The sequence below is a fragment of the Paraburkholderia sp. EB58 genome, from assembly GCF_050436665.1.
In the GTDB taxonomy this organism is placed as follows: Bacteria; Pseudomonadota; Gammaproteobacteria; order Burkholderiales; family Burkholderiaceae; genus Paraburkholderia.
The window spans coordinates 230,063-284,830 of sequence record NZ_JBNDMQ010000004.1; the positions used below are offsets into that span (position 1 = coordinate 230,063).

The following is a 54,768-nucleotide window of genomic DNA, read 5'->3' on the forward strand; positions in this document are numbered from 1 at the left end:
GGTTGTCGCGGGCGCAGTCGGACGCGCCGATGCGCAGGACTACACAGTACACGGCGATCCGGTCAATCTCGCCGCGCGGCTCGTGGCAGCGGCCAAAGCCGGTGAGACCATGATTTCCGACGGCGTGCGTCGCGCGCTCGGCGACTATTGCGTGTGCGAACCGGCCGGCGACATGCGCTTCAAGGGCATCGATACACCGGTGCGCGTATGGCGGCTACACAGCACGGCGGAGCCATTGACCGCCAGCCGCGGCCGTTTCGTCGGACGAAAGGCAGAGCTCGAGCAGTTCCAGGGGATTGTTCGCGCGTGTCTCGCCGGGCGAGCGGGCCATGTCGTATATGTTCGTGGCGATGCAGGCATCGGCAAGACGCGGCTTGTCAACGAGATGCGCCGCTTCGCGCAGACGCAGGGGTTTGAGATCCATCGTGGTCTCGTGCTGGATTTCGGAGTCGGCAAAGGTCAGGATCCGGTGCGAGCCGTCGTCGGCAGCCTGCTTGGCCTGGCGCCCGCCGCGGACAGCGCCGAGCGAAGCATCGCCGTCGAGCGGGTCGTCTCGGCGGGCGTCGTCAAGTCCGAGCAGCTCGTGTACCTCAATGACCTCCTCGATCTGCCGCAATCCGGTGAATGGCGGACCCTCTACGATGCAATGGCCCACGCCGCACGCAAACGCGGCAAGCAAGCGCTCATCGCGACGCTGACTGGAAATGCATGCCGGAATGGGCCGGTCATGATTGTGGTGGAAGATCTTCATTGGGCCGACCCGCAGGTGCTCGACGACCTCGCGGCCTTCGCCTCGGGCATCGCCGACGGTCCTGGCCTGCTTGTGATGACGTCGCGCGTGGAAGGCGATCCGATCGACGCCGCCTGGCGAACGCGCTGTCGCGGTACGCCGTTTGCCACCATCGATCTTGGGCCGTTGCGAAGAGACGAAGCATTGAGCCTTGCGGGAGACTTCATTGACGCAAGCCAGCGTGTAGCGCTCACTTGTATTGAGCGGGCGGGCGGCAATCCCCTATTTCTCGAACAGCTCCTGCGCAACGCAGAAGAAGGTAGCGATGAAGCTGTCCCCGCCTCGATCCAGAGTCTGGTGCTCGCACGCATGGACCGACTGAGCCTGCGCGACCGCCAGGCATTTCAGGCAGCTGCTGTGATCGGACAGCGCTTCGACGTGCCGTTGTTGCGGCGTCTCATCAATGAACCCGACTATGTCTGCGATGCGCTGATCGCCAATGCGCTTGTGGTGCCGGAAGGCGACGAACTTCTGTTCGCGCACGCGCTGATTCAGGAAGGCGCCTACTCGACGCTGCTGCGAACCCGTCGGCGCGAGTTGCACCGGCGTGCCGCCGACTGGTTCGAGGCAACCGACCCTGTGCTGTACGCCCAGCATCTCGATCGCGCCGACGATGACCGCGCGCCGCAGGCGTATCTCGACGCAGCCGTCGCGCAACGCACGGCTTATTTCACCGAGGCGGCGTTGCGCCTGATCGAGCGAGGTCTCGAGATCGCGAAAAAGGACGCAGATCGCCACGCGCTCATCTGCCTCAAGGGCGAACTGCAACGGGACCTCGGTGACATTGCGGCGTCGCTTGACACGTATCGGGCGGCATTGGCCGCTGCGCGCGACGAACCAGGCGTATGCCGGTCGCAACTCGGGCTCGCGGAGGGTTTGCGGGTCAATGAGGGTCTGGCCGAGGCCCTTGCTCTGCTGGACGCGGCACAGGAGGTGGCGGAACGCGAGTCCATGGTGTCCGAACTCGCGCGTCTGCATCACTTGCGCGGCAACATCCTCTTTCCCCTCGGCAGGATCGAGGATTGCCGCGCCGAGCATGAGCGAGGGCTTGTGTATGCGCAGCGCCTCGGCCTACCCGAAGCGGAGGCGCGTGCGCTCGGCGGCCTTGCCGACGCCGCCTACGCGCAAGGGCGGATGCGGACGGCTTTCGAACACTTCAGCCGTTGCGTTACGCTGAGTCGCGAGCACGGCTTGGGCTGCATCGAGGTCGCGAATCGTCCGATGCAGGGTTTCAGCCGGATGTACCTCAACGAGGCGCAGCAAGCGCGTGAGGACGCGGTTGCCGCAGTACGCGCGGCAACGCTGGTTGGGCAGCCGCGCGCGCAGATGCTGGGTGAGACGCTAGGCGTCTTTGCGTGCCTCGAAATGGGCGACGTGCAGGCAACCCAGCTCCATCTCGAGCAGGAGATGCAGCTGATCCGGCAACTGGGAGCGCGCCGCTTCGAGGCGCAAAACATGGAGATGCAGGCGCGCGTGCTGTTTGATTGCGGCCGCCGCAAAGACGCCGTGAAGCTGCTGCATGAAGCGCTGGCGATCTGCGGCGAGGTCGGTATGCAGTTCAGTGCTCCGAAGGCAGTGGGCGCGTTGTGCTGTGCGGTCGAGGACGACGGTGAGCGCGCGCGTTTGCTGGCGCGAGGCGCCGAGCTGCTGCGCCTCGGCGCGGTCGGACACAATCACCTGTGGTTCTACCGCGACGCCATCGAAGCGATGCTTTCGGTCGGCGACGCGCCCGGTGCGCTGCGCTACGTGACGAGCCTCGAGGAATACACGCAAGTCGAGCCGCTGCCTTGGGCAGAACTTTTCGCGGCGCGCGGCCGTGTGCTCGCCCTTTGCCTGCAAGGCCGCGTTGAGAGTGCCACGCAGCGCGAACTTGAACGCGTCGGCGCGGTACTTCAGGAAGCCGGCTTCACGCGTTACCTGGTTGCCGTGAACGCGTTCCTTGCCGCGTAACTGCAGCGTCTTCCGCAAGCGTTTCATCCAGATCCGCTAGCGGAACCCGAAGACGACCACCTTCTTGCCCTCCAGGCTCACTTGCACGGCCTCCGAGCAATTCGCCGAACATGAGGTGCCGTCCGCGGTGGGACCGATGGACGGGACGATTTCCGTGGCAATGATTGCCTTAATAAGCGTACCGTCGTCGCTGACGACCATTTCCAGGTTGAGCACCACGCCTGAGTTGTATGTAATTGTCATCGTCCCGGTGCAATCTCCGTTGACCGTATACGCACCCGACTGGTCCGGATTAAACGTGGTCTGCCCGCCCTTCGGAGCGCCATTGATATTCCCGAAGTCGGTGCGCGCGAATTGGCTCGAGCCGTCGAACTTCACGATCGCCACGTCGTCGAGAATTTGCGGTGTCGTAAGCGGGTGATATCCGGCCGAATCCAGCAAGCCGAGGACCTCTCCGTGGGCGCTGAACGCATACGCCCCCTTCAGTATCGCAGCCGAACACAGATTGGCCGAATGGGCCGCACCCGCGAAGGATAGAAGCACAACGGCTGCTGCCAACAAAACGCCTGGACGCTTGCTCTTCATGTTCATCTCCTTGTTACGAGACAGACACTCGCGCTCGATTCGCACACGCAACTGGAACCGCGTTGCCTGAGCGGCAAGGCGTGCATAAGCACGACGTCGGGAGCCCCGTCGGGAGCCCCGCCGCTCGCCTCGCATACATTTTGATAAGGCGTCCCGCCGAGTGCCATCGAGACAACGTGAAGAAATCGTTAACCCGCACGGCGTCGAACGCGTGCAGATCTTGAAGCACCATGAGTCGATCGGTGCATGGCGATGAAGTTACCTGGAGCACAATGCGCGCTTCACCCCGCGCCATTACGGGCCATTGCGCTCCTCATCACCAAGTACTTCCACCCGATTACGACCATTACTCTTCGCCTGATACATCGCGCGATCCGCGGCCTCGATCAACGCCTGACCCATCGCCGCCGCCTCGTGCGCGTTACCCACGATCGTGCGTGCCGCCACACCGATCGACACCGTCAAAGCAATCCGCTCGCCGGTGTCGTCCTGCAAATCAAGCCGTTCGACCGCATGGCGCACGCGCTCGGCGGCGACTAACGCGTCGGAGCGGTCGCCCTGCAGTAGCGCGGCAAACTCCTCGCCACCGTAGCGCGCGAGCGTGTCGCCGAGCCGCACCTGCTGCCGCACACAGGCAGCGACGAGCGCGAGCGCGCGGTCGCCGGTTACATGGCCGTAGGTATCGTTGATGCGCTTGAAACAATCGACATCGATAAAGAGGCAGGCCACCGGCACCGAATAACGCGCCGCCCGCTGGATTTCCTCGCGCAGCCGTTCGTCGAAATAGCGGCGATTGGCGAGTCCGGTGAGCGAGTCGGTCATGCCGACTTGCTTCAACCGCTCGCGGTGAGCGACATTGTCGAGGCTGGCCGTGACGATACTCGCGAAGCGTTCGAGAATATCGGTCGCCATGCCAACGCCGAAGCGCGCCGGATCCTGGCTGCCGAGGCACAGATAGCCCGAGACCTTACCGCCCGCCGCCAGCGGCAACACGATCGCGCTGGCCGGTGCCGCTGCATCGCCGAAGAACGTCACACGTGATACCTCGTCCATCTCGCCGACGCGGCCAAGCCAAGGCCGACCCGTCTCGCATAACCGCGACCCCGCCAGCCCGCCCTCACGGCTGGTTTTCAGGTGACGCAGGTCGAGGGCCCGCAGTGCGACAGGTTCAAGCAGATCGCGCAACATGGGCGCGCGGTCGTCGAGCCACACGGTCACGCTCGCGAGCGCGAATTCCTTCGGCAAATGGACGAATAGCGTATCGAGAAACGAAGCGAAATCCTGCGCACCGATCAGACGCAACTCCACGTCCTGAAAGCGGCGCAGCGTGCGCTCGTTATGCTGCACGGTATCGACAAGCGCGCGCAGGCGGTCGGAAAGTGGCGTTTGGGCGAGATTGGACACTATAGAAAGAGAGCCCGAAGGCGAAGCGGGATCGGCAGTCCCAACCGCTTTAATAACGGCTGTTTTTACGCGGTCTTGAGGGTCATACCGCACCTGCGCCCCAAACAACGCGCACGGCGCAGGCGGCACGAGGGGCAAAGCACAAGCGCGCCTTTATCAGGTGTCTTAAGTCTGGCTTAATTTTCCCCTGCAACTATGACGCTCAACATCCCCTGTTGAGCCGCCTGAGTATCGGCGGCGTTTTTTTATCCTGGGGATGCTGCCAGCGCGTCGCGAGATGCAGCGCATTCCTGCGAGGGAAATAACACACCATGGTTGAAGATACGGTATTCGAACATCTGCGGGCCATGCCCGGCCACGATTGGGTGCGCCAGATTCAATCCTGCACGGTCTCGGACCCCTTGCAGCCGCCATGGGGACGCTCTTACCGGCTGGTCGAATGGACCATGAAGCACACGCCCGATTCATGCCGCCGCGTCGTGCCCGCCGAAAGCACACCGCTTGAGATCGCTCAGGCGGTGGTTTCGCATATTCCGGGGCGCCGCTTCTGCCAGCACGGCGAGAGTTGACGATTAAAGCAGCAGCGTAACGCGCCGCCTGCTGTGCGACCTCCTGCTCGTAGATCGCTACCTCCTCCGCTAGCGCCTCAGCGACGCTAGCGCGTTTCAATAGCCGTTTGTAGTAAGCGCCAACTGCCGGCCATAGCGCCAGATCCACACCGGTGTACGGCGCCCAACTAAGCACGGCGAACAGATACGCATCGGCGACGCTAAAGCCGTCCAGCAAATAGTCGTTCGCGGCAAGTTGCTTCTGCAGCATGCCCATCCGCAGCCCTACCTTCTCATGTGCATAACGCTTGACCTACTCCGGTGCGTGAGGATCGAGCAGCGGAATAAACACCGCCTTATGCAGTTCCGTGCCGATAAAACCAAGCCATTGCTGCAATCTGGCGCGCTGCAACGTACCGGCGGGCGGCGCCAGCTGCGTGGCCGGGAAGCGATCGGCCACGTACGGCAGAAATCGCCGTGTTCTCGCTCAGCAGCCAACCCTCCTCCGTCCGCAGCACAGGGACCTGTCCAAGCGGGCTGATTGGATAGAAATCGGAGCCGTCACGCAAGCGCTTCGAGCGTGTGTCGACCTGGATGTACTCCACGTGTGCACCCGCCTCGTACAAGGCAATGCGGGTGGCAAGCGAACACGCGAGCGGGGCAAAGTACAGGCTCATCATCGCGCAGCCTCCAGCCGCGCGTGCGCGCGCAGTCCCGGCGTCAGAGCGGGATTGGCGTTGTCGAAGCAACCCGCGGCAATGGATACGTACTCGGTACCCGTAGCATCCACAAAGCCGCGCCCGAAGCTGGCGGCTCCGCAATTCCGGCAGAACAGGTGGTGCCCGTTGCCCGTGCCGAACTGATAGTCGCCCAGTTCGGACTCGCCGGCCACCAAGCGAAAGTCTTCCGGCTTGACCAGCGTCTCGGAGGCGCGCTGCCTTGCGCAGATCCAGCAATTACATCGGCGACGGCCGACATTCACGTCGATGTCCGCCTCGAAACGCACTTTGCCGCAATGGCAACTGCCCTGATAAGTCTTCTTCATGGCTGAATCTCCGCAACCCCTTGATGGGAAAGGCTCGAATGGGATGTTGAGGCTCATTCTAGGGAGGGGCTCCTGCCAGCGTGCTGTCAGCAGGGATCGCTTATTGGCGACGCAATCGCGGCGAGACTGTCAGGCACGAGTCTGGGCCTAGGCCAAGGCGCGTGTTTGGATAAGCGATTCGCCCTGCATATGGAATTGCGCGGGCCCGGCGCGTATGCTCCAATGGGCCAATCGAAGCCTCACATGCGCCAGAGGAATGTCAATACCGCTCATCCGCCTGCCGTCGCTGGAGTTGATTCGCGGCTTTGTCGCGGTGGGACGCCGCATGAGCATCACCCTCGCCGCGCAGGATCTGTGCATCACCCAGTCCCGCCGTCAGCCGGCAAATCCATGCGCTTGAAGAACAGCTTGGCGTCAAGCTGCTGGTGCGCGGTCACCGCTCCATCAGCTTCACCGCCGAGGGGGAGCGGCTCTTTCGCAGCGCGGACGGTGCGGTGCAACAGATGCAGGATGTCATTGGCGAAATCAGTACGACAGGCGTGCCGCGTCCGGTGACGTTGAGCGCCAGCATCGGCTTTACCGGGCTGTGGCTGCTGCCGCGGCTGAGCCGCTTTCAGCAGCGCCATCCGGGTGTGGATGTTCGGGTCAGCGCCAATAACGGTCTCGTCGACCTGCGCCGCGAGGGCATCGACCTGGCGATTCGCTACACCTCGCCCTCGCTGGCCCCCAGCGGCGCAATACGGCTGTTCGGCGAATCGATCGCGCCGGTGGCGCATCCCGCGCTCGGCATCAAGACGCTGAGCTCGGAGCGCGCCTTCGCGCAACATGCGCTGCTGGAATTCGACGATGCCCGGCATCAGTGGCTGCAGTGGCCCGGCTGGCTCGCCGCGCACGACCTGCAGCAGGCAAAAACACAGGGCGTCCTGCATTTCAACCAGTACGATCAGGTGATCCAGGCGGCGCTCGCTGGCCATGGAATCGCGCTAGGACGGCTCGAACTGATTCAGCCGCTGCTCGATACGCAGCAGTTGATCCAGCTCGCGCCCGCGCTGGCCGCAACCGAGGCCAGCCACGCCTACTGGCTGATCCACGGCGACGATCATGCGCGCGACGCTGTGCGCCAGGTCGCGGCGTGGATCGAGTCCGAGGCACGGGCGGGCAGCGCCTGATACTCAGTTGCCTGTGAGCGGCCGTCCCGCCGCCACGCCAGCGCATCTTCCAGCCGGTCATTGCCCCAGAACATCTCCGCGCCGACAAAGAACGTCGGGGCACCGAAGATTCCCTTCGCTCGCGCCCGCTCGGTCTGTTCGCGCAATTTCAGCTTGTTGGCATCGGCGAGCGCGTCGGCGATGATCCTTTGCGCCGGCAAACCCCGTTGCATCAGTACCTCGCTCACGGCCTTGGGCGAGTCGATCTCGCGGTCTTGTGCGAAGTTCAGCCGCATGACGTCGCGGCAAAACTCGCCCATCCAGGGTTCGTCAGCCCCCAGCATCGCCACCCGCAAGGGCAGCAACGCGCGACGTGGAAAGACCGACGGCCTGCGCCACGGCAGCGCATATTTTCTGCACTGCCGTTCCATGTCCTGCCACACGTAGGCGCCCTTCTCTTTCTGCAGCACGAACGGCGACGTTTCATAGCCCAGCGCCCGAAACACCGGGCCCAGTAAAAACGGTTGCCAGCGAACCTTAACCTGATGCAGCGCGGCCTGCGCCTCGATACGCATCACGCTGAGGTAGCTGTAGTTGCTGCCGAAGTCGAACCAGAAATCGATCACGGGCGAGCTTTGCTCGGACAAAGGTGTGCTCATTGGACGGGCTCTCTCATTCATACACGACAAGACAGCGCAATTCGATGCTCTCCCGGCACGGCGCATCCGCCGGCGGCTGCGGATGATCGAAGGCCGTGTGCAGCGCGAAGCGCGCCACGCCGCTCACCTGCGCGTCGAACTGCTTGAATACCAGCGCCTCGTGGCGGTCCATCGCAGAGAAATAGGACCAGCGGTGCAGCGGCGAATGCAGGGCGACATAGATTTCTCCGGTACGGCGCGGGTAGCGCACGTCGCTGCTCACCAGGTCGGCCGCCAGGACCGTGCGCGCATCGCAGACGGCGAGCGGCGTGTCCAGCACCGGACCTTTGATCGAGCGCCACACGTTGACGATACTGCAGCGCCGCACCTTCGCGGCGACTGCGGGATCGGTCAGGATACGGTTCAGGCGGCTACGTCCCGAGGCTTCCGTGTAGTCGTTGTGGATGCGGCCGTTGGCGGCCGCGACCCCGTCCTCGCCACGACGCCCGAAGGTGAGCGCCGCGCGCTGCGGTTCGCGCCGCCGCACCAGATGATCGAATACGTACGCCCGTTGTCCACCGGTCACCGCAAGGGCGAGTTCGACCGCTTCGCCGTAGTAAACCGAACGCACCGCATCTTCGTCGAAGAAGTCTTTCACCGCGCTGGGCGCGTCCCACAGTTCGAAGCCCTCGCGGTCGATCGACGTGCCTCCGGCCAAGTCACGCGCGTCGGCAATCGGCATCTCATGCAAAACGTAGGCGCAATTCTCACGCGGGACCCCAGCGGGTGGATCGTAAGCGTAGTTGACCGGTCTTTCAGCAGTAGGTGCGAGATAACTCAGGCCTGCGACGACCGCGCGGCGTTCGTCAGGCATCGACAAGCGGGCGGGTGTGCCGCGCCGGTACAAGGACGTAACAGGCTTGGAGGACGTCGAGGACGGTTCGACAAAGTTAGACATGGACGCTCCAGATAAACGGCCATTCGCACGAACGCGAGCACGATCGCTGCGCCTCACCGAACTGTCCGTCTCTCTATTGAAGCGAAATCGCCGATCGGTCTCAAACGACATTTCGGTGCGGATCACATGATCTGAAGGAATGTGAGTCAGCGGATGCGAAAGCCTACAAACGCCACACAACGCCTCGATTTTGCAATCGTTGACAAACGCCGTCCCTGCTTCGTCCTATGATCGGGTCCATCAATTCATTACGTAGAGGGTTACCAAAATGACCTACCCGTATGACATCCTGACTGCCGCCTGCCTCTTCATCATCGTCGTGTCTTCGACGATTCTGCTGGCGCTCACCTGAATGCGGCTGCCGCGGGGTTGAGTTTCCCTCCGCCGCGCCCCAATCCCACCGCGTGGCACCGTTTCCACGTGAAATCGTCAGATCAGCGACAATCATCTGGCTAACTTGCCGCCCATACTCTCGAGCAGCGCAGGCCCCTTCTCGCTCTTGCAGCAACTCGACGCGCCTTGTGTCATCAGGCGACGCTTCCGGCCCCTCGCAGCACGCGCCAGGGTGAACCGGACCGGTCAGGCACGCTATTAGCAACCATCAACTTTGTGCTCGTCGCGGCCGGCAACGCCGTGCGGCACATCCACTCCCTTTGCTTTTGCAACACGAACAGGAGTTTTCCCAAATGATGAATCGAGACAACCCCGTCTGGCTGATCACGGGCTGCTCAACGGGCTTCGGCCGTGAGCTGGCGAAACTGGTGCTGGCACGTGGCTGGCGCGCGGTGGTCACGGCGCGAGATGCGTCGAAAGTCGCGGACATCGCTGAAGGTCACGCCGACCGGGCGCTCGTCCTGCCGCTCGATGTCACCGAGCGTGCCCAGATCGACGCGGCCGTCGCACAGGCCAAGGAACGTTTCGGACGCATCGACGTGCTGGTCAACAACGCGGGCTACGGCTACCTGGCGGCCATCGAGGAAGGCGAAGACGCAGCCGTGCGCGAGATGTTCGAGGCCAACGTGTTCGGCCTCGTCGACATGACCAAGGCCGTGCTGCCGGTGATGCGCAAGCAACACAGTGGCTTGATCGTCAATGTGTCGTCGATTGGCGGCCTCACCAGCTTTGCCGCGACCGGCTACTACCACGGCACCAAATACGCGGTGGAAGGCATTTCGGAATCGCTGGCGACCGAAGTGAAGCCGCTCGGTATCGACGTGCTGATCGTCGAGCCGGGACCGTTCCGCACCAACTGGGCAGGCCCGTCGATCAAGCAGTCCGCCACGCAGATCGACGACTACGCGCCCACCGCCGGCGAACGCCGCAAGCAGACCGCGGCGCGCAGCGGCAACCAGGCGGGCGATCCCGTACGCGCCGCACAGGCGATCATCGACGCCGCGCTCTCGGACACCCCGCCGCTGCGCCTGCTACTCGGCAAGACCGCGCTCGAACTGGCCCGCAAGAAGCTCGATCTCCTGCGCAAGGATTTCGACACGTGGGAAGCGACGACCATCGGCGCGGACTTCCCCGAAGGGACGAAGTAACGCCAGTTGGGTTCAGATCAACCCGAGCGTCGATGCTTTCAAGGTCGCGGCCGCCCGGGTTGAACATTCGAGCTTGCGGAACACGCTTTCCACATGCGTGCGTACCGTACTCGGACTCATCTGCAGGGCGCGGGCAACCTCCTTGTTGCTCGCGCCGAGGCTGATGTGCCGCAGCACTTCGGCTTCGCGTGGCGAAAGCAGTGAGGCACGGGCCGGCCGGGTTCGATCCGCCGCGGGCTCGTGACCGTCTTTCTCGAAGGACAGCAACGCTTCCACCGAATCGGCGTCGAAACGTCCCGCGTTTACGTCTTCGCCGAGTAGCGCCGCGGCCTCGTCAGCAGACAGCGCGGCGCGCCACGGGCGCGGCGAGCGCAACGCCACCCAGCACGCCGCCGCAGCCAGTACGCGCGCTTCCGGTCCGATCGCCGCGCCCGCCGCACCGCGGAAATAACCGGAGCCGTCGAGCCGCTCGTACGCCTGCGAGGCAATCTCCGTTTCCCGCGCGAGCGCCCCGATCTGCTTGCCGGCGCGCGCGGTCCAGTAAGGCACGAGCCGCACTTTTTCCCACGCAGCGGGCGACAGGCGTCCCGGCGTGTTCCAGATCGCATTCGACACCGCCATGCGTCCCATGCCGTGAATCAGACCGGCCAGATAGGTCCGTTGACGCACCTCGGCGTCGAATCCGAGGCGCGCGCTGCAGCCTGCCGCAGCCTCGGCCACGCGTCGCGAATAACCCGCCATCCAGGGTAGCTTCAGGTCGATCACGTCGGCGACGATCTCGGGCGCGGTGCACTGCTGCATGGGCAGCGCGTCCAGCGGCGCGTCGCGGCCTGCCGCGGTTTGCTGGTCGAGTTCGGCGAGCCACCCACTCGCCCGCTCACAGGCAATGCGCGACAGCGCCTCCGGATACTGGTGGCCCGCCTTTTGCGCGATCAGCTTTTGCGCCCCGTCCAGCCCGTAGACACGACTGAGAATCTCCAGGTCGCTCGCGAGCGCAACAAGAAACACGGCTTGCGGCACCCGCGCGCCATCAAGCCGCCGCGGCAACCCGCCGCCGTCCCAGCTTTCGAAGATGTGCCGCAACGCCGTCTGCGTCATATCTTCGAGACCGAGCATGCAGGCGATTTCCCCCGATACCTCGCAGTGAATCTGTGCGAGCGGCTGGATCGCCGCTTCGAGGCGCCCCTCGGCTTCGGCCTCGCCGCCCCAGCCTGGCCGCATGGCGAGCATCGCTTCGCGGCTGCCGATATCGTCGCCGAGCCACTCGGAAAAGCCGGCTGCGTTCGCCGTGCAGCCCGACCAGCGCAACAGCGACACCTCCTGCACGACGCAGCATTGCGCGTCGTCGTGGCCGGCCTCGGCGGCGAGCCGCGCGGCCAGCCAGCTGGTGCGCAGCGAATGATCCGTCGGCTGGCCCATGCTGAGGTCGCCAATGAAGGCCAGCGCCTTGACGGCGTCAAGCGCCCGGATGGTTGAAACGTCTGCCATAGATGTCGACCTGTTTGAGTTCTGTCCGAACGTTCGCCCCTTCGAAGGCCCGGCAGCCGCCGGACACGCCAAGACGACACGAAATATCACTGGACCCCGCCTGGCGCCGCAACCGCGCAACGGCGCGCGGGCACCCTGATCCGGCCCTCGGTCATTTGACCGATACAGCGGAACGCCGGATCAGCGCATTCTTCACTCCGTTCTGACCCACTTCCCTACGAGGATCAACATTATGAATACCCTGCTCAAAAAGTGCCTGGCCGCCGCGGTCATGTTCGGCAGTCTTCTTTCGATCAGCGCGCTGACGCCCGCTAGCGCCGCCGCTCCGTCCGATGATCTGAAAGGCAAGAATGTCGTGCTCGTGCATGGTGCTTTCGCCGATGGCTCGAGCTGGAACAAGGTGATTCCACTGCTCGAGGCAAAAGGCCTGCACGTCGTGGCGGTACAAAATCCGCTCAATTCGCTTGATGGCGACGTGGCCGCCACGCGCCGCGTGATCGAGCAGCAGAACGGCCCGGTGATTCTGGTCGGCCATTCCTGGGCCGGCGCCGTGATCACGCAAGCCGGCAATGACGACAAGGTCAAGGCGCTCGTCTACGTCGCGGCCTTCGCGCCGCAAAAAGATCAGTCGATCAACGACATCCTGAAGGGCAAGCCGGCGCCTGAGTGGGCGTCCGCGCTGCAAAAGGACTCGGCGGGCTATCTGACGCTCTCGACCGACGCCATCATCCACGACTTCGCGCAGGATCTGCCGGTTGCGCAAGCGCGTCTGGTGGCTGCAACGCAAGGCCCCTTGTTCGCCGGTTGTTTTGACGACAAGGTCACGCAGCCGGCATGGCAAAGCAAGCCGTCGTGGTTCGTCGTGACGGAGAAGGATCGCATGATCCCGGCGCAACTGCAGGATGCGATGGCGCAGCAGATTGGCGCGACCGAGGTGAAGGTGGACTCGAGCCATGTGGCGATGCTGTCGAAGCCGACTGAAGTGGCAGCGGCGATCATCGACGCGGCGCGTGCGGCGAAGTAAAGCGCCAGGTAGCACTTCAAGCAAGCACCAACATACAGGCATTCAAACCAGCGGCACAAACAGGCCCGCTGGATAAAAAGCGGCGCCGGGGGAACCCCTGGCGCCGCTTTTATGCAGTTGCGTTTGAAGGCGCTTGAAGCTCGAAACGCAACGAACTTCGAAACCGAGGTCAGATCACCAGACGCGAAATCTTCGAGCCTTCCAGCGAAACTCCGGCCATCAACCCTTCGTTGGTCAGCACAAAGGCCTGCACCGGGCTCGTTGCGGTCGAGGTGTCGATATTGCCGTTCGCGCCCACCTTGAGCACCGCGACGGTTGCATCGCCACCCGCGGCCCAACCCTGGCTTTCGCGGAATTTGTTGAGCGCGTCCTGCGTCATGAACAGAAACACAATCGCCTTGGATTGAGCACCGATCTGCAGCCCGAACGATCCGGCCGCAATGCTGTAGTAACCCGAGTCATGTCCTGCCACGCGCAGCGCACCTTTACCGTATTGGCCACCCACCCAGAAGCCGGCCGCGATAACTGACGGGAACACCAGCACGCCTTGGGCCTTGGCGACAAGCTCGTGCGAGCCGTGCACAGTGTCATAGAGACGCGAGAGAGTCGAGTCGACCCCGGCGTTGATGGTCTGACGCTTGCCTGCGTCTTGCGACGCCCCAGTGTCGGATGACGGCGGAGTCGTCGTGCAGCCGGCCAGCGCGAGACCACTGGCGGCGAGAGCGGCACTGCCCGATAGAATGAATTGTCGGCGACGCATGGTTGATTCCTTTTCTTGTGTGGATGAAATGGGTAAAGCGATCAGTCGATACAACGGTTGCCGGCAGCGACGCCCGAGCTTCGGACATCGAATCAGCTGAGCGTCTTCCTGACCCGCGCCTTCGCCTTGCCGAAGGACTGACGGATTCCGCCAGCGGCCTGCTGCAAATCGCCTTTGATTTCCTGCGATCTGTTGCCGGTTGCCTTCCCGACTGCTTCATTCAGCTTGCCTTTGACCTTAAGACCCATGCCTTTGACCTGGTCTTTGTTCATGCGACCTCCTTGAATGATGAGCCAGCTTTTCGCGGCTGCCCTCTACATTGCAAAATGCGGGCCAGGTCGAACGACGCGCGGATTCATCAGCGCAGCAACGCAACAGGCGCGCAGCAACGGAGCCCGATGCGAGGAACTGGACGAGAGGGGGAGGCGTATGGCGAAGCGCCGGTTGATCATGCTACCGGGCAAAAACGACATTCCAACCGGTACGTCTTACGTGTGTGCCTGCTGCTAAAGCCTATGACGACATGCAGACGTCATGCATGGCGAGGCACGTGGAGCCTCTTTGACATTCAGTTTGATTACCGGGCGTTACGCCTGCATCACGCTAACGCGGCCGGCGAGCGCCCGGCCGGCGGTTTTTCCAGCTTTGTACCAGTAGCGCTACGACGCCGCCTAATGCAAGCGTCGCCACATAACCAGCCACACGCACGACGCCCTCACCATAGGAGCCCACAAACACCGTGACGAGCGTCGCCACGACAAACAGCGCGAGCAATCCGAGCATCGGTTTCATGGGTAGCGCCTCCACGGTTGGCTTCAGAAAGAACCTCACAACTGGAATGAGAAGCTGGACGAATAAAACGCGCAAGTGCGGCAAACCCGACGATCCAAACGCCCAAGCATGGGTTCTACCGGCCTCATGCGCAGATCTTCGAATTCGTTGTATTGGAGAATAGTTTAGCGAACCGGAAGCCCAACGACACTCGCCATCGCTTGGCGCTCCCGGGTTCCGGATTCGCGCGTCGATTGTGCCGTCATGGCAATCCTAGCTACCGAAGTACAACGAGCAAAAGCTGACCGGACCGACGCATGCGGCGCTCCGCGACGTACCTCTGACCGGAGCATGGGTGCCGCTCGCGCTGGAACCCGACGGATCCGCGCCCATGCCGGTTGTTTCGGTGGTCCCGTTGGTCCCATCAGCGGCATTGTCCGCAACACGTTCGCTACCCTGCGCAGCGACTTTTGCTTCGGCTGCCTGAATGGCGGCAGGATAGTTCGGGTCGTTGGAGGCCGACGGGTCATAACCCGCTTGCTCGAGACGGACGAGGTCGGCGTACACCTGGGCACGCGTGACCGGAGCGCTGGTGGATTGCGCGAAGCTAAGCGCCGGGCTAGCGAGGGCACTGACTGCAAGGCTAAGACAGATGAGCGTTTTCATGATGCAAGTCTCCTTGATTGATCGAGGCTGAAACTGGACGGACGACGGACGAATGAGCGGGCGAAAGCCTTAGCTGCCGAAGTACGGGGTGCAAAAATCGACCGGGCCCACACATGCGGCGCCGGAAGTCTTGCGATTCATCGCGGCAGGCTGGCCGCTAACGCTGGAACCCGACATGCTCGAGCCGACGCCGCTGGTGGTCTGCTGCTTGAGTTGAGCAACCTGCTGGGCGAAGATCGGATTGACTTCGGGGTATGACGTGTCGGTCACGAAGCGCGAACCGTTGTTCTCAGCCTGAATCAGTTCCTGACGAACTTGGGCACGGGTCGTTTCCTGTGCGAAAGCATTCGAGAAAACGCTCGTCGAGGCGAGTACGGCAACCGACATGGTGATCATGGCAAGCTTTTTCATTTCAGACTCCTAACTGGTGGTGATTGATGATTGAGTTATGCATTCATCAAGGTGAACATCAAAACTGCGTTGGGTATTCCAGGTTTCTACAAAAAACGATTTTCAGGAAGCAGCAAATTCCTAAAATTTAGTTTGCACTGCTATTCGATACATCGACGCCAACAACCTTGCTGGCGTTTGCCGAGGAATCCACAGCCTGCTGCTGCAGACGCGCCACCTGTTGCGCGAAAATCGGATTCACTGCCGGATACGATGAATCGGTCACATAGTCGAGGCCGTTTTGCTGGGCTTCGATCAACTCCTGGTACACCTGTGCACGTGTCTTCCCTTCGGCGAAAGCGCTTGAAGATGCGAGTACGGCGATAGACAGCGCAGCTAACACGATCTTCTTCATGATGAGCTCCTGTGAGTTTGGGTCAGCCTACGTTTGGGTGAACCCGACTTGCCCGGCTTTTATTCCCGGCACGCCGAAAAATCACGCGCGGATCTGCTGAAATGCCGCTCCCGCTCAAAACCTTGGGGAAATGGGAATAAACCGGACGGCGGTCGTGTTAGCGCCTACGAACACGGCTACCTCTGTCCGGCGTTTTCATCTGAAGAAATATTGCTCAGAGTGGAACTGCTGCGCTAGCGACCAGGCCACCCAAAAAGCTGCCACGTCGCCTACCATTCATTATTATCTGCATACCTGGCGCCCCCATCCCCGCTCACGGTGCTTAACCGACTATCGAGCCCTCCATGACTCCCAGCACTGCTGCGCACGACCCCAGCCGGCAATTGCTGCCATTTCGCGAATCGCTGCTGGCAATGGTGGGCGTCGCGTTCGTTGCCATGCTGGTCGCCCTCGACCAGACCATCGTCGGCACCGCGCTGCCGCGGATCGTCGCGGAGCTCAAAGGCTTCGACCTCTACGCATGGGTCGCCACGTCGTACATGCTCGCGTCGGTTGTGACGATTCCCATTTTCGGACGGCTAGGCGATCTGTTCGGCCGCAAGCCCTTTCTGCTCGCCGCCGTCATCGTCTTCACCGGGGCTTCCGTGTTGTGCGGCGTTGCCACCAACATGCTGTTTCTCGTCATCGCACGCGGCCTGCAAGGCATTGGCGGCGGCATCCTGGTCGGCACCATGTTCGCAACCGTCGCCGATCTGTTTCCCGACCCCAAACTCCGTCTGCGCTGGCTGGTGTTCGTCACCTCGGCATTCGGCTTGGCCAATATTGTCGGACCGACGCTCGGCGGCGTGCTGACCCAATATGGCGGTTGGCGCCTCGTGTTCTTCGTCAACGTGCCGGTCGGACTTCTGTCCCTGTTGTTCGTCTACCAGTTCCTGCCGCACCTGCGGCGTGCCAGGACGTCCGTGCCGGTGCGCCTCGACTGGCTTGGCGCAGTAGTCCTCGCCGTGACCTTCGGGGCGCTGCAACTGCTGATCGAACTACTGCCCAAGGAAGGACTCAGCACCGCGACCATGGTGCTCGCCTCCATTACGGCCGCATGCGCCTTGACGCTCTGGCTCTGGGAAAAACGCATGGCCTACCCTATCGTGCCGGTAGACATGCTGCTCGATCGCAAGCTGTCCGCGCTCTTTGCGATGTCGGTGCTGGGAGGCTTTACGCTGTTTTCACTGGTGTTTTATGTACCGCTGCTGTTCCAGGGCGGCTACGCGATGACGCCGCACGCTTCCGGCATGCTGATTACCCCGCTCCTGCTCGGCACGACGCTCGGCAGCGTGCTGAACAACCGGATCGTCACGCGCATTCGCCGCGCCAACGGCATCATGTATATCGGCTTCGCGCTGTCCGCGCTGGCGTCGCTCGCCGTCGTCGCGCTCAGAGGCCACGAGCCCCATGTGGTCTGGATGTCATGTATGGGAATCAGCGGGCTGGGGCTCGGTCTGGTGGGGACCAGCCTGACGATCTGTTCACAGCAGATCGTCTCGCGCGATCATCTCGGCGCAGCAACTGCATTGCTGCAATCGCTTCGTACCTTCGGCGGCATGCTCGGCACGGTGATGACCGGGGCATTGCTAGGCCACCTGTATGCGCGCAGCGTACACCGGTCACTGGACTCCTACCAGGCAACGCAATGGTTCAAGTCGTTTGCGAGTCCGGAATTACTGGTGGACCGCGCGGAACAGGCTGCGTTGATCAGTCGCCTCGTCAGCGCTGGCCATGCGGGCGACGCGATGATGAATTCAGCGCGCGATGCGCTGGTCGAGTCGATTCACGTGGGCCTTGCAATGGCGGCGATGGCAGCGTTGGTAGGGCTCGGCCTCGCTTGGTTTGTGCCGCCCGTGCGAGTGAGCTATGGCGATGCAGAGACGCTCGACAGCTGATGCCGGATTTGCCGCCGTGAATCCCGTGAATCGGCAGATGTGGCCGCGATCTTCGATCCGCCTCGCGCGTAACACTACCAGTCAAGCACCACCGCGTGACTGACGCGGCTCGGCGCGCCGCCCGGTCCGGCCGGATCAGGATTGCCGAAACGCGGCAGGGCGCCATTCGCGCGGGCCTGCTCCACTTCATCGCGCACCTCGGCTCGGGTTTTCGGCGCTTGACTGGATGTGCTCGGGGGCGGCGTCCCTGTCGGGTCTGCCTGCGCACTCTGCGCCGCTTGTGTCAGTGGCGGCGTGAGAGCACCTGATTGCGTAGGCGAAGGCGCCTCAGCCGCCGACGGGGCCGTCCGCTGCGCGGTGAGGTCCATCTCGGGGTTCGCCGGGACAGGGCTCGGCGTGTCGCGCGTCACAACTGGGTTCGCCGCTGCATCAGCTTGAGGCGCACGCTCACTGTCCGCGTATTCCGGGGGACTGCTCGCGCGTTCGCGGATCCGCGAGGAGGCGCTGTGACTGTGTTCGGTTCTTGCCGCGGATCGCGTTGCAGAACGACTCGAGCGCGACGGTGCCGGCGACGCTGCGGTGGGCTCAACGGCAAGCACCTGGCCACTGGCCTCTTCCCGCGCCTGTAGTTCGCTCTGAAGGGCCGTGATCCGCGGATCGTCCTCGTGAAGCAACTGCTCGGCGTCCAGCAGTACTCTCGCGGACGCCAAATCGTTGCGTCCCAGACTCTCGCGGACCGCTTCGAGAGCCTGCGCAACAGCGGCATCCGCCTGGTACTGTATAGAGACCTTCCCGGACGCCAAGGCTGCAGGACGCGGGCTGTCCGACGCGCCGGCAGACGAAGCGTCACGATGGCCGAAGGCGGATTGCTCCGCTGATTGCTGGCCCGTATTCGGCCGCAGCATGAACGCTGCTATCGCAACCGCGCCGATCAGGAGGCTAGCCAGAATCGCCGCCTTTGGATGAACAATCGAGTTCGTGATCATGAGGTCTGTTCCGTCATGCTGTGGATAGCGTACGCGCATTGAACGCCGCTGCAAGCGCCAAATGAGTCGCTCCGAGGCGCTAGTTCGTCAGTTACGGGCGGTAGCATTGATCGGATGCGCCAACGTTTAGTTGTTATCCGCCAGGGTCGGGGTTTGGGGTGGTGCCTGTTGTCCGGCACGGACCTTTTCTTCTGACCAGACTGCGGCAACCCGTGGCGGTTTCCCAGGTCGATAATCATCCGGATTGCATGCGGTATCATGCGCAACGGCACTGATATCCGACGGGAGTGCAGCTATGCGCGATGCCCGGATTTTTGTTGCAGCGCTTCTAGCGACGCTGTTTGTACAAGTTTTGCAGCCGGGCGTCGACATCCCCTACTGGAAAGACATTACGTCAGCGGTCGTGGCCACCGCAGCAGTGGCGGTGCTTTACCGCGTCGGCGATTACGGCAGGCGGAACCAACGAGAGAAATAACGGCCATGAAAATCGCCCCATTCGATGCGGCACACGCATTCAGCATGCCAGCTTTGCCTCACGCCGGACGCGCATGAAACGAGGCTTCTACACGATCATCGCCGCGCAGTTCTTCTCCTCGCTTGCCGACAACGCACTGCTTATCGCAGCGATCGCCCTGCTCACCGAACAACATGCGCCGCCGTGGATGACGCCGGTTCTCAAGCTGTTCTTCGTTCTGTCGTATGTGGGGCTGGCGGCTTTTGTCGGGGCCTTTGCCGACGCGTTCCCTAAAGGACGTGTCATGTTCGGCACCAACCTCGTCAAGGTAGTCGGTTGCGTGGCCATGCTGGCCGGCGTTCCCCCGCTGATCTCGTATGGCATCGTAGGACTGGGAGCGGCTGCCTATTCGCCTGCAAAATACGGCATTCTCACTGAGCTTTTACCGCCGGACAGGCTGGTCGCGGCGAACGGCTGGATGGAAGGCACCACCGTGCTGTCGATCGTCCTCGGCACCGTATGCGGCGGCATCCTGATCAGTCCGCATATGGTTCAACACATCATGCACAGGGCAATGCCGTTCACGGGCCATGCCCCCAGGGCGGCCATCCTGATCATTACGGCGATCTACCTGATTGCCGCCGTTTTTAACCTGTGGATTCCGGATACCGGGGTTCGTTACCCCCCGCAGCAACACGGCCCAATTCGCCTCGCGCAGGACTTTACCAACTGCTTTACGGTGTTGTGGAAGGACCGCATTGGACAGATCTCCCTTGCCGTCACGACGCTCCTTTGGGGCGCAGCCCAGACCCTGCAATTTATCGTGCTGCAATGGGCTCAGCATTCGCTGGGGCTTTCGTTATCGCAAGCGTCGATCTTGCAGGCGTTCGTCGCCATCGGCGTTGCGATTGGAGCAGTGATCGCCGCAGCGAAAATCCCGCTGCGCCGGGCACTAAATACGCTGCCTGTGGGACTGGCGATCGGCGGGTCGATCTTCCTGATGGCGTTCTTTTCGCGCGATCTGGTTCCGGTCACGTGGGTCGTAAGCATCGGCGCTTACCGTGTGCCGGCCTACATCGCGATTGCATGCGTGTTCCTGGCGTTTATTGGTGGATTATCTGGATTCTTCGTAGTGCCGATGAACGCCGTGCTCCAGCACCGCGGGCACGTCCTGCTCTCCGCGGGTCACTCGATCGCCGTTCAGAACTTCAACGAGAATCTGTCCATCCTCGTTACGTTGTGTCTGTACACCATTTTGGTCTGGTTTCACGTATCCATCACCACGACCATTGTGATCTTCAGCTCCTTTGTGGTCTTCGTGATGCTGCTGATCATGCGGCAGCATAGGGAGAACCGGCTTAGAGATGCGGCTCCGCATTGGTGAGGGGCGTTTTGGGGCTGTGCCGAGGACGCGAAAACCCCTTAAACTGCCAAACATATAGCAGCAGCCCGCAAGGCTCGATATGTCCAGGCATGGAGAACGCTATGTCGACCGAAATATGGAACTCAGTAGACGACTACTTTTCTCGTGAGCTCGTCAAACCCGACGCGGCACTCGACGCAGCGCTTGTGGCCAGTGCAAAGGCTGGCTTGCGCCAGATCAGCGTCGCGCCGAATCAAGGCAAGTTTCTCCACTTGCTCGCGAAGATACACGCGTCACGCAGGATTCTCGAGATCGGAACGCTCGGGGGATACAGTGCCATCTGGCTCGCGCGAGCGCTTCCTGCGGATGGCACGATGGTTTCGCTGGAGGCTAATCCGGACTACGCCGATGTCGCACGGAGCAATATCGCCGCCGCGGGTCTATCCGACAAGGTCTCGGTGATCACAGGACTGGCGGCCGAAAGCCTCGAAAAACTGATCCGCAGCAAAACGCCGCCATTCGACTTCATCTTTATTGACGCAGACAAGAGCAGCTACCCCGACTACCTGCGGCTCACGCTGCAGTTATCCCAACCCGGCACCGTCATCGTAGCGGACAACGTGGTTCGTAGCGGCAGGCTCGGAGACCCGGCCAATCAGGAGCCGGACATCGTCGGAATCCGCTCGTTTTTCAAAATGCTCGCCGCGACACCGGGTGCTGATAGCACTGCTGTGCAGACTGTTGGTGCGAAAGGCTGGGACGGGTTTTCGATTACGATCATTTCCGCCTCGCAAACAGATGCGGGCGGCTAGCTGTGGGCGACTAGCTGCGTGCGGCGAACGCTCTTTATAGAAAACTGCACGCACAATCGTTCAAGACGACGCCCTTCACTCGAGCCTACCATCCTGAGCTGATGCCACCCGTACGACGCTACGCACCCGTACTAACGGCAAACATCGCCCGCGTCGCCACAGAGCGGCCACAGCATGAGACGGAGGCACGTATGGACATAGGCTTCATTGGCCTCGGCGTCATGGGACAGGCCATGGCGCTCAATCTGGCCCGCGCAGGCACGCAACTCATCGTGTGGAACCGCTCCGGGGAAAGATGCGAGCCTTTGCGTGCGGCCGGGGCCACCGTCGCGGAGAGCCCTGACGATATCTTCCGGAAAGCGCGCGTCGTCATCCTGATGCTGGCCGACGGCGACGCCGTCGACGCCGTGCTAGGCCGCGGCACACCGCAGTTCCGCACGAACGTCGCGCAGCACACCATCGTCCACATGGGGACAACGTCGCCCGAATATTCGCGTGGACTCGAAGCGGACATTCGCGCCGCCGACGGCAGCTACGTGGAGGCGCCGGTCTCCGGTTCGCGCAAACCCGCGGAGGCCGGGCAACTCGTCGCGATGCTCGCGGGCGACAGCGCAGCGGTCGAAAGCGTGCGTCCGCTACTTCAGCCTATCTGCCATCAAACGACGGTCTGCGGTCCGGTTCCGCGCGGACTCCTGATGAAACTCGCGGTCAACCTGTTCCTGATCACCACGGTCACTGGTCTTGCGGAAGCGGCGCATTTTGCCGAACAGCACGGACTGGACATGCAGCAGTTCCGCGCCGTAGTCGATGCGGGGCAGATAGCAAGCGCCATCTCACGCGTAAAAATCCTCAAGCTAGTAACCCGCGACTTCGATGTTCAGGCCTCCATCACAGACGTGTTAAAGAACAATCGACTGGTCGCAGAGGCCGCTAGAGAAGCCAAGGTGGCGTCACCACTTCTCGACGTCTGCTACGCGTTGTTCGGCGAAACACTGGCGCTTGGCCACGGCCACGCTGACATGGCAGCGGTCGTCCATGCTATCGAGGCACGAACCGCTTCCGGCGCATGATCGCTTTCGCGCTCCTGAGCCTGCCTGTGCCCGGCGTGATCGTGTTTGCTCACAGCGTGCGGCGAACCGGCTCACTAGCCCAGCGTACTATCCAAGCGCCGCGGCCCATCTTGCGGGCGTAAGGCCATAGGCACGCTTGAACTGCCGCGACATATGGCTTTGATCGGAGAATCCGGCTTCGAGCGCGGCGTCCATCAAGCTAACGCCGCTCTTCACCGAGCGGCGCAGCAGATCGAGTTGCCGATGGGTACGAAAGCGGCTCGGACTGGTTCCAAAAGCGGCGCGAAACTGTCGGGCGAGAGCCCAGCGGTCGAGACCAGCCAGTCGTTCGAGCTCGGCCATCGGATGGCGTACGGCCGGCGCGCTCGCGAGCCGGTCACGTACTTGCACCAGACGGCCGAGCGCAAGCGGACCTGATTTCTTCAGCGACGCGGTCGAGGCATTGACGAGCAGGTTGGCGATGGAAGCCACGAGGTCGACTCGCGCGAGCTCGTCGATATCCTCGTCGATGTCCCATACATCCGTCACGCGCAGCGCGGACAGACGGGCCGCCTCCACTACCGGATTCGCTACAAACGGCAGCGGTTTGCCGCCTAGCGCCTCCTGAACTAACGCAGGATCTACGTACACCATCCTGTAACTAAAACCTTCGTCGGTGCCCGCGCTGCCGTCGTGCGTCTCGTCAGGATGGAGAATGTGGCATTGGCCCGGCAGGCAGTGCCAGCGTTGCCCCCTGAAATTGAAGCTCTGAACACCGGACCGCGTTATGCCGATTGCATACGTGTCGTGACGATGCGGGGCAAAAGGCCGCCCGTGGAAGCTCGCCTCCATGCGCTCGATGCCCTCAGCGCCTGTGCCATTCCTGATGCGGTCTCCGTCGGCCATGTCGTCTCATCCATGCGTTCCGGGATTGCGGGAGCGATCTGACTTCTGCGGCCAATCTTAGCACCGGGGCTCAGCCAACGCGTTCCGACCTCGAAACCCTGCTGTTTTTCATGGTCAGCCAATCACCCTCGCAAGGAAATCGGCGATCACGTCGTTGAACTGTTCCGGTCTTTGTAGCGGAGCGAAATGGCTCACACCCGGCAGCAGAATCAATTCCGCAGCTGGAATAGTGCGGGCAAGGTATTCCGCGTGCTCCGGCTTGATGAATTCGTCATATTCACTTTGAACGACTGTGACAGGTACGCGAATCCCGGCCAGATCGTCCGCGGAATAATTCGGTTGGGTCTTCATCATTTCGCTGACCGCGCCGACGAATGCGCCGAACTGGTCCGGTGTAGCCGATAGTTGAGCGTAGTCTTTGGCGTGGCGGGCGAAACACCGCTCGATTACCGGTGTGGCGACGAATTCCTTTGCGCCGCTGGGATCCATGTTGCAGCCAAAGAAAAATACCCCCGCAACCCGCTCAGGCGCTTTTGCGCCCATGATCAGGGCAGTGCATGCGCCGTCGCTCCAGCCCACCACGGCGGCCCTCTCAAGCTGCAAAGCATCCATCACGGCGAGGACGTCCGACGCCATCAACTCATAGGAATAGGGGCGCGTGTCTCGCGTACTGCGGCCGTGACCGCGGCTGTCGATAAGGACGGCACGATGCCCTGAACCGATCAGCGCAGGCACCTGATAACCCCAAGTGCCGCTATGGCCCAAGCCGCCGTGCAGCAGAATCACAGGCGTGCTGGCCCCGTAGGTGGAGTACCAGATCCGCGCCCCGTCATGGTCGACATAGCCCTGCTGGCTTGCTGCCGGTAAAGGCGCCGCGCCGCGTGCTTCAAACTGCCTGAGTTCTTCGTCGTACGCTTCCATCGTGGCTTGCCCCAAGGTATGAGCAGATGCTTGACGAATGAAAGGATAACCGACGAGCGCGCAAAACGCTGACTCATGCACGCTCGATAGATTCTGGAACGAATTCGCGCGAGCCGAGCCTAACAGGTTAACACCGATCCATCGAAGTTAACGGCCCCAATGCAGCCCCAATGCAGCCCCAACGTGATATTTCGCAACACGCCCTGGTATTCGGGTGCAGTTCCTGGCAAGCTATGGAAATCGGTCGCTGTTCTCAGGTTTTTCTCCTGGCGTAGCGCCAGCTAAAGTGGTGTAATCGATGCCGCAGGAAAGTTGCCTGGGACTGCCACACTATTTCGGTTCGAGTTGCGATTCCAGGCAAGCGCGTTACGCACCGCGTCATCAGCGACACCTGATTTCGAACGCAGAGAAAACCAGCCATCATGCGGCGGCCCTGCAATCAACCATCTTTCGTGATTTAAAGAGTGGAGGTTCACCATGTCGACCCATGCGCACTCACGCGAAGCAAGCGCTGCCGAACGATTCGTTCGTGCAACCAGGCAAGTAGATATTGCGTTTCGTGTGGTCAGAGGTGAAGACGTGCCGCACAGCCGGCACATCGAGCATTCGTTGGCCCTTCGCCAGCTCGAACAAGCACTGGACGAACTCGCCGAAGCTCAGGATTTCTTCGACTCAGCCGTGGGCAAGATCGCACCGAAGCCCAAGCGGACCAACTGATCGCGTCGTCCGCCTGCTTTTGTTTTTCGGCTTATCAGAAACCATGTCCACGACGATTGAACGGCTTGACGGAGAAGCGCGCGAACGTCTGATCCGCTGGATTCGCCATCGCATGGACGAATTCGGCATTTCGCTCGCGGCGCTCGCGCAGTCTCTCGATTCCGACCGCAAGAAGCAGCAGGCAGTCTCTTATCGCGACGCATGGGGCAACACGTGGAACGGTAGCGGCGATCTGCCTGAATGGCTGCAACGAGCCGTAGCGGCCGGGCAAAGCATCGAGCACTTCCGCTGCGGTGAGGACGCTTAGCCCCCCTGCTGCCCCCGTATTTTCAGCCTTCACGAGCATAGCGAACAGAGGGCCGAGCGCCACCCTCGCTGTCAGACCTTCTGCTTGACCACCGCCGCCATCAACCCCGGAAACCGCGCGTCCAGTTCGGCACGCCGCAACGTGTTCTGATGCACGGTACCCTCGACGCGCGTCTGCACAAGGCCGGCCTCGCGCAAGATGCGGAAGTGATGGGACACGCTCGACTTCGGCCGGCCGCCGTCGAGCTCGCCACAAGTCGCCTCTTTTACTCGCGCCAGATGAAGGACAATTCCGAGTCGCACCGGGTCGCTCAGTGCATGGAAGACCCGCTCAAGGGCGAAGTCCTCAGGATCAGGATGGTTATAGGTTCGCATCCTGCAAATGATAGCGGTTTCTGCGATACTGAGTAGTTCGATTTTCATCGAACTACGGAACAAGAGTATTCACGGGAGCTTCGCAGATGTCCGCACTTTTTGAACCCTTCAAGCTGAAGGACGTGTCTTTACGCAACCGCATCGCGATTCCGCCGATGTGCCAGTACACCGCGGTCGACGGTCTGATCAACGACTGGCACCGCGTGCATCTGGCCGGTCTCGCGCGCGGCGGCGCCGGACTGGTTATTGTCGAGGCAACGGGCGTGTCGCCGGAAGGGCGTATCACTCCCGGCTGTACCGGGCTCTGGAACGACGCGCAGGCCGAGGCCTTCGCGCCAGTCGTCGCTGCGATCAAGGCTGCCGGGGCGGTGCCGGGTATCCAGATCGGCCACGCAGGCCGCAAAGCGAGCGCCAACCGGCCCTGGGAAGGTGACGACCATATCAGCGCTGGCGATCCGCGCGGCTGGTCGACGATTGCCCCATCCGCAATCGCTTTCGGCGCCAATCTACCTAAAGTGCCCAAGGCCATGACGCTGGAGGACATCGCACGAGTTCGCGAAGACTTCGTCGCGGCCGCCAAACGAGCACGCGACGCCGGCTTCGAATGGCTGGAGTTGCACTTCGCGCACGGCTATCTCGGTCAGAGCTTCTTCTCGACGCACTCCAATCAACGTGACGATGCATATGGCGGCAGCCTCGAGAATCGCAGCCGCTTCCTGCTGGAAACGCTGGCAGCAGTGCGCAAGGTGTGGCCCGAGCATTTGCCGTTGACCGCGCGTTTCGGTGTGATCGAATACGATGGACGCGATGAAGAAACGCTCGCGGAATCGATTGAACTGGCGAAAAACTTCAAGCGCGAAGGCCTCGATATGCTGAGCGTCAGTGTGGGGTTCTCGACGCCGACCGCGGATATCCCGTGGGCGCCTGCGTTCCTAGCACCGATTGCCGAACGCGTGAGGAAGGAAGCCAATCTGCCGGTCTCGTCCGCATGGGGCATCGATACGCCGGAACTCGCGGATCGCTCGATCGGCAATGGTCAGCTCGATCTGGTGATGGTCGGCCGTGCACACCTCGCCGACCCCCACTGGCCGTACCATGCCGCGCGCAAGCTCGGCATCGAACGTGCGTCGTGGACGCTGCCGGCGCCGTATGCGCACTGGCTCGAGCGTTACGCGGTCAATTGAAGACGCGGTAAGCGCGTTGAAGCGGGCCGGGCTCACGGTTTTCTGGCGCCCGGCCAGCTTTTGCCTGGTTAGCCGACCGCTGCCGCCTGCGGGAAGCGGGCCGCGCTTTACCGAGTGATGCGCGATGAGCGGCCAGTCGAGCTTCGCTGGCCGCGCCCCGCCGCAGGACTTACTGCTTTGCCAGCTCCGCATCGATAGCGGCGACCAGACGCGGATCATCCGCCGTGACGTCTGGCGCAAAGCGCCCCACCACTTCGCCATCGCGGCTGATCAGAAACTTTTCAAAATTCCACAGCACGTCCGCCTGATTCTTGGGGTTCACGCCATAGCCCTTCAGGCGCTCGCGGAACGGGCCGTCACCGGTCGCAACCGGCTGCTTTTCGGTCAGCAGCGCGTACAGCAGATGCTTGTCTTCGCCGAGCACGGAGATCTTCGAGAACAGCGGAAACTGGATGTCGTACTCGGTGGAACAGAACGAAGCAATCTCGGCGTCGCTGCCCGGCTCCTGGCCTTTGAAGTTATTGGCCGGAAAGCCCAGCACTTCAAGGCCGTTGGCGCGCTTCGCCTCGTACAGGCTTTCCAGTCCGCTGTATTGAGGCGTGAGACCACACTTCGATGCCACATTAACCACCAGCAGGACCTTGCCACGATACTGCGCGAGGCTGCTGTCCTGACCGTCAATCGCTTTCAAGGGGATGTCATGTAACGCGAGTGCCATAGAGTCTCCATTGCCGCCAGGTGCGGCAAATATTGTGGGCGAAACAGAAGACTAACGGACTTCCGCGTTTGCTGCCGGCCGCGCCGCGAACGCCATGGGGTTGGCGTCGTACACTCGACCCGCGCAGCCCACACTCTTAGTCGGGCGTCTCCCACCCCAGCCCGAGACTCTTTTGCAGCGCGACGTAGTCCTTGATCAACTGCGCGTCGCTCTGAATGCGGTTCTGTTCCGCCGAATAGCGGGTACGTTCCGTATCGAGCCAGTCGAGCGCAGTGGTCGTGCCCGCGCGATAACGTTGTTCCGTCAACACCGCAGCGTGCGTGGCCGAGTCCTCCACCTCGCGCAGACTCACGGTGTTTTCGCGCTCGTGTCCATAGCGCGACAGCGCCACGTCCGCGTCTTTCAGTGCGCCCAGCACCGTGCTCTCATACTTAGCTTCGGCTTCGTCGCGTCCAGCCTTGGACTGATCGACAGCCGCCCTGGTGCGGCCAAAATCGAGAATATTCCACTGCAGGTACGGCGCGCCGAGCCACGTGTAGTTGCTCTTGCGCAGCAGATGGCCCGGATCGGACGCGCTAAAACTCAGATCGCCAAACAGCGTAACCTTCGGAAACCAGTCCGCGACATGCTCGCCGATTTGCGCATTCTGCGACGCGAGCCGTCGCTCCGCCGCGCGAATGTCGGGGCGCTGGCGCAGCAGACGCGCGGGGTCGCCCACCGCCACCGTTGCAGGCAGCGAGGGCAGCGCTTGCGGCGGGGCCAGCTCGCTATCCAGCGCTCCGGGCTCGCGGCCCGTCAGTACAGCTAGTTCGTCGAGCGACTCGTCGACCTGGGCGTCGAGCGGGATGATGCTCGCACGCGTGTTCTCGACCTGCGAGCGGATCCGTTCGACATCGAGATCGGAGGCGACCCCGCGCGATCGACGCTGCTCGGTCAGCGTCAGGATGCGCGCTTCGAGGTCGGCGGATTCGTGGGCGATCGTCACGCGCTGCTGCTCGTCGCGCAAGCCTACATACGCCTGCGCGACCTCGGCGGCGAGCTGCACATGCGCATCGGCGAGATCGGCTTGCGAGGCATCCGCTTCCGCCGACGCCGCCTCGATCGCACGACGCGTACCGCCGAAGATATCGATTTCCCAGCTAGCATCGAAACCCGCGAGGTAAAAACCAATCGGTCCGCCGCCACTCGAGGAAGAACTCGAGCCACCTTCGAGCGACGCCAGATCCGGGGAACGCGTGCGCAGATACGCCGCGGTCGCCGAACTCTTTGGCAGCTCATTGCTCTGCTGCCCCGCGAGGCCAGCGCGCGCCTGTCGCACGCGCGCCTCAGCGGCGTGCAGGTCAGGGCTATTCTTGAGCGCGGTGTCGATCAACGCGTTGAGCTGCGGGTCATTGAGTGCCAGCCACCATGCGGCTGCCACCGGTGCCGTCGACACGGTGCCCTGCGGCGCGCGGTTGAACGCGTTGGCTTGCGCCGCTACGGGGGCGGCTTGCGATGCGCCGTGATAGTCGGGGCCCACCGTGCAACCGGCTAATGCCAGCGCGGCGACCACGGGAAGCAGGCCAAGGCAACGAGCAGTGTTGAGTGACTTCATGTTGTTTTCAATGTCCTGCCGACGGTGTGCCGGCAGCCGGCCTCTTCAGAAAGAACGCGAGCGGAATGCAGAGCAGCAGTGCGATGCCAAGCACGTAGAAAGTTTCGGAGTACGTCATGACCAACGCTTGCAGCTGCATCGTTGCGGTGAGTTGGCCGATCGCCTGAAGCTTGGCGTAGGCCATGTCCCCGCCCTGCGCGAAGAAGCTGGCCGCGCTCGCCGTGATGTGTTCCTGCCCGATCAATGAATTGGCCGTCACGGACTCGCGGATCACGTCCTCGTGGAACGTATTGCGGCGGTCGATGAAGGTACCGAGCAGCGCAAGTCCAACTGAACCGCCCAGGTTGCGCGCCATGTTGTAGAGGCCGGCGGCATCGCCCGCTTCCTCACGCGGAACGGCCGCCATCGATGCCTGGTTGAGCGGCATCATCGCCATCACCTGGCCCACGCCGCGCAGCAGTTGCGACCAAGTAAAGTCATGCCCGACACTTTGCGCGGTGAGCGAGATATCGAGCATGCAGCTCGCAGCGAAGCAGCACAGTCCACCGATCACCATCAGGCGCGTGTCAACGCGACCCATTAGGCGCGGCAGCACCGGCATCAATAGAAACGCGGGCACGCCGGATATCAGCATGACGCCCCCGGACTGTTCGGCGTTGTAGCCCGACACATTGCTCAGAAACTGTGGCAGCAGATACGAGACGCAATAGAGCCCCGCCCCCACCGTGAAAACGATAAAGATGACGCTGGCATAGCGCGTATTCTTCAGGAGTTTCAGACGCACGATGGGCGCCTTCGACACGAACTGCGCGATCAGCAGCAGCAGGATGCCCGCTGCGGAAAGGATGCTCAGCCAGACGATCATCGACGATTCGAACCAGCGTTCGCGCTGTCCTTCTTCGAGCACGACGGTCAGCGAACTGAGCCCCGCAGCAAGTCCGACGATGCCGAGCCAGTCGGCCTTGATGAACTGCGACCAGTCGGTCCGCCCCTTGTTCAGCCCGACAAACAGCAGGGTCACCAAGGCGACGCCCACCGGGATGTTGAGAAAGAAGCACCAGCTCCAGTCGATATTCTCCGCGAGCCAGCCGCCCACCACCGGACCCAGCAGCGGCCCAAGCAGCACAATCAGGCCGAACATGGTCATGCCGATGGGCATCTGATGACGCGGCAGGCGCGTCGCCACGATGGTCTGCGCAGTCGGAATCATCGCGCCGCCCACAAAGCCCTGGCCGATCCGCCCCGCGATCATCTGCGGCAGGCTGTGCGAAACGCCGCACATGATGGAGAACATCGTGAACAGCGTGGCGTTGCCAAGCAGGAAATTGCGCAGTCCGAACACGCGCGTGAGCCACGCGGCGAGCGGGATCATCACAATCTCGGACATCAGGTAGCCGGTCGAAATCCACGTGCCTTCCGTGCCGGTCGCGCCGATTTGCCCCTGGATCTGTGGCAGGGCCGAGTTCGTGATGGAGATGTCGAGCGTCGCCATCAGCGCGCCGAGCGCGCCCGCGGCGACGGCGATCCAGTCGGCCGCGGTGGCGTTGGGTGGATGCGCCGGCTGAGCCGCCTTCGCGGCAGACGGCATGCCGGATGCCACGGACGGGTTGCCGGAATTAGCCACGCCCATTTTCCCGTTCGATGCGTTGTGCTGTGTCGCGCGCGCTACGCGTGTCCACGTCGACGTTCACCGACAGGCCGGGCAGCAATACCTTGCGCGTCTCCGGGCCGGCCGCAATGTGGATCTTCACCGGCACGCGCTGCACGATCTTGGTGAAGTTGCCAGTGGCGTTCTGCGCGGGCAGCAGGGCGAACTGCGAGCCGGTGCCGGGCGAGAAGCTGTCCACCGTGCCATGCAGGTCGGCGCCAGGCAACGCGTCGATGCGGATCGTCGCAGGCTGGCCGACGCGCATCAGGCCGATCTGCGTTTCCTTAAAATTCGCCGTGAGATACACGTCCTGCACCGGCACAATGGTCATCAGGCGCGTGCCGGGCTGCACGTACTGGCCGATGCGCACGGTGCGGTCGCCGACGCGTCCGGCAATCGTGCTGCGCACCAGCGTGTCTTCTGTATCGAGCTTCGACTGGTCTGCGGCGGCGATCGCCGCGTCGAGTTGCGCGTGGGCTTGCTGGATCTGTGCCTGCAGATTTGCGACCTGCCGCTCGGCGACTTGCAGCGCCGCGGCATCGGCCGCGCGTGTCGCACTCGCCTGGCGCGCGGTGTTGCGGAGGTCGGCGACTCGCTCGTCGGTCTCGGCACCGGTGACGGCGAGCGGCTCGTAGCGCTTGACCTGCGCCAGCGCATGCGCCTCGTTCGAGACGGCGCCGTCGAGTTGCGCGCGCGCCTCGCCGATACTAGCCTGCTGCTGCGCCAGCTCGGCCTCGCCACGCAGGATGTCCGCACGACGTGCGGCAACCGTTGCGCTCGACTGCTCCAACGCGGCCGTGTATTGCCGGCTGTCGAGCCGCACGAGCGGCTGCCCGACGGCCACCGTCTGGTTGTCGCCAACCAGCACTTCAGCCACATAACCGGACACCTTTGGCGCAACGGTCATACTATCGGCTTGCAGATAGGCATCGTCAGTGCTCTGTATGAAACGGCCCACGGTCCACCAGCGCACACCCCACGCGGCCGCGGCCACAAGAGCGATAACACCCGCCGCCATGAGCAGCCGGCGCGCGGGAGAACGGCGAGCGGGGGTAGCGGCCCCGGCATCGTTGACGGGAAGGGTGGCGGACATGACGACTCCAGATTTGTTCCAATTGATATAATTATTCCAGTTGGCACATTTCTGTCAATTGATATATTTTTGGCTGGCTTACCAAAACTTCGAGGATCAAACGGATGTCCCCTGCCCCGAGACATCGCCACGCCGTCGACGGCGGCTATCCGCGTGGCGAAGAAACGCGTGCTCGAATCGTGTTGGCGGCGCTCGCCCTGTTTGGCGAACGCGGCTTCGACGGCGCCTCCACGCGCGACATCGCAGAACGGGCGGGTGTCAACGCGCCGGCCATCGGCTATTACTTCGACAACAAGGAAGGGGTGTATCTCGCGTGCGTGGAACACATCGTCACGCGGGTCTGGGAGCAGATCGCGGCACCCGTCGAGGCAGCCGAGGCGGCGCTGGCGAGCAACGCAGACGACGACGCGCTGATCGAGGCCTTCTGCGCGATTCAGGCGCGCATTGCCGAGTTCATGTTCATCTCCACTGAATCCAACGACTGGCGCCTGTTCATGGCGCGTGAGCAAGCGGGGCTCGGGCCGTCATCGGGGTTCGAGATGATCGAGAAGTGCATTAGTCGTCGCATGACCAGCGTCAGCGCAGGGATCGTGGGGCGGCTGCTCGGACGTCCGGCAGATGACGAAGAGACGCTGATTCGAACGCTGACGCTTAACGGGCCGCTGCTCGTGTTCCACACCCACGGTCGCAAGACGCTGGGGGTGCTCGGATGGGATGCCATTGATGCGGAGAGGCTGGCGAAACTGATGAACATCGTCAAGCAACACACGGTCACGGTGCTTCAGAGCATGACTGAGATGAAGCGCGGGAAAGTGCCGCGCGAGTCGAAAACGCAAGCCGCTAAGGGCGGGCGGACTCGGAGTACATCGTAGGAGGCAGTTGGTGCCGGCGAGTGACTCGAGTGGCGAGTCACGTCGCTGCGCTATCGCGCTGAACGCGTCGTGATAACTGCAGAAGAATGGGGAGGAGTGACGAACCACCAGATGAGGAGTCCGGCTTCGCCCCAGCCGGGAGCTAGATTCGCCACACCAAGAATTGTGCGCCGCGCGGCCGCCGCCGTCATCGTGTGAATCGGCAAAGCACTCTTACCGATTTTGGGACAGTCCAGCTGTGGCGCCTCCGAACCAACCTCAACCACTCGCCGCCAATCACAAGGCGCGCATCCGTTACCGCATGGTGTTTCGAGCAGGAATCGCTCCGTAGCGGGCTCAGTCCGTTGCAGAGCACCCGATTAATATCGCGATAGTGGAATATTGATTTTTACTATTGATGACGAATCTTGATAGTTAACAGGTAGACTCGCTTCCGTTGTCCTATCACCGCCCCGTCTACGGCCGCGGCGCCGGGCAAAGCAGAACGAACGACCTTTCAGCTATCGGAGCAAATCTCGTGAATTTCAAAAACGTTGCCGCCCTCGCACTTGCCGCCATGATTGCCTCGCCGGCCTTTGCCGCCGGCTATGACTCTCCTGAGCCGCCGGCCGCAGCGCCCGCCCAACCCGCTGGCCTGACCCGCGCCCAAGTGCGTGCCGAGCTCGTCCAGCTCGAACAGGCCGGTTATCGCCCGTACACCGGTCACGCCAGTTACCCCGATCAGATCGAGGCTGCTGAAGCCAAGGTGGCTGCACAAAATGGTGGAACCGGCGTCGGTGGCGTCGCGGACGGCTCGTCGAACGCGGGGCACCTCGCCATTAGCAAGTTCGACTGGAACGAGATGTACGGCCGCCATTGATGCACTGATCCGGGCGCCGCGGAAGGATGCGGATGGCATCTGGTCATTGACCGTATCCTCCACGGGCTCCCTGTTTGAAGAACTGGTCCACTACCGCCATAACGCCTGATAGTGAGCCAGTTTCATGTTTGAATCCTCCGCCATCGGGCTCCCGGTGGCTTCGCTCAGGCCTCACGGTCTGGGCGTTTTTTCTCTAGTTCATCGACGGTGAGTCGCCCGGCATACGCATGATTTTCACTCTTCTATTAGAACGCCTCGACCGCTGGATGCGAAATACCCACCAGACCCGCTGTGATGAATATCTTGCAGCTTCGAAAGATATTGCCGAGCTTGAGCGTCGCATGAAAGATTGTGACGGTTAGCTCGGACCGACGCCATCACGAGCCCTTCGCGATAGCGACGCGGCGCTCTCCAACCAAGCATAGCGCGCACCTGCTTCCGGTAAACAATCAATTGCGGGATTCGTATTAACGCCAGGTGGGCACCAGCCTAAGCTTAATGGTTGGCTGCGGACGTCGAATTGCAGTCAGTGCAAGAACGATCTGTGAAGAGGAGATTTATCATGAAGTCGTTAATCTATGCAGTCTCTGCTGCCGCCGTCTTCGCCGCTCCGGTCATCGCACTCGCTCAGTCGAACGGACCCGTGACGCGCGAACAAGTGCAGGACGAAATCGTTCAACTCGAGAAGGCTGGCTTCAATCCGGCGAACGCGAGCACGGTTGACTTTCCGACGAACTTTAACGGCGGCCCCGCGGCTGGACAAGACAGTGGTTACGGACCGTCTTCCAGCGGATCGTCGCAGGTTGGACGCCCCACAAGCACTATCGGCATGAAGCCCGTTTTCTTCGGCCAATAAGCTGTCGCGCTTGCTCCGAACGTCAACGGAAGTGGGACGCAACGTCCCACTTCCCGGCTTGCTCATACTCGAGCCAAAGATCGCCACCATTCTCGGCGTCCAGAATTTGGCGTAACAGGAATGGTCGGCGCTTTCCTGATTGTCGCGCTGGCACACGTTCCGGTCGTCGAAGCCGTCGGCCGGTATCGGTTCATCTTCACGCCGATCGCCTTGTACCCGCCCCGCGTATTCCAACATCTCGCCGGCCCGTCGGCTAGCTGCCTGGCTAGCCGGCGTATGCTTCGATACGCGACGCCGTGAAGCTTTCTTGCTTCATTGCCCACCCATGCAGGCAACGTGTAAGCATATTATGTCGTAGACGATCCATCGAGGGTCAATACGCATCATAACAACACGCCTGAACGGCTGATTTAACTAATTTAATCAACCCCAATCAACGTGAGTCACACTCTTTCAACGGCAGTATCTTCAGAACTCGAAATCCGCAAGAGCCGCTTCATCGCCCACGCGATCCCTGTCGCGGACCGCGATGCGGCGATGGCCGAACTGCGCCGCCTGCGCGAAGAGAACCCCACCGCCACGCACGTCTGCTGGGCTCTGCTGGCGGGCGGCCAGTCCGGCATGTCGGACGACGGCGAACCGTCGGGCACCGCCGGCAGGCCGATACTCGAAGTGCTGCGGCATCACGATCTCGATGGCGTGCTGGCCGCCGTGGTGCGCTACTACGGCGGTGTGAAACTAGGCGCGGGCGGTCTCGTGCGCGCCTATACCGATGCCATTGCCCGCGTGCTGCAGGACGCGCCGCGCGTCGAACGGATTGCCCAAGTCTTACTGACCGTCGAAATCGCCTATCCCGACGAAGCACGCGTGCGCCGCTGGATTGAACAGGAAGGCTACACGCTCGCCGATAGTGGGTATGAAATGGAGGTGCGGTTGACGGTCAGCATGCCCGTTACGGCGGTGGACGGCGCACGTGCAGCGCTACGGGATATGACGCAAGGGCGTGCGCTGTTTCCTGAAGAGAACTGAGGCGGGTGGGCGTCGCGGGGTGTTCAATGCGTCGCCACTAACTCCGGCTTGGTCCGCTTGCCCGCAACATCCGCCTGTGCATCCTCCAGAATCATCTCGGCTCCCTTCTCCGCCACCATCATCGTCGGCGCATTGATATTGCCGGACGTGATATTCGGGAAGATGGAAGCATCGACCACTCGCAAAGCCGTCATGCCGTGCACGCGCAACCGCTCGTCGACCACTGAAGTCTGCACGTCCGAGCCCATCGCGCACGATCCACACAGGTGATAGATCGAGCCAGACTGCTCGCGGAAATACTGCAGGAATCCTTCGCGAGTATTGACCTGCGGGCCCGGCGAAATCTCTTCAACCGTGATGCCCTTCAGCGCGGGCGCTGCCATCACCTTGCGCACCAATTCACAACCCTGGATGACCTCGTCGATATCTTTCGCCGTAGTCAGCGCGTTGATGCGAATCTTAGCGGCATCCTCAACCCGGTTCGACGCAATCTCAATCGAACCGCGGCTTGTCGGCCGGCACGGATTGAAGGCCAGCAGGAAGCCCGAATACGGTTCCGGCTCAAGGCTCGCCTTGTTGCTCTTCGGAATCCGGTACGACAGCGGATTGAAATACAGTTGCAGATTAGGCTGCGTCTGCTGATCGTTGCCCTTGAAGAAACCGCCCGACTGGTTCACGCTCATCGCAAGCGGTCCCTTGCGCGTCAGCAGGTACTGCAAGCCCAGTTTGAGCTTGCCGAGCAACGGTCGCATTTCATCATTCAACGTCTTCACGTTGGCGCGATAGTAGAAACTCACGCACAGATGGTCCTGCAGATTCTGCCCGACCGCCGGTAGTTCGTGCACGAGCGGAATGCGATGCTGCGCGAGCAGCGCCTTGTCACCCACACCTGACAGTTGCAGAAGCTTCGGCGTATCCACCGCGCCCGCCGACAGAATCACCTCGCGGTTCGCCGTGAAGCTACGTGCGCTGCCATTCTGCTTGACCACCACGCCCGTCGCCCGCTTGTTGCGATCGAACAGCACCTGGCTGACCAGCACGTCACGTTCGACGGTCAGATTCTTGCGGTCCAGCACCGGATGCAGATACTCGAAGCTGCTCGACGAGCGCTGCCCGTTTCGCGTGTTGACATCGTAGATGCCCGAGCCTTCAAACTGCGCACCGTTGAAGTCATCGGTACGCTTATAGCCCGCCTGCTCGCAACCCTTGAGGAACACGTGGCAGATCGGATGCACCGCATCCTTCATCGGCGAAATGCGAATCGGGCCATCGGCGCCGTGATACTCAGTATTGCCAAGCGGATGGGACTCGAACTTGCGGAAATACGGCAGCACGTCCTTGAACGACCAGCCTTTGTTGCCAGCTGCGGCCCAATCGTCGAAATCGTGCGGCTGGCCACGCACGAAGATCATCGCGTTGATCGATCCGGAGCCGCCTTGCACCTTACCGCGCGGGCAATAGATCGGCCGGTTGTCGAGTTCCTTTTCGGGCTCGCTGTAATACATCCAGTTATAGGTTTCGTTGTAGTACGTCTTGGTAAAACCCACTGGAATCTTGAACCAGAACGAACTGTCCTTGCCGCCCGCCTCGATCAGCAGCACAGAATACTGGCCCGACGCCGTCAGGCGATTGGCGAGGATGCAGCCCGCAGAGCCCGCGCCAACAATAATGTAGTCGTAGTTCATGGTATATCTCGCCCGACGGCGTCCGCTTCAGTAAATGCGAAAGTAAATCTCAAGCTCAACCCTTGGCCGGCGCGAGATCCTTGACGTCCGCAGGCTTCGCGGCCATCTGCAGATGCAGGCGTTGGCCCTTGTACGGCGAATGCTGCCGCACCACATCCATGTTCAGCTCCACGCCAAGACCTGGCTCCTGCGACGGAATGATGTAGCCGTCTTCCCAGCGGATGGGCGTCTTCAGCACTTCTGCGTGGAAACCGCCCCACGTACCGATGCTTTCCTGAATCAGGAAGTTCGGCGTGCAGGCTGCCAGCTGAATGCTGGCCGCGGCGCCCACCGGGCCGTTGTAGAGGTGCGGCGCGATCTGCGCGTAATACACCTCGGCAATGCTCGCCACTTTCTTTGCTTCGAGAAGACCGCCCACGCGCGCCACATTCAGCTGCAGGATCGATGCGGCACCCGCTTCGAGCAGCTTGAAGAATTCGTACTTGGTGGTCAGTCGCTCGCCTGCTGCGATAGGAATGCTTGTGTGCTTCGCCACCTGGGCCATCGCCCCTTCCTGCCCCGGAGGCACCGGCTCTTCGAACCACAGGGGATCGTATTTCTCGATGCGTTTGGCAAGGCGGATGGCCGAGGACGGCACCATTTGCCCGTGCGTGCCGAACAGCAAGTCAGCCTTACTACCCACGGCTTCGCGCACCCTGCGGCAGAAGAGCTCGCAACGATCCAGCACTTCCATCGACAACTGATGGCCCGAATAGGCGGTGTACGGGCCGGCCGGGTCGAACTTGACTGCCGTAAAACCGCGCTTCACGTTCTCAACCGCGCATTCGGCTGCAAGATCTGGGTCGTCGTAATCGTATTCCCCTCGGCTATTTTTCGGGTACAGGTAGGTGTACGAACGAAGCCGCTCATTGACCATTCCGCCCAGCAGTTCGTATACCGGCTTGCCCGCTGCCTTGCCAATGATGTCCCAGCACGCCATTTCGAGGCCACTGACAACGCCCATCATGGTCAGGTCGGGACGCTGCGTGAAACCGCTCGAATAGGCTTCGCGCCACAGGCGCTCGACGTGATGCGGATCCTTGTCCAGCAGATAGCGGCTGAACACGTCGTCGATGATGTGGGTCATTGCATCCGGATGGAACGTCGCCGAATAGATTTCTCCGACGCCTTCAATTCCGCAAGCCGTCTTCAGCTTGACGAAGATCCAGTACATGCCACCCAGGTGCGGCGGCGGTACAGCGACAATATGCGTTTCGAGCGAAACAACTTTCATTTACGCACCTTCTTTCCTGTTAAGCATGTTTCTCAACGCGAGCGCGGCAAAGCCACCCAGCGTCGCCACTGCGGCCACATAGCCGAAGTAGAGTTGATAGCCGAATACGCCCGGGTACGTCTGTGTCAGGTAGCCGTTTATGAGCGGCAGGAAGACGTCCGGCGAGTAGCCGAGTACCGAGATCAAACCGATCGCGAGGCCCATCGTTTCCACCGGCACATTGCAGCGGTCGAGCAACGACCAGTAAAGGCCGCGGATCGCGTAGGTCAGAATGCCGATGAACAGCACGAGGAACACCAGTGCCACGTGACTGCCGATGCCAGGCGCTGCGACCAGTCCGAGCAGCGAGACAGCCGCGAGAAACAGCGAGATCACCAGCACGGAAATCTTGGAGAAGCGGTCACCCAGGAAGCCGCCGCCGATGCCGCCAATAGGCCGCATCCACAGCTTGAGCGTCGTGATCGTGCCGGCCATCACCACCGAGAGACCGATCGTCCCTTCATGCAGGTACGCGGAGAAGCTATAGGTTGCCCAGAACACCTGATAGCCGCAGAACACGATAGCAGCGACAAGCCACAACTCTGGAATCGTCGCGAGCGTCTTCAGGTCGACTAATACATTGCTGCGTTTGCGCCTGGCAGCGTTATCCGCGGCCGCCCTGCTGCCCTGCGGATCCTTCACCAGCCCGAGGACCACGCCCAGCGCGATGCACAGGAACGCGTACATGTAGACCACCAGCTTGAGGCCGGCCGCCACCGGTTCGCCGCGCGTCTGCGTGGCCCATGCAAACAGCGTGATGGCTACGGTTGCCAGAAGTGCTTCGACCAGACCTCGGCCACCGTCGAGAAAGCCAAAGAAGCGCCCCTGCTCATGCGCGCCCGCAATCATCGTCACGCGCTTGATCACAGCAGCCCAGAAAGTGAGCCCCGTCGACAGGCCCCAGCCGCCGAAAATCACCATCAGCAGATCGAACGACGGCGCCGTCGAATACCAAAGACCGAGCACACCGGTTGCGATCAGCGAGAAGCAGATGAGCAGTCGTGGCGCGATACGATCGGCCAACCAGCCGCTCGGCAGATAGCTCAGCAAAAAGATGGTGCCGAGCGACGAATACAGATAACCAAGCTGGCTGTCGGTGATATGAAACACTTCCAGCATCGTCGGCTGGTACACCTGCCGCAGATAGAGAATCGGATAGATCGCGCCGGCGGCGATCACCAGCAGCAGCAATTGCACATAGCGCTGCGCTTTGGTTTCGCGTAAGGAGGCGTCGTCGTTGGACACGGCCAGCGAGGCATTGGATTGGACAGGGCGAGATGACACTGAGGTGCTCCTAGGAGACACGCAAGGCCCGCGATGCATTGCTGCACCGGCTTTGTCGAGTCTCCGATATCTTTGTTATCGTTGCAGGGTGCTTACGCGAATCTGCAGGTTGAGAAAAAGGCGCGCCGCGGTGCGCGACGCGCCGGATCTGGATAGAGGTTGTTTTAGTACTTCATGACCACAAGACGGGTTTGCGTGAATTCGAGCATTCCGTGCTTGCCGTCGTCGCCGCCGAGGCCCGAGCGCTTCCAGCCAGCATGGAAGCCTTGATACGGATCGGCCGGCGTGCGGTTCACGTACAGTTCGCCTGCTTCGATGCCGTTGGCAACTTTCATCGCAGTGCGATAGTTCTCGGTGTACAGCACCGACGAAAGGCCGAATTGATGATCGTTAGCCATCCCGAGCGCTTCATCGAGCGTGCGGTATTTGACCACCGGCATGATCGGGCCGAAGGTCTCTTCCTGGATGATCTCCATGTCCTGACGGCAGTTCGACAACAACGTCGCCGGATAGAAAAAGCCCTTGCCTTCCGGCAATTCGCCGCCCGTCTCGACCTTGGCGCCCGCTTCCACCGCGCGTTGGACCATGGCGTGAATCGACCGGCGTGATGCATCGTTGACGAGCGGCCCCATCAGGGCGGGATTTTCTGCACGATCGCCCGATTTCACGGCACTCATATGCTGCTTGAGCAACGCCAAGAAACGGTCATGTACGCTTTCATGCACATACACGCGTTCGATCGCCGTGCACAACTGGCCGCAGTGGGTGGTCTTCGAAGCGACCAGCTCGCGCGCGGCCTTCTCGAGGTCGGCATCCGGCTCGATGATCGCGGGCGTCTTGCCGCCCAGTTCGAGCGACGGCTTCGCGATGTTCGCCTTGCAGTACTCGAGTACCTTGCGGCCCGCGCCTACGCTGCCCGTCAGTGTGATCATGCCGACCGCCGGATGCGTGCAGAGCGTTTCTGCCACGTCGTGGCTCATCGCCAGAATATTCACCACGCCTGCGGGCAGACCGGCACGTTCGACGGCCTTGGCAATTTCGAACGCGGAGGTCGGCGTGTTGTTACTCGGCCGCACCACCACTGTATTGCCGGAAATCAGCGCAGGAGCAACCTTGCGCATGAACGTGTAGACCGGATAGTTGAACGGAATCAGGCAAGCTACGACGCCGATCGGCTCGCGATGCAGAACCAGATTCTCGTCAGGCGTATCGCTCGGAATGACCTCGCCTTCGATGCGGCGCGCCCACTCCGCGTGATAGCGGGTGATCTGACCAGCGTAGATGGCTTCGTTGGTCGCGTCGGCGACGCTCTTGCCCGACTCCAACGCGAGCGCCGCGCCGATCGCAGGCGCGCATTCGGTCAACGCGTCGGCAAGTTTGTGCAGGTAGACAGCACGTTCGGCGGCCGGCAGCTTACGCCAGCCTTTCTGCGCAGCAGCGGCGGCGTTGACCGCAGCAATCGCTTCGTCCTTCGAAACGCCCGCGACGTGGGCAACCAGGGCCTCGGTGGCGGGGTTGTAGACGGGAATGAGTTCGTCGGTAGCGGGTTCGATGAACTGGCCGTGAGCAAAATTCCGATCGAGTCGCATAGTCGTTACCAGGTGGCGTAGTGCGAAAAACGCATGGCCGACGACTATGGATTCCATGCCGTCGGTGCATGAGCCGAATTCTTCTCCGCACAGCGAGGGGCGACAAGCGACTAATTTGAGAGCCAAACATTCGAAAAACTCATGTTTGGCGAAGGCAGGGAGAGGCTAGCCGATCCGCAGCAACGACGCCTGACTTTCGAGCAAGGTCTGCAATTCATCGGAATCGGGCCGCGTCCCCCAGTTTCGCGCGCCGGCCACCGACGCGATGGCAATCCATGAGTTGGGCGGAAACCATTCCCGCACGACGGCTTTCCCCTGGAGAATCCGCAGACGGCCGGTTTGCTGGCAATAATCGGCGCATAGCTCCGTGCCGTCCAGCTGGGCGGTCACGAGAAGGTTACGCGTTCGCTGCATTGATGTCTCCCGCAAGAAAATGGCGTGCATCGCGGAATGCCCGGCGGACTTGTGTGAGTTCCAACAGTGACGGAAGTCTATGGACGGGTCTCATTTACAGGTGAAACGCGCATGCGAGATTGGTAACTCGACGTTACGGCCCCTCGCTGCGAAGAAATTAAGTTATCGCGCAGCTGCGTCGTCGCTGACGGTGTGCATCCAGTGCGGGAATAACCCCGTATATGAGGTGACGCGACGCAATCTCGCATCGCATACCGGGAGAATGGAAATGAACAAGGCAATTTTGACCGTCTTCATGACGGGCGTAGCTGCAATTTCGTTGAGCGTGTCGGATGCGGCGTTTGCGGGAAACAACGGCGGTGCCGGTAATGCTCATGGTGCTGCAACCGCCGGGATGACCTATCACGGTGACCCGATCGACAGCCCATGGACCACCAAACCCGCCGGCATGACGATGGATCAAAGCAACATGGATGTGCCATCGGCGAGCGACACATCGAACGACCAGACGACGCAAGCGAAGACGGATCCGCAGTAAAGTGCAGCGACATTCATCAGCACTACCAATAATTCCGCTGCGCTTCGCTAGCGTGTCAGCCGGTGTAGCCGTTCTTGCAGAGTCGTCCTGCAAGTGACGGCTGACCCGTTGCTATAACTCCGGATTGGCCAGGTCAGCGGCGACGATATGCTCGCCATACACCTGTGCAGCCGCCAGCGCCTCCACTTTCGTCGGGAAGGGTCCGAGTTCTGGCGCCCCGTCGAACGGGAACAACAGTCTGCCGTCCGTCTTGCGGACCACGTTCAGAACACCGAAAAAGCGCCGATAGCCGGCGAGGCGTGAGGAAGCCGAGATTTCGAAATCGCTCTCGGATTTCGCCGGAACACTGGGGATGAATGTGGACTTGCTCATACGCTGAAACGGGTTGAATTAGCGGGCGCCGACCCTGGCCGGGCGCGACGCGGTCATTCAGTTCGGATGGGGAGCGTGACGGGCACCGCGCCCGCCCATTCCCTCGAAGCGGCGTGAGCCGCTGTGGATCAGTACGCTTCCCTTAGCCAAGGGCCCCAAACTGCGCCCTCGGCCTTCAGTCGAGTATAGGTGGCGCTTTGTCCGGTCGGGACGTCGGATGTATCGCCGTGTGGCTTTACATCAGTGGTATGCAGCGCGAATGCCTGGCGTTCATCGGTGTCCACGGTGACGCGCCCAATGGGCTCCAGAGCCTCGCTTTGCGCGGATTCCAACAGCGCGAGATAAGGGGTCAAACGGCCCCAGAACGACGTCAACTCTTCCTGCAAGTAGTGTTTCATGTATTTCCTGGGAGAGTGTGAGACGTAGTTTACCCCAACCAAACATTACAATTACCTAACGCAGATTTGACGGTCATTTCGTCGTTTAGAGCACACTCCTGAAACATGGTGATTGGCATGTTTGATATCAGCGTGGTACAAAGTCATTCTTCGCGTTCGGTCGCGGGGCGAAGACGCGGCAAACGCGAACGCGACATTTAAATTGAATGGATTAAAAAATGGCAACCGGTATTGTGAAGTGGTTCAATGATGCAAAGGGTTTTGGTTTCATCACGCCTGACGGCGGCGGCGAAGATCTGTTCGCACATTTCTCGGAAGTCCAGGGAAGCGGCTTCAAATCGCTGCAGGAAAACCAGAAGGTCAGCTTCGAAGTGAAGCAGGGCCCGAAGGGTAAGCAAGCGGCAAACATCACGCCGCTGTAACAGGCCGGAACAGCCGTTCCCCCTGCTGCAAATGGCCCGCCTCGGCGGGCCATTTGCTTTTGCGGCGGCGCTTTGTAGCAGCGCTTTGTGGCTGTGCCCCGTTGCAAAAACGCGCCGGAGCCCATCAGACGGCCTTGCGCGCCACTCCTCAGAGCTCCAGCAAGGCCGTTTTCATCCAGTCGTGCACGGCCCGGCTCAAGTCCTGCTGCGACGTCTCGCGCGACGAAAACTCAGGCCCAACGACGACCCGAATGTGACCCTTTCTGACCGGCCACCCCTTCGCCGGCCAGATTTTTCCTGCGTTGTGCACCACCGGAACCACCGGAGCGCCGGTCGCGCAGGCAAGACGAATACCACCCGAAGTCAGTCGCGGCGGCGCATCGTGCGGCACACGCGTACCTTCTGGAAATATCACCACCACATCACCCTTGGCGAGCCGGGCAGCGCACTCTTGCGTGACCGCCTGATGCGCCTGACGCGGCGAGCCGCGGTTCAGGCTAACCATGTCGAGGCCACGCAGCACCCAGCCAAAGAACGGAATGCGCAGCAGGTCTTCCTTGAATACGAAGCTGATACGCCGCGGAAACAGCGCGAGAAATGCCAGCGTCTCCCACGTGGATTCGTGACGGCACAAGACGATGGACGGCCCAGCGGGAAGATGCTCGAGCCCTTCCACCGAACATGTGACGCCTGGCAACCAGCGCATCCATGAAACCATTGCACGACACCACTGCGCCGCCAGCCAGTATCGTCCGGCTCTTCCGACGAATGGAAACAGCAGCAGAATCAACGCAGAGTAGACCGTGCCGCTGCCGAGCAGGCAGACAATGAAAAACCATTTGATGAACTTGGTGCGCATGAAAAGCCGAGTGAATAAGGAATGGGGCCGGAAGATGTCGCGTCGCCGCCCGTCGAAAACGGACAAAGGCTAGACATTCGAGTCTGACACAAATAAATCTGCGCCTTCGTCCCGCGCGCAATCATTCTCGCACTGGCGCCTCGCCAAGCCGCGTCGCACCGGATTTTTTCCTTCCGGCCGAACCGCGCGACATGGTCCAACGGCCAAGGCCGGAGCCAGACCACTTCAGAACACGGTCCCGTTGCAAAACCATTAAAAACCCTTAATCCGCCTGGCGACGCTACGTTACGCGCGCTCAGCGATGATGTTTGTGTGCCGTTCCAGGGTCCGCCATGTAGGCGTCACAGGCAATGCAGCTGCCGGTTCGACCCACCCCCCTTCCTGACCGTATAAGCCATGCCGAAAGTTCTATCTGTGGAAGACGATGAATTGATGATTCACGAGATTGTGAGCTCGCTATCAAGGCCTGGCTATGAGGTCGACGTTGCGCGCTGCGGACGCGATGGCATCGCCAAGGTCATGGCGTCCCCCTACGACCTCGTCACGCTGGATCGCACGCTCCCCGATTTCGACGGGTTGACGATTCTTTCGACCATGCGTAACGCAGGCATCGATACCCCTGTGTTACTGGTCAGCTCCATGTCCAACGTCGATGAGCGCGTTCGGGGCTTACGCGCCGGCGGCGACGACTATCTCACCAAACCGTTTGCGCGCGAGGAGATGGTCGCCCGCGCCGAAGTGCTATTGCGGCGCAAGGCGCCGGCGCGCACCGCAGAGACTCATCTTCAGGTAGGCGACCTTGCACTCGATCTGCTCAAACGCAAGGCTAGCCATCACGGTGAAGCGCTGGACCTCCACCCAACCGAACTCAAACTGCTCGAATACATGATGCGCCACCCAGGCCAGGTGCTCACCCGCACGATGATTTTCGAAGGTGTCTGGGGCTGCCGCTTCGACCCGGGCACCAACCTGATCGACGTCCATGTGGGGCGCTTGCGCAAGAAGGTAGGCGCGGCCGGCGAAGATCCGCAGATCCGTACCGTCAGGGGTTCCGGCTACATACTCAGCTAAGTGCTGCAGCTGTTTAAAAATCTCTTCACTTTCATGCTCGCGTTGCTATAGGCCCACCTCTCTATTCTGCTTCTTACGGAGACGCGCATCGCGTGATGCGGTACAGCCCGGACCCAACCCACCTCTTCCGCGTGAAGGAGCAGTCATGAAAGCACTTAAGATCGCAGCCCTGTTGAGCATTCTCGCAACCGGCACCGCATTCGCCCAAAGCAACCCGGCCCCGGCCGCGACGCCCGACAATTCCGCAACCACCGTGGCAATGTCGAACGCCCCGCAGCAAGTCGGTACATGGGTTCCGCCGACCGGCCAGGCCGTTGCGCCGAAAACCCGCGCTGAGGTCTACGGCGAACTCGTACAGGCAGAAAAGGACGGCCAGCTCGCCTACCTGAACAGCACCGTGTACGCGCATCCGTAAATGCTTCGCAGGGTACACGCCGCATCCCGCGGCGCAATCCGGCTTCATCTCTATCTGACATTGAGGAGTGCATTATGAAAACCGTCATACTGGCAGCACTTATCGGCCTCGCGGCGAGCAGCACCGCATTCGCGCAGACCACTACAGGTTCGACCAATCCGCAAGCGGGCGCGGCCAACTCCAGTTTCACCACCGCTTCAACGACCGATCAAGGCGGACAGTGGGTCGCGCCCTACGGTCAGCCGGTTGCAGGCAGAACGCGTGCGCAGGTGTATCAGAGACTCGTCCAGGCAGAAAAGGATGGACAACTCGCCCACCTGGACAGCACCGTGTATGCGCATCACTGAGCAGCACTTGCCGGATGGCCTGCCCGCTTCAGTGGTTTGCACCACGTAACGCGCACAGGTCATCCAGCCCTTATCACACTTAGACACCCTCGCCCGGCTCCTCAATGCGCCAGGCAGCCTTCTTGGCGCCCCACGTAAGGCCTCACGACGTCAACTGATAGCCGAACCGGCTAATGGTCTCGACCTTCGCCCTGAACCCATTCAGTTCAAGCTTTCGCCGCAGGCGCGACACCACCAGGTTGACGCTGGCGGGATCGACATCCTCCTTGTCCGGCCACGCGTAACGGATCAACTGATCTCTCGCTACGGGCGCGTTCGCCTGACGCAACAGGCATTCAATCAACAGGTATTCGCGCTTGGTCAGCAACACGCGTCTCGTGTCTTCGACGAGGTCGCGGGTTAGCGGATCCAGTTTCAGCTTCGACGCATGGATAGGCAATTGGGCCGATTGGGACGAGCGTGCCGCCGAAGCCCGGTGAAGCGCCAGCATGCGCTCCTGCATCTCGAGAAATGAATACGGCTGCACGAAGCAGGCGTCCGCACCGGCGCGCAACACGCGGGCACGATCTTGCGCGGTACCGCTTGCGAGCGCAACGATCACCGACGGTGCGCGCGGCAGTTGGGCCAGTTCTGGCAGCGCGTCGAAGAGCGCCATCGTCAGAGAGAGCCCCACCGCAGAAATGACAATCGCATCGAACTCTTCATATGAGGCCAGATAGAGGGCATAACGCAGGTTATCCGCTACCTGTACGCTATGCGCGCTTTCCCTGAATGCCTTATGAAGGTAAACCGTCTCCGTCTCGGAGGACGAAACCAGCAGAATTCTCATCTAGCGTCGGGACCTACTGCAGGTTGTGTGGCCAACAATCAATTGTGATCGTCGTTCCGCAATCTTCGCCACCAATTCGGAGTTCGAAATCATGCAAACGGACGATTGCGGAGACAATGCCGAGCCCGAGCCCCGTGCCCGGTATGTGGCGCGTCTGCTCGACGCGGTAGAAGCGGTTGAGCACCGCGTTGCGCTCGCTCACGGGTATGCCTGGTCCATTGTCGGCTATCACGAGTTGCGGGCCCGAGCGGCATGACCACAACTCGACGCTCACATCGCCCCCCTCCGGCGCAAACTTGATCGCGTTGTCGAGCAGATTGCTAAAGGCTTCGAAAAGCAACGCTCGATCGGCGTGGACCGGCTCAACCGGTTCGGTGCGCGATTGCAGCTTGATTGACTTTTCTTCTGCGAGTGGCTGATACAGGTCGCATAGTTCGTCTACGAGCGTCTGCAAGGACACCACGTCAAAGCCGCTGCGCCGCTGCAACGCACCGATCTCCGAAATGCGCAGCATCGCGCCGAACCGGTCGAGAATGGAATCGGCCTCGACGCGCGCGTTAGCCACCAGCGTGTTAGCGGCATCGTCGCCGCTGTCCCGCACACGCTCCGCGAGGTTTGCCAACTGCAAGCGCAGACGCACAAGCGGCGTGCGCAGGTCGTGCGCAATACCATCGCACGCGCCCTTGACCTCGTTCATCAGCCGCTCGACTTCCGCAAGCATGTGATTGACGAGGTGGCAGAGCATGTCCAGTTCATCGCGGCCACCAATCGGCAAACGTTGCCCCAGATCGCCATTGGCGATCCGAGTCGTCACGCGGCGCATGTCCGCCACCCGCCGCATCTGACGAAGACTCAGCAACAAGCCGGTCCCGAGACTGATGGCCAGACACAGCACGCCTCCACCAATCAGCGCCTTGGTCAGTTCTTCACGCACATGCCGCACATCGGCGAGACTGCGCCCGATAACCAGTTGGTCGCCGTCGCCGCGGATCTCCCCCATGACGCGAACCGTGGGCGTCGAAGGATCCTCTGCGAGCGTCAGCGTGCGGCCCGTGCTCTCACTGTGGGATTCGCCCGGCCGATCGAGCTTCACGCCGGGAGGCAACGTCATGATGTCGCCCGCCAGCCGATGGCCGTCCGGCGTAAACAGGCCATAGTAGTTCGTGTGCCGGTTCTCGCGCTCGATCCGTTTGTCGATAGAGGATGCAAGCCGATCGTCGCTCTTCGAGTCGAAGTAACGCATCTGCCAGCGAATCGCGCTGTCCGCTTCGCGCTCCATCGCCGCGCCCACCGAATATTCGAGGAACCCCAATAAGGCCACGAAACACAGGGTAAAAATCGCGGCATAGGCCGACAGCCATCTAAACGTGGTGGTATGCCAGCGCTCGCCGGAACGGCTCGTTGAATCCGTACTCTGTGCCTCGGTAGAGATCGCCGTTCCCCGTACTTTGCCAAATTCCAGAGCGGACACAGTCATCGGCTCCTCGCTTGTTGATTCGTTGAGAACGTGAACCCAATCGGCAGCCATGCAACGGGGTCTGCCATGAAAACAATGGGACGAGAGTAAAACCACATATTGAACATCCGGAAGTCGCACGTGACGCGCGTGAACCTGGTTGGACCGGATCGACAGCGGTTAAATTCCTGAGCGTTTATGCTGATCGATTTCGTCTCGCGTTTGGGAACATCGGCTTCCAGATAGGACATCAGCATCGCTCAAAAAACATTACAATAAGGATTCCATAGCTTACATAATCTGCTACATTGAGGATGCGAGCCCTACGAACTGCGCCGCCTTAAAACGCTTTCATCTATGTGCAGGTTGTGCTTGCCATCAAGCAGAACCCTGTCAGATTGCTTGCCGCGTCCCGTCAAAGCATGGTCAGAATCGTCACAGTTTCGGCATCATAGCCCTGCGCGAATAAATACCAGGCCGCACAAAGATGAAAAACCCGTCACTTTGTGCGCGTTGCATGAAGCCGCACAACATGTTCTTTACATTGACCCGACTGCAAGCAATCGCACGAGTCAAGAAACCCTGCTTGTCCGCCTGCTGCAAGCGTTAAACCTCACAATGAAAAAAGCACAGACCGGATTCCGGTCTGTGCTCTCCATGCAGCGGCTGAAACGAGGCCGCCTTAGAAGCGATGCATCATCGCAATACGGTACACCATCTGGTTGCCGCTCGACGACTCGCTTGGCGAACCAAGAATGTTCGCGTAATCAAAGTCCTGGCCGGTTTTGCCGTCCGCGTGCTGATACGCTCCTTGCACGTAAACGGAGGTGCGCGCGCTCAGGTCATAGTCGAGCATGAGCGACAGCTGGTTCCAGTTCGGATCCGAGCTACCCGTCACCGTGGAGACGTGGGCGCGCGTAAACGTATACGCCGCGCCGAGCCAGAAGTCATGCGCAAAGTAGTACTGGCCGTTGATTTCGAAATTGTCGAACTTCCACGAGTCTTGCGTTCCCGCAACCGGCTGGGTGGTGAAGTAAGCGTTGAAAGTCGGGTTGTAGACATCGATGTGCGAATAGGCGAGCGAGACGATCGCCTTGTCGGCAAACTTGTATGAGACACCTGCATCGATGTTCTGTTGCGAGGCCCCCATGAACACGACTGTCGCGCTCGGCGACGCTCCGCCGGTATTCGCACCGCCATTGTTGGTCTTCATATAGGCAAGGGCTGCGGACAGCGACCCCATCTGATACTGGAGCGCCGCGCTATACATACGGTTGTCGGCAAAACCGCCGGCCTCATTACTAAAGCCATACATGGCCTCGCCAGTGAAGCCCGCCATCGTTGGAGACACATACTTGACCGAGTTCTGGATGCGGTAATCCCAGTCCGCGTTGTCGTTGTCGTACGGATGCGCGCCGAGATCGCCTTCCCAATTGCCGGCCGCCGTGAAGCCGCTCCACATGTCGATGGTCGGATCGTACTGGCGGCCCATCGTGATCGTGCCGTACTGCGCCGACGATAAGCCAACATAGGCCTGACGGCCGAACATCAGGCCGCCTTGGCCCAACGCACCATTGTTGGTGTTAAAGCCGTTTTCCAACTGGAAAATGGCCTTCATGCCACCACCAAGGTCTTCGCTGCCTTTCAGGCCGAAGCGGCTACCGGCCGTGTCGCCGCTCACCATCTGGTATCCCCGGTTACCGGCCGCGTTAGTGGTGAAGTCGAACCCCTCATCGATAATGCCGTAGATCGTGACACTGTTCTGAGCATGCGCGACGTTACACAGCGCAAGTGCGGACAACAGTCCGGCCAAACACGTTTTTTTCATTTACCTTTGCCTGATGAGTGGGGTGGAAGAACCTGCCGCTACCTTCTGTGCGCTTCCGTGCCCATCTGCGCGTCGTGGCGCAGTGCCACCGCCTGCGGCAGCGACATGAAAACGCAAGCGAAGTTTAAGTAGCCGCTCTCTCTCGCGAGAGCCACTCAGGCGAAACTCAGTCTTTCAACAAATGCAAGTACGAAACGCGGACCCGCTATCGCCTTAAGCGAAGCGGCCTCGCGTTTTTTTCTGGAAAAAAATTGTGGGTTTTAAGGTCGGCGAGTGTCGTACCGTAGCGACAGCGCGCTAATCTGCAGACCGAAGAAGTGGGCATCGGCCGGAACGGAGACTATCTATCGTAAGCAGGCCAGACAATCCCCGCTCCAACTTAAGCAGGTTTTCAGGGCGTTGCCGAATACTGCGCGCCCGGCGCACCAACACAGTCCTGTCGATATTCCGCGCGCAGCTTCCGTTCGGCCCTCTCGATGTCCGACGGGTAGTCGACGTTGTCACTATTCGGTTGATAACCGACTGCTTCCAGTTCCGCCAGCTCCGTCATCAACTGTTTATGCGTAATCTCCGTTTTGGTCTGCTTGAACGGGTAGTCGTTACATTGCTGCGGTGTGAGTCCAGATGCCGCCCATCCGGCCGCACTGACGGTCAGTAGAACGACGGTTGCTAGAGACTTTGTGAAGATATTCATCATTCCCTCCAAGGTTAGAGCCATCGAGCAGGCTCAACGCGAGAAAGACGTGAAGGATGTTGGCCTGCCAAACCAGCGCCTGCCATTCAACGGTATGCCGTTCGGTCCGTAAACACAGCATCGGGAAGATTAAGATTAATTTACGCGTCGCTAACGGCGTCATATCTTTCGCCGCCCACTCTGCAGCAAATGCAATGCTGCGTTTCAAGAATTGCGTTGCGGAGTGTGTATGGTGGAATTCAGTACTCCTTCCAATCAACCATAGGAGAGTGCGTTAACGTTGCTTTAGCTTTCACGCTGCAGTAAGAAGCGCGTCGCGGTGCAATGCCATGTCTGGCGTTGCACCGCTTTTTCTTGCGCACAGCGTTTGCGAACCTTCGAAGGATCCGGCCGATAGGGCAAAGCGCCCTATCGTTGCCGTCATCGGCCGCGGAAAATGTTGCACTGCGGCCCCGTTGCGCAGCGCGGGCCGCCCGACTCCCCAATGGAATCGGCCGTGCCGCCGTAGGACGCGTTGGTTATAGGACGCGCGACCAGCATGCCGTTTGGCCCGGTTTCACTGTACGGCATGTCTGTCGCATCTTGTGCGGACTGGTTCGCGTTCTGCTCCAGGATGGCACGTCCCCGTGGTTGCATGTCCGTATCCATCATGTTCTGCCCGTTCGCCATTCCGGCCGCCAGAAGCAGGCCCGCGCTAGCCAACGGCAATACGAAAAGTGATCTCATCTCGACACTCCTTGCATCGGGTACCCATTACCTGAGTCCGTTGCCCGGCAGTCCGCCAATCTGAATGCAGGCCCCTACCTGCTTTGCCAATCAACTGAACCGTGCCGCGCAGGAGTGGGACGGACCGAGACGGTCCGCTCCGAACGCTCCCGTCGCGCTACCTAAGTAACGACTCCAATCGCCTTGCCTTGCTGCCAGACGGGATCGTGCAGCGCAGCAAAAGGACGGTCCTGACCGGCTGCGGCCGGTCCAGGTGCAGAGAACGACCGCTCCGCACCTCCGTTATAGGTCAAGTTCACAAGACGTCAACGAAGCCTGCGGATAACCGCAAACGGGCGCCCCTCAAGGAACCGCGGCCAGCCGGCGGCAGCACCTCGTGCCTGCGCGCGTCGCACGGCACGGCGCCTGCTGAGGTTATATTTCGATATGGCGCGTTTTCCCGATCGCATTCGTTCGCTCATCGCGCTGAACTGCCGGAGAGGTAGATGGAGCACGCGTATCTTCACCTGTTGCATCTGCTCGGCGGCCACGCGGCATGGACGCTGACGGTCGTTTTCCTCGCCGCTTTCCTGGAGGCGGTCGCCGTCATCGGCACCTTCATTCCGGGCAGTACGGCGATGTTCCTCGCCGGCGCCCTGGTGGGAACCGGATCGCTGAACCTCGGCTGGCTGCTTGCCTGCGCGCTCGCAGGCGCCATTGCCGGCGACGGCCTCAGCTATTGGCTGGGTCATCGCTACCGCAGCAAGATTGTCCAGCTTTGGCCTTTCTGTACCCACCCGCAGATTCTGCAAACCGGGAAGCAGTATTTCAAAGCGCATGGCGCACGTAGCGTCGTGTTTGCCCGTTTCATTGCGCCAATACGGGCTATCGTGCCGGTCGTCGCGGGCATGCTGGGCATGAGTCCGGTGCGCTTCTATGCGATGAACGTCCTGTCCGCGCTGTTGTGGGCGCCAGCGCATATCCTGCCGGGCGTCGTATTCGGCGCGTCGTTGCAACTGGCAGGCGCCGTTTCGTTTCGTCTCGTCGCGGTCATAGCAATTCTGGCGGCTATCGGCTGGCTCAGCTTCCGCGTGATGCAAATGATCTTGTCGCGCGCGCAGGCATGGACGAGCGCGTCGCGTCTCAAACTCACCTCCTGGGCACAGTGCCACACCGGGCGGGGCGCCACTTTCCTCCTGCAAACGCTCAACCCCGAGCGGCCTGCCATGGGCATCGTCGCAGTCATCTCCGTACTGGTGTTGTTGTTCGCCGGAATTTTCTTCGGCGTATTGAAAGGCGTCGCCAATGGCGACCCGCTGGTTCAGGTGGATATGTCCGTCTATCGATTCCTGCAATCGATCCACTCCACCTGGGCCGACACCTTGATATCGGGCCTCGCGACCTTAGGCAGCATCCCGACCCTCGCCGCCGTCGTCCTGACCGTCATCGTATGGATGACGTATGAACGGCGCTGGCTTTCCGTTGCCTACTGGCTGGCGGCCGTCGCCTTCTCCCAGTTGCTGATCTTCGCCATCCAGCTGGCCGTGCGCCGAGAACCGCTAGGTTCCGCGAGTTTCGACGTGTATGCGTTCCCCAGCAATCACGTGGCGGCAAGCGCGATTGTCTACGGCTTCCTCGCATTTCTGCTGGCAAGGCGCGTCGGCAAATTCCAGGGCATCCTTGCGACGACGCTCAGCACCATGATTGTCATTGCGGTTGCCTTCGCCGGCCTCTACTTCGGACGTTTTTCGTTCTCCGATGCAGTTGGTGGCGCGGCATTCGCGGCGATCTGGGTGGCGGTCGTCGCACTGACTGCGGTCTGGCGCAACCCCGTGATGCCCGCCTCGCGTAAGTTCATGCCCGCCGTGATGCTACTGGTGATCTGCGCGAGTGCGGCACCGCAGATCGTTCTCAGCCGGTCGGCAAGCGAGCCCTCCAGCCTATCCAGCCGTCCGTCAAGCGTGGTCACCGAAGCACAATGGACCGATACGCTCTGGAAGACTTTCGCGTGCTACCGGTCCGACATGTCGGGAGAACGGCGCGAGCCGATCACGGTGCAATGGGCGGCTAACCGCGAGCAGATCGAAGCCCAGTTGAGCCGTCGAGGCTGGATTGAAGGCACCCAGTTTTCGGCAAAATCGCTTCTCTCGCTGGTGGCGCCCGATCCCGAAGCCACCGCATTGCCGGTTCTGCCGAAGCTCGACAACGGCGAACCCTCCGCGCTGGTCTTTACGCGTGCCCGCAATGCGCGTGACGAACGCGACGTACTGCGCTTCTGGCCCACTGATTACGCCGTGAAACGCAATAGCAGCGCGCCCGCAGCGCCGATCTGGCTGGGCTCGCTTGTGCATGAGCGGCTGCGGCGCCAATCGTGGCCGTTCAATGTGCTGCGTCCGGACAAGCAAATCGATCCGCTCATCTCCGTTGAGGGCGAAGAGACTGGCTGGCGCGAACTCGAGGTAAGCAGCAGCGCCGGATGCGAAGGCGTGCGCGTCACGCTGATTGATTCAAACGTAAAATGAACCCGTGCTGACGTCTGCGGGATCTCCTGATCCCAGACGCAGCACTCCACGAATGCAGGCACAGCGAGCGTACCGCTACACCCCGCATTTGTAACCTCAGGAGTACTGCAATTGATAGAGTTTCCGCAATCGGAAATTTCGACCTGGGGCGGCGGGGTCGTTTTTCTCAACGTTCTTCTGACCCGTCTCGGCGTTCCGATACCCGCGGTGCCGGTCCTGCTTTTCGCC

At 61.3% G+C, this 54,768-nt stretch carries 58 protein-coding genes and 3 pseudogenes (2 of these 61 only partly in view); 25 read left to right on the top strand and 36 right to left on the bottom strand.

Going from position 1 to position 54,768, the window contains the following annotated elements:
* Positions 1–2,740: the 3' portion of an adenylate/guanylate cyclase domain-containing protein gene (locus P3T40_RS08205; RefSeq protein WP_429267186.1), read on the top strand. 542 nt of this gene lie to the left of the window's left edge; only the last 2,740 of its 3,282 coding nucleotides appear in the window; its start codon lies beyond the left edge, outside the window; the stop codon is at positions 2,738–2,740.
* Positions 2,741–2,776: 36 nt separating this feature from the next.
* Here P3T40_RS08205 and P3T40_RS08210 read toward each other — a convergent pair whose 3' ends face one another.
* Both P3T40_RS08210 and P3T40_RS08215 read right to left on the bottom strand, forming a co-directional pair.
* Complete coding sequence (locus tag P3T40_RS08210; protein WP_429267187.1) at positions 2,777–3,325, bottom strand: hypothetical protein; 549 nt, start codon at positions 3,323–3,325, stop codon at positions 2,777–2,779.
* A 294-nt stretch (positions 3,326–3,619) separates the two neighbouring features.
* Positions 3,620–4,729 carry a diguanylate cyclase gene (locus P3T40_RS08215; RefSeq protein ID WP_429267188.1) on the bottom strand — a complete coding sequence of 370 codons (1,110 nt, stop codon included), beginning with the start codon at positions 4,727–4,729 and terminating at the stop codon, positions 3,620–3,622.
* Positions 4,730–5,040: 311 nt separating this feature from the next.
* Between P3T40_RS08215 and P3T40_RS08220 the strand changes: the two genes are divergently transcribed.
* Positions 5,041–5,298, top strand: coding sequence for a DUF2866 domain-containing protein (locus P3T40_RS08220; protein WP_429267189.1), 258 nt, complete (start codon positions 5,041–5,043; stop codon positions 5,296–5,298).
* A gap of 151 nt (positions 5,299–5,449) precedes the next feature.
* Here P3T40_RS08220 and P3T40_RS08225 read toward each other — a convergent pair.
* The 4 genes and pseudogenes from P3T40_RS08225 to P3T40_RS08240 form a co-directional block, all read right to left on the bottom strand.
* Positions 5,450–5,554, bottom strand: a pseudogene (locus P3T40_RS08225) (glutathione S-transferase); the annotation flags it as partial.
* Positions 5,555–5,590: 36 nt separating this feature from the next.
* The gene (locus P3T40_RS08230) at positions 5,591–5,737 is read right to left on the bottom strand and encodes a hypothetical protein (protein WP_429267333.1); all 147 of its coding nucleotides are present in this window, start codon (positions 5,735–5,737) and stop codon (positions 5,591–5,593) included.
* Between the two features lie 70 nt (positions 5,738–5,807).
* Positions 5,808–5,957 (bottom strand): annotated as a pseudogene (locus P3T40_RS08235) (glutathione S-transferase); the annotation flags it as partial.
* Complete coding sequence (locus tag P3T40_RS08240; protein ID WP_429267190.1) at positions 5,954–6,322, bottom strand: GFA family protein; 369 nt, start codon at positions 6,320–6,322, stop codon at positions 5,954–5,956. The pseudogene P3T40_RS08235 and the gene P3T40_RS08240, both read right to left, overlap by 4 nt.
* 256 nt (positions 6,323–6,578) lie before the next feature.
* Between P3T40_RS08240 and P3T40_RS08245 the strand changes: the two are divergent.
* Positions 6,579–7,491: pseudogene (locus P3T40_RS08245) on the top strand (LysR substrate-binding domain-containing protein).
* Here P3T40_RS08245 and P3T40_RS08250 read toward each other — a convergent pair.
* Both P3T40_RS08250 and P3T40_RS08255 read right to left on the bottom strand, forming a co-directional pair.
* Positions 7,422–8,129 carry a 2-hydroxychromene-2-carboxylate isomerase gene (locus tag P3T40_RS08250; protein WP_429267191.1) on the bottom strand — a complete coding sequence of 236 codons (708 nt, stop codon included), beginning with the start codon at positions 8,127–8,129 and terminating at the stop codon, positions 7,422–7,424. The pseudogene P3T40_RS08245 and the gene P3T40_RS08250 overlap by 70 nt on opposite strands.
* A gap of 13 nt (positions 8,130–8,142) precedes the next feature.
* Complete coding sequence (locus tag P3T40_RS08255) at positions 8,143–9,066, bottom strand: CmcJ/NvfI family oxidoreductase (protein ID WP_429267192.1); 924 nt, start codon at positions 9,064–9,066, stop codon at positions 8,143–8,145.
* Positions 9,067–9,752: 686 nt separating this feature from the next.
* Here P3T40_RS08255 and P3T40_RS08260 point away from each other — a divergent pair.
* On the top strand, positions 9,753–10,607 hold the full coding sequence (locus P3T40_RS08260) for an oxidoreductase (protein ID WP_429267193.1): 855 nt from the start codon (positions 9,753–9,755) through the stop codon (positions 10,605–10,607).
* A 12-nt stretch (positions 10,608–10,619) separates the two neighbouring features.
* On the opposite strand, the gene P3T40_RS08265 is transcribed toward P3T40_RS08260, so the two are convergent.
* Complete coding sequence (locus P3T40_RS08265; RefSeq protein ID WP_429267194.1) at positions 10,620–12,095, bottom strand: HD domain-containing phosphohydrolase; 1,476 nt, start codon at positions 12,093–12,095, stop codon at positions 10,620–10,622.
* 232 nt (positions 12,096–12,327) lie between these two features.
* Between P3T40_RS08265 and P3T40_RS08270 the strand changes: the two genes are divergently transcribed.
* On the top strand, positions 12,328–13,119 hold the full coding sequence (locus tag P3T40_RS08270) for an alpha/beta fold hydrolase (protein WP_429267195.1): 792 nt from the start codon (positions 12,328–12,330) through the stop codon (positions 13,117–13,119).
* A gap of 169 nt (positions 13,120–13,288) precedes the next feature.
* Here P3T40_RS08270 and P3T40_RS08275 read toward each other — a convergent pair whose 3' ends face one another.
* The 6 genes from P3T40_RS08275 to P3T40_RS08300 form a co-directional block, all read right to left on the bottom strand.
* A complete protein-coding gene (locus P3T40_RS08275) occupies positions 13,289–13,879 on the bottom strand; it encodes a BPSL1445 family SYLF domain-containing lipoprotein (RefSeq protein WP_429267196.1) in 591 nt (196 codons plus the stop codon).
* A gap of 92 nt (positions 13,880–13,971) precedes the next feature.
* Positions 13,972–14,151, bottom strand: a complete 180-nt coding sequence (locus P3T40_RS08280) for a CsbD family protein (RefSeq protein ID WP_429267197.1) — start codon at positions 14,149–14,151, stop codon at positions 13,972–13,974.
* Between the two features lie 331 nt (positions 14,152–14,482).
* The gene (locus tag P3T40_RS08285; protein WP_429267198.1) at positions 14,483–14,671 is read right to left on the bottom strand and encodes a hypothetical protein; all 189 of its coding nucleotides are present in this window, start codon (positions 14,669–14,671) and stop codon (positions 14,483–14,485) included.
* A 252-nt stretch (positions 14,672–14,923) separates the two neighbouring features.
* Positions 14,924–15,316 carry a DUF4148 domain-containing protein gene (locus P3T40_RS08290; RefSeq protein WP_429267199.1) on the bottom strand — a complete coding sequence of 131 codons (393 nt, stop codon included), beginning with the start codon at positions 15,314–15,316 and terminating at the stop codon, positions 14,924–14,926.
* A gap of 69 nt (positions 15,317–15,385) precedes the next feature.
* Positions 15,386–15,727, bottom strand: a complete 342-nt coding sequence (locus tag P3T40_RS08295) for a DUF4148 domain-containing protein (protein ID WP_429267200.1) — start codon at positions 15,725–15,727, stop codon at positions 15,386–15,388.
* Positions 15,728–15,854: 127 nt separating this feature from the next.
* Positions 15,855–16,121, bottom strand: a complete 267-nt coding sequence (locus P3T40_RS08300; RefSeq protein WP_429267201.1) for a DUF4148 domain-containing protein — start codon at positions 16,119–16,121, stop codon at positions 15,855–15,857.
* Between the two features lie 344 nt (positions 16,122–16,465).
* Between P3T40_RS08300 and P3T40_RS08305 the strand changes: the two genes are divergently transcribed.
* Positions 16,466–18,058 (top strand): MFS transporter, encoded by a 1,593-nt coding sequence (locus P3T40_RS08305; RefSeq protein ID WP_429267202.1) that lies wholly within the window; start codon positions 16,466–16,468, stop codon positions 18,056–18,058.
* Positions 18,059–18,132: 74 nt separating this feature from the next.
* Here P3T40_RS08305 and P3T40_RS08310 read toward each other — a convergent pair whose 3' ends face one another.
* Complete coding sequence (locus P3T40_RS08310) at positions 18,133–19,044, bottom strand: DUF4148 domain-containing protein (RefSeq protein ID WP_429267203.1); 912 nt, start codon at positions 19,042–19,044, stop codon at positions 18,133–18,135.
* Between the two features lie 295 nt (positions 19,045–19,339).
* Here P3T40_RS08310 and P3T40_RS08315 point away from each other — a divergent pair, with 295 nt between their 5' ends.
* From P3T40_RS08315 to P3T40_RS08330, 4 genes are all read left to right on the top strand, one after another.
* A complete protein-coding gene (locus tag P3T40_RS08315) occupies positions 19,340–19,519 on the top strand; it encodes a hypothetical protein (protein ID WP_429267204.1) in 180 nt (59 codons plus the stop codon).
* 73 nt (positions 19,520–19,592) lie between these two features.
* On the top strand, positions 19,593–20,882 hold the full coding sequence (lplT, locus tag P3T40_RS08320) for a lysophospholipid transporter LplT (protein ID WP_429267205.1): 1,290 nt from the start codon (positions 19,593–19,595) through the stop codon (positions 20,880–20,882).
* A gap of 101 nt (positions 20,883–20,983) precedes the next feature.
* A complete protein-coding gene (locus P3T40_RS08325; protein ID WP_429267206.1) occupies positions 20,984–21,673 on the top strand; it encodes an O-methyltransferase in 690 nt (229 codons plus the stop codon).
* A 143-nt stretch (positions 21,674–21,816) separates the two neighbouring features.
* Positions 21,817–22,743, top strand: coding sequence for an NAD(P)-dependent oxidoreductase (locus P3T40_RS08330; protein WP_429267325.1), 927 nt, complete (start codon positions 21,817–21,819; stop codon positions 22,741–22,743).
* 87 nt (positions 22,744–22,830) lie between these two features.
* Here the strand turns inward: P3T40_RS08330 and P3T40_RS08335 are convergent, their stop codons facing one another.
* Positions 22,831–23,574: an AraC family transcriptional regulator gene (locus tag P3T40_RS08335; protein ID WP_429267326.1), complete on the bottom strand. Its 744-nt coding sequence runs from the start codon at positions 23,572–23,574 to the stop codon at positions 22,831–22,833.
* A 168-nt stretch (positions 23,575–23,742) separates the two neighbouring features.
* Positions 23,743–24,549, bottom strand: coding sequence for an alpha/beta fold hydrolase (locus P3T40_RS08340; RefSeq protein WP_429267207.1), 807 nt, complete (start codon positions 24,547–24,549; stop codon positions 23,743–23,745).
* 477 nt (positions 24,550–25,026) lie between these two features.
* Between P3T40_RS08340 and P3T40_RS08345 the strand changes: the two genes are divergently transcribed.
* Complete coding sequence (locus P3T40_RS08345; RefSeq protein WP_429267208.1) at positions 25,027–25,266, top strand: hypothetical protein; 240 nt, start codon at positions 25,027–25,029, stop codon at positions 25,264–25,266.
* A 43-nt stretch (positions 25,267–25,309) separates the two neighbouring features.
* Entirely contained in the window at positions 25,310–25,573 is a 264-nt protein-coding gene (locus P3T40_RS08350; protein WP_429267209.1) for an H-NS family nucleoid-associated regulatory protein, read from the top strand.
* A gap of 71 nt (positions 25,574–25,644) precedes the next feature.
* On the opposite strand, the gene P3T40_RS08355 is transcribed toward P3T40_RS08350, so the two are convergent.
* On the bottom strand, positions 25,645–25,947 hold the full coding sequence (locus P3T40_RS08355) for an ArsR/SmtB family transcription factor (RefSeq protein ID WP_429267210.1): 303 nt from the start codon (positions 25,945–25,947) through the stop codon (positions 25,645–25,647).
* A gap of 86 nt (positions 25,948–26,033) precedes the next feature.
* Between P3T40_RS08355 and P3T40_RS08360 the strand changes: the two genes are divergently transcribed.
* Positions 26,034–27,131, top strand: coding sequence for an NADH:flavin oxidoreductase/NADH oxidase (locus P3T40_RS08360; RefSeq protein ID WP_429267211.1), 1,098 nt, complete (start codon positions 26,034–26,036; stop codon positions 27,129–27,131).
* A gap of 169 nt (positions 27,132–27,300) precedes the next feature.
* On the opposite strand, the gene P3T40_RS08365 is transcribed toward P3T40_RS08360, so the two are convergent.
* The 4 genes from P3T40_RS08365 to P3T40_RS08380 form a co-directional block, all read right to left on the bottom strand.
* Positions 27,301–27,849 carry a glutathione peroxidase gene (locus P3T40_RS08365; protein ID WP_429267212.1) on the bottom strand — a complete coding sequence of 183 codons (549 nt, stop codon included), beginning with the start codon at positions 27,847–27,849 and terminating at the stop codon, positions 27,301–27,303.
* Between the two features lie 136 nt (positions 27,850–27,985).
* The gene (locus P3T40_RS08370; RefSeq protein ID WP_429267213.1) at positions 27,986–29,443 is read right to left on the bottom strand and encodes an efflux transporter outer membrane subunit; all 1,458 of its coding nucleotides are present in this window, start codon (positions 29,441–29,443) and stop codon (positions 27,986–27,988) included.
* Between the two features lie 7 nt (positions 29,444–29,450).
* Entirely contained in the window at positions 29,451–31,031 is a 1,581-nt protein-coding gene (locus tag P3T40_RS08375; RefSeq protein WP_429267327.1) for an MDR family MFS transporter, read from the bottom strand.
* A 28-nt stretch (positions 31,032–31,059) separates the two neighbouring features.
* Positions 31,060–32,184, bottom strand: a complete 1,125-nt coding sequence (locus P3T40_RS08380) for an HlyD family secretion protein (protein WP_429267214.1) — start codon at positions 32,182–32,184, stop codon at positions 31,060–31,062.
* Between the two features lie 104 nt (positions 32,185–32,288).
* On the opposite strand from P3T40_RS08380, the gene P3T40_RS08385 reads away from it, so the two are divergent.
* From P3T40_RS08385 to P3T40_RS08405, 5 genes are all read left to right on the top strand, one after another.
* Complete coding sequence (locus P3T40_RS08385) at positions 32,289–33,056, top strand: CerR family C-terminal domain-containing protein (protein ID WP_429267215.1); 768 nt, start codon at positions 32,289–32,291, stop codon at positions 33,054–33,056.
* 517 nt (positions 33,057–33,573) lie between these two features.
* A complete protein-coding gene (locus P3T40_RS08390) occupies positions 33,574–33,915 on the top strand; it encodes a DUF4148 domain-containing protein (protein ID WP_429267216.1) in 342 nt (113 codons plus the stop codon).
* A gap of 227 nt (positions 33,916–34,142) precedes the next feature.
* Positions 34,143–34,277: a DUF3563 family protein gene (locus P3T40_RS08395; protein ID WP_429267217.1), complete on the top strand. Its 135-nt coding sequence runs from the start codon at positions 34,143–34,145 to the stop codon at positions 34,275–34,277.
* A 200-nt stretch (positions 34,278–34,477) separates the two neighbouring features.
* Positions 34,478–34,771: a DUF4148 domain-containing protein gene (locus P3T40_RS08400; RefSeq protein WP_429267218.1), complete on the top strand. Its 294-nt coding sequence runs from the start codon at positions 34,478–34,480 to the stop codon at positions 34,769–34,771.
* Positions 34,772–35,209: 438 nt separating this feature from the next.
* Entirely contained in the window at positions 35,210–35,800 is a 591-nt protein-coding gene (locus P3T40_RS08405) for an IMPACT family protein (protein WP_429267219.1), read from the top strand.
* Positions 35,801–35,823: 23 nt separating this feature from the next.
* On the opposite strand, the gene P3T40_RS08410 is transcribed toward P3T40_RS08405, so the two are convergent.
* The 5 genes from P3T40_RS08410 to P3T40_RS08430 form a co-directional block, all read right to left on the bottom strand.
* The gene (locus P3T40_RS08410) at positions 35,824–37,485 is read right to left on the bottom strand and encodes a GMC family oxidoreductase (protein ID WP_429267220.1); all 1,662 of its coding nucleotides are present in this window, start codon (positions 37,483–37,485) and stop codon (positions 35,824–35,826) included.
* Between the two features lie 55 nt (positions 37,486–37,540).
* A complete protein-coding gene (locus tag P3T40_RS08415) occupies positions 37,541–38,758 on the bottom strand; it encodes a mandelate racemase/muconate lactonizing enzyme family protein (protein ID WP_429267221.1) in 1,218 nt (405 codons plus the stop codon).
* Positions 38,759–40,081, bottom strand: coding sequence for an MFS transporter (locus tag P3T40_RS08420; protein ID WP_429267222.1), 1,323 nt, complete (start codon positions 40,079–40,081; stop codon positions 38,759–38,761).
* Positions 40,082–40,245: 164 nt separating this feature from the next.
* Entirely contained in the window at positions 40,246–41,670 is a 1,425-nt protein-coding gene (gene aldA / locus P3T40_RS08425; protein ID WP_429267328.1) for an aldehyde dehydrogenase, read from the bottom strand.
* A gap of 165 nt (positions 41,671–41,835) precedes the next feature.
* Complete coding sequence (locus P3T40_RS08430; protein WP_429267223.1) at positions 41,836–42,084, bottom strand: hypothetical protein; 249 nt, start codon at positions 42,082–42,084, stop codon at positions 41,836–41,838.
* Between the two features lie 268 nt (positions 42,085–42,352).
* Here P3T40_RS08430 and P3T40_RS08435 point away from each other — a divergent pair, with 268 nt between their 5' ends.
* A complete protein-coding gene (locus P3T40_RS08435; RefSeq protein WP_429267224.1) occupies positions 42,353–42,622 on the top strand; it encodes a hypothetical protein in 270 nt (89 codons plus the stop codon).
* A gap of 111 nt (positions 42,623–42,733) precedes the next feature.
* Here P3T40_RS08435 and P3T40_RS08440 read toward each other — a convergent pair whose 3' ends face one another.
* Positions 42,734–42,994 carry a DUF6723 family protein gene (locus tag P3T40_RS08440; RefSeq protein ID WP_429267225.1) on the bottom strand — a complete coding sequence of 87 codons (261 nt, stop codon included), beginning with the start codon at positions 42,992–42,994 and terminating at the stop codon, positions 42,734–42,736.
* 128 nt (positions 42,995–43,122) lie between these two features.
* A complete protein-coding gene (locus P3T40_RS08445) occupies positions 43,123–43,392 on the bottom strand; it encodes a hypothetical protein (protein ID WP_429267226.1) in 270 nt (89 codons plus the stop codon).
* Between the two features lie 218 nt (positions 43,393–43,610).
* Between P3T40_RS08445 and P3T40_RS08450 the strand changes: the two genes are divergently transcribed.
* Complete coding sequence (locus P3T40_RS08450; protein ID WP_074266313.1) at positions 43,611–43,814, top strand: cold-shock protein; 204 nt, start codon at positions 43,611–43,613, stop codon at positions 43,812–43,814.
* Between the two features lie 148 nt (positions 43,815–43,962).
* On the opposite strand, the gene P3T40_RS08455 is transcribed toward P3T40_RS08450, so the two are convergent.
* On the bottom strand, positions 43,963–44,673 hold the full coding sequence (locus tag P3T40_RS08455) for a lysophospholipid acyltransferase family protein (RefSeq protein ID WP_429267227.1): 711 nt from the start codon (positions 44,671–44,673) through the stop codon (positions 43,963–43,965).
* Between the two features lie 396 nt (positions 44,674–45,069).
* Here P3T40_RS08455 and P3T40_RS08460 point away from each other — a divergent pair, with 396 nt between their 5' ends.
* From P3T40_RS08460 to P3T40_RS08470, 3 genes are all read left to right on the top strand, one after another.
* Complete coding sequence (locus P3T40_RS08460; protein ID WP_429267228.1) at positions 45,070–45,744, top strand: response regulator transcription factor; 675 nt, start codon at positions 45,070–45,072, stop codon at positions 45,742–45,744.
* A gap of 145 nt (positions 45,745–45,889) precedes the next feature.
* Positions 45,890–46,159, top strand: a complete 270-nt coding sequence (locus tag P3T40_RS08465) for a DUF4148 domain-containing protein (RefSeq protein ID WP_429267229.1) — start codon at positions 45,890–45,892, stop codon at positions 46,157–46,159.
* A gap of 74 nt (positions 46,160–46,233) precedes the next feature.
* Positions 46,234–46,506, top strand: a complete 273-nt coding sequence (locus P3T40_RS08470; protein ID WP_429267230.1) for a DUF4148 domain-containing protein — start codon at positions 46,234–46,236, stop codon at positions 46,504–46,506.
* A 142-nt stretch (positions 46,507–46,648) separates the two neighbouring features.
* Here P3T40_RS08470 and P3T40_RS08475 read toward each other — a convergent pair whose 3' ends face one another.
* The 5 genes from P3T40_RS08475 to P3T40_RS08495 all read right to left on the bottom strand — a co-directional run bounded on the left by P3T40_RS08475 (position 46,649) and on the right by P3T40_RS08495 (position 52,039).
* A complete protein-coding gene (locus tag P3T40_RS08475) occupies positions 46,649–47,335 on the bottom strand; it encodes a response regulator transcription factor (RefSeq protein WP_429267231.1) in 687 nt (228 codons plus the stop codon).
* A 13-nt stretch (positions 47,336–47,348) separates the two neighbouring features.
* Positions 47,349–48,812 (bottom strand): sensor histidine kinase, encoded by a 1,464-nt coding sequence (locus tag P3T40_RS08480; protein WP_429267232.1) that lies wholly within the window; start codon positions 48,810–48,812, stop codon positions 47,349–47,351.
* Between the two features lie 661 nt (positions 48,813–49,473).
* Positions 49,474–50,619, bottom strand: coding sequence for a porin (locus P3T40_RS08485; RefSeq protein WP_429267233.1), 1,146 nt, complete (start codon positions 50,617–50,619; stop codon positions 49,474–49,476).
* Between the two features lie 391 nt (positions 50,620–51,010).
* On the bottom strand, positions 51,011–51,313 hold the full coding sequence (locus P3T40_RS08490; protein ID WP_429267234.1) for a DUF4148 domain-containing protein: 303 nt from the start codon (positions 51,311–51,313) through the stop codon (positions 51,011–51,013).
* A gap of 420 nt (positions 51,314–51,733) precedes the next feature.
* Positions 51,734–52,039 (bottom strand): hypothetical protein, encoded by a 306-nt coding sequence (locus P3T40_RS08495; protein ID WP_429267235.1) that lies wholly within the window; start codon positions 52,037–52,039, stop codon positions 51,734–51,736.
* 485 nt (positions 52,040–52,524) lie between these two features.
* Between P3T40_RS08495 and P3T40_RS08500 the strand changes: the two genes are divergently transcribed.
* Both P3T40_RS08500 and P3T40_RS08505 read left to right on the top strand, forming a co-directional pair.
* Positions 52,525–54,540 carry a VTT domain-containing protein gene (locus P3T40_RS08500; RefSeq protein WP_429267236.1) on the top strand — a complete coding sequence of 672 codons (2,016 nt, stop codon included), beginning with the start codon at positions 52,525–52,527 and terminating at the stop codon, positions 54,538–54,540.
* 111 nt (positions 54,541–54,651) lie between these two features.
* Positions 54,652–54,768, top strand: the 5' end (the start) of a protein-coding gene (locus tag P3T40_RS08505; RefSeq protein WP_429267237.1) for a VTT domain-containing protein. The gene runs 933 nt beyond the window's last position; 117 of the gene's 1,050 nt are visible here — the first part of the coding sequence; its start codon is at positions 54,652–54,654; its stop codon lies beyond the right edge, outside the window.

Excerpts from the sequence above, each read along its gene's own strand:
- P3T40_RS08210 (WP_429267187.1), bottom strand. The coding sequence starts at position 3,325 with ATGAAGAGCAAGCGTCCAGGCGTTTTGTTGGCAGCAGCCGTTGTGCTT.
- P3T40_RS08220 (WP_429267189.1), top strand. The coding sequence starts at position 5,041 with ATGGTTGAAGATACGGTATTCGAACATCTGCGGGCCATGCCCGGCCAC.
- P3T40_RS08240 (WP_429267190.1), bottom strand. The coding sequence starts at position 6,322 with ATGAAGAAGACTTATCAGGGCAGTTGCCATTGCGGCAAAGTGCGTTTC.
- P3T40_RS08250 (WP_429267191.1), bottom strand. The coding sequence starts at position 8,129 with ATGAGCACACCTTTGTCCGAGCAAAGCTCGCCCGTGATCGATTTCTGG.
- P3T40_RS08255 (WP_429267192.1), bottom strand. The coding sequence starts at position 9,066 with ATGTCTAACTTTGTCGAACCGTCCTCGACGTCCTCCAAGCCTGTTACG.
- P3T40_RS08260 (WP_429267193.1), top strand. The coding sequence starts at position 9,753 with ATGATGAATCGAGACAACCCCGTCTGGCTGATCACGGGCTGCTCAACG.
- P3T40_RS08265 (WP_429267194.1), bottom strand. The coding sequence starts at position 12,095 with ATGGCAGACGTTTCAACCATCCGGGCGCTTGACGCCGTCAAGGCGCTG.
- P3T40_RS08270 (WP_429267195.1), top strand. The coding sequence starts at position 12,328 with ATGAATACCCTGCTCAAAAAGTGCCTGGCCGCCGCGGTCATGTTCGGC.
- P3T40_RS08275 (WP_429267196.1), bottom strand. The coding sequence starts at position 13,879 with ATGCGTCGCCGACAATTCATTCTATCGGGCAGTGCCGCTCTCGCCGCC.
- P3T40_RS08280 (WP_429267197.1), bottom strand. The coding sequence starts at position 14,151 with ATGAACAAAGACCAGGTCAAAGGCATGGGTCTTAAGGTCAAAGGCAAG.
- P3T40_RS08285 (WP_429267198.1), bottom strand. The coding sequence starts at position 14,671 with ATGAAACCGATGCTCGGATTGCTCGCGCTGTTTGTCGTGGCGACGCTC.
- P3T40_RS08290 (WP_429267199.1), bottom strand. The coding sequence starts at position 15,316 with ATGAAAACGCTCATCTGTCTTAGCCTTGCAGTCAGTGCCCTCGCTAGC.
- P3T40_RS08295 (WP_429267200.1), bottom strand. The coding sequence starts at position 15,727 with ATGAAAAAGCTTGCCATGATCACCATGTCGGTTGCCGTACTCGCCTCG.
- P3T40_RS08300 (WP_429267201.1), bottom strand. The coding sequence starts at position 16,121 with ATGAAGAAGATCGTGTTAGCTGCGCTGTCTATCGCCGTACTCGCATCT.
- P3T40_RS08305 (WP_429267202.1), top strand. The coding sequence starts at position 16,466 with ATGACTCCCAGCACTGCTGCGCACGACCCCAGCCGGCAATTGCTGCCA.
- P3T40_RS08310 (WP_429267203.1), bottom strand. The coding sequence starts at position 19,044 with ATGATCACGAACTCGATTGTTCATCCAAAGGCGGCGATTCTGGCTAGC.
- P3T40_RS08315 (WP_429267204.1), top strand. The coding sequence starts at position 19,340 with ATGCGCGATGCCCGGATTTTTGTTGCAGCGCTTCTAGCGACGCTGTTT.
- lplT (WP_429267205.1), top strand. The coding sequence starts at position 19,593 with ATGAAACGAGGCTTCTACACGATCATCGCCGCGCAGTTCTTCTCCTCG.
- P3T40_RS08325 (WP_429267206.1), top strand. The coding sequence starts at position 20,984 with ATGTCGACCGAAATATGGAACTCAGTAGACGACTACTTTTCTCGTGAG.
- P3T40_RS08335 (WP_429267326.1), bottom strand. The coding sequence starts at position 23,574 with ATGGAGGCGAGCTTCCACGGGCGGCCTTTTGCCCCGCATCGTCACGAC.
- P3T40_RS08340 (WP_429267207.1), bottom strand. The coding sequence starts at position 24,549 with ATGGAAGCGTACGACGAAGAACTCAGGCAGTTTGAAGCACGCGGCGCG.
- P3T40_RS08345 (WP_429267208.1), top strand. The coding sequence starts at position 25,027 with ATGTCGACCCATGCGCACTCACGCGAAGCAAGCGCTGCCGAACGATTC.
- P3T40_RS08350 (WP_429267209.1), top strand. The coding sequence starts at position 25,310 with ATGTCCACGACGATTGAACGGCTTGACGGAGAAGCGCGCGAACGTCTG.
- P3T40_RS08355 (WP_429267210.1), bottom strand. The coding sequence starts at position 25,947 with ATGCGAACCTATAACCATCCTGATCCTGAGGACTTCGCCCTTGAGCGG.
- P3T40_RS08360 (WP_429267211.1), top strand. The coding sequence starts at position 26,034 with ATGTCCGCACTTTTTGAACCCTTCAAGCTGAAGGACGTGTCTTTACGC.
- P3T40_RS08365 (WP_429267212.1), bottom strand. The coding sequence starts at position 27,849 with ATGGCACTCGCGTTACATGACATCCCCTTGAAAGCGATTGACGGTCAG.
- P3T40_RS08370 (WP_429267213.1), bottom strand. The coding sequence starts at position 29,443 with ATGAAGTCACTCAACACTGCTCGTTGCCTTGGCCTGCTTCCCGTGGTC.
- P3T40_RS08375 (WP_429267327.1), bottom strand. The coding sequence starts at position 31,031 with ATGCCGTCTGCCGCGAAGGCGGCTCAGCCGGCGCATCCACCCAACGCC.
- P3T40_RS08380 (WP_429267214.1), bottom strand. The coding sequence starts at position 32,184 with ATGTCCGCCACCCTTCCCGTCAACGATGCCGGGGCCGCTACCCCCGCT.
- P3T40_RS08385 (WP_429267215.1), top strand. The coding sequence starts at position 32,289 with ATGTCCCCTGCCCCGAGACATCGCCACGCCGTCGACGGCGGCTATCCG.
- P3T40_RS08395 (WP_429267217.1), top strand. The coding sequence starts at position 34,143 with ATGATTTTCACTCTTCTATTAGAACGCCTCGACCGCTGGATGCGAAAT.
- P3T40_RS08400 (WP_429267218.1), top strand. The coding sequence starts at position 34,478 with ATGAAGTCGTTAATCTATGCAGTCTCTGCTGCCGCCGTCTTCGCCGCT.
- P3T40_RS08410 (WP_429267220.1), bottom strand. The coding sequence starts at position 37,485 with ATGAACTACGACTACATTATTGTTGGCGCGGGCTCTGCGGGCTGCATC.
- P3T40_RS08415 (WP_429267221.1), bottom strand. The coding sequence starts at position 38,758 with ATGAAAGTTGTTTCGCTCGAAACGCATATTGTCGCTGTACCGCCGCCG.
- aldA (WP_429267328.1), bottom strand. The coding sequence starts at position 41,670 with ATGCGACTCGATCGGAATTTTGCTCACGGCCAGTTCATCGAACCCGCT.
- P3T40_RS08430 (WP_429267223.1), bottom strand. The coding sequence starts at position 42,084 with ATGCAGCGAACGCGTAACCTTCTCGTGACCGCCCAGCTGGACGGCACG.
- P3T40_RS08435 (WP_429267224.1), top strand. The coding sequence starts at position 42,353 with ATGAACAAGGCAATTTTGACCGTCTTCATGACGGGCGTAGCTGCAATT.
- P3T40_RS08440 (WP_429267225.1), bottom strand. The coding sequence starts at position 42,994 with ATGAGCAAGTCCACATTCATCCCCAGTGTTCCGGCGAAATCCGAGAGC.
- P3T40_RS08445 (WP_429267226.1), bottom strand. The coding sequence starts at position 43,392 with ATGAAACACTACTTGCAGGAAGAGTTGACGTCGTTCTGGGGCCGTTTG.
- P3T40_RS08450 (WP_074266313.1), top strand. The coding sequence starts at position 43,611 with ATGGCAACCGGTATTGTGAAGTGGTTCAATGATGCAAAGGGTTTTGGT.
- P3T40_RS08455 (WP_429267227.1), bottom strand. The coding sequence starts at position 44,673 with ATGCGCACCAAGTTCATCAAATGGTTTTTCATTGTCTGCCTGCTCGGC.
- P3T40_RS08460 (WP_429267228.1), top strand. The coding sequence starts at position 45,070 with ATGCCGAAAGTTCTATCTGTGGAAGACGATGAATTGATGATTCACGAG.
- P3T40_RS08465 (WP_429267229.1), top strand. The coding sequence starts at position 45,890 with ATGAAAGCACTTAAGATCGCAGCCCTGTTGAGCATTCTCGCAACCGGC.
- P3T40_RS08470 (WP_429267230.1), top strand. The coding sequence starts at position 46,234 with ATGAAAACCGTCATACTGGCAGCACTTATCGGCCTCGCGGCGAGCAGC.
- P3T40_RS08475 (WP_429267231.1), bottom strand. The coding sequence starts at position 47,335 with ATGAGAATTCTGCTGGTTTCGTCCTCCGAGACGGAGACGGTTTACCTT.
- P3T40_RS08480 (WP_429267232.1), bottom strand. The coding sequence starts at position 48,812 with ATGACTGTGTCCGCTCTGGAATTTGGCAAAGTACGGGGAACGGCGATC.
- P3T40_RS08485 (WP_429267233.1), bottom strand. The coding sequence starts at position 50,619 with ATGAAAAAAACGTGTTTGGCCGGACTGTTGTCCGCACTTGCGCTGTGT.
- P3T40_RS08490 (WP_429267234.1), bottom strand. The coding sequence starts at position 51,313 with ATGAATATCTTCACAAAGTCTCTAGCAACCGTCGTTCTACTGACCGTC.
- P3T40_RS08495 (WP_429267235.1), bottom strand. The coding sequence starts at position 52,039 with ATGAGATCACTTTTCGTATTGCCGTTGGCTAGCGCGGGCCTGCTTCTG.
- P3T40_RS08500 (WP_429267236.1), top strand. The coding sequence starts at position 52,525 with ATGGAGCACGCGTATCTTCACCTGTTGCATCTGCTCGGCGGCCACGCG.